General features: G+C 56.5%; 55 protein-coding genes and 4 riboswitches (1 of these 59 running past the window's edge). Of the genes, 11 read left to right on the forward strand and 44 right to left on the reverse strand.

The window, feature by feature from the left end; translation table 11 throughout:
- Positions 1-77 precede the first annotated feature (77 nt).
- Positions 78-1,187: an N-acetylmuramoyl-L-alanine amidase family protein gene (locus QMG93_RS30070; RefSeq protein ID WP_281943109.1), complete on the reverse strand. Its 1,110-nt coding sequence runs from the start codon at positions 1,185-1,187 to the stop codon at positions 78-80.
- A gap of 44 nt (positions 1,188-1,231) precedes the next feature.
- Positions 1,232-2,692, reverse strand: a complete 1,461-nt coding sequence (locus QMG93_RS30075) for a M14 family zinc carboxypeptidase (protein ID WP_281943112.1) — start codon at positions 2,690-2,692, stop codon at positions 1,232-1,234.
- A gap of 385 nt (positions 2,693-3,077) precedes the next feature.
- Here QMG93_RS30075 and QMG93_RS30080 point away from each other — a divergent pair, with 385 nt between their 5' ends.
- Positions 3,078-3,878, forward strand: coding sequence for a class I SAM-dependent methyltransferase (locus QMG93_RS30080; RefSeq protein WP_281943114.1), 801 nt, complete (start codon positions 3,078-3,080; stop codon positions 3,876-3,878).
- A gap of 17 nt (positions 3,879-3,895) precedes the next feature.
- Here QMG93_RS30080 and QMG93_RS30085 read toward each other — a convergent pair whose 3' ends face one another.
- Complete coding sequence (locus tag QMG93_RS30085) at positions 3,896-5,053, reverse strand: DUF3048 domain-containing protein (protein WP_281943115.1); 1,158 nt, start codon at positions 5,051-5,053, stop codon at positions 3,896-3,898.
- Between the two features lie 293 nt (positions 5,054-5,346).
- Between QMG93_RS30085 and QMG93_RS30090 the strand changes: the two genes are divergently transcribed.
- The gene (locus tag QMG93_RS30090) at positions 5,347-6,612 is read left to right on the forward strand and encodes an ATP-binding protein (protein ID WP_281943116.1); all 1,266 of its coding nucleotides are present in this window, start codon (positions 5,347-5,349) and stop codon (positions 6,610-6,612) included.
- Here the strand turns inward: QMG93_RS30090 and QMG93_RS30095 are convergent.
- Entirely contained in the window at positions 6,604-7,059 is a 456-nt protein-coding gene (locus tag QMG93_RS30095; RefSeq protein ID WP_281943118.1) for a hypothetical protein, read from the reverse strand. The genes QMG93_RS30090 and QMG93_RS30095 overlap by 9 nt on opposite strands.
- Before the next feature lie 134 nt (positions 7,060-7,193).
- Positions 7,194-7,368, reverse strand: a riboswitch (cyclic di-AMP (ydaO/yuaA leader).
- A gap of 329 nt (positions 7,369-7,697) precedes the next feature.
- A riboswitch (cyclic di-AMP (ydaO/yuaA leader) is annotated at positions 7,698-7,890 on the forward strand.
- Positions 7,891-8,013: 123 nt separating this feature from the next.
- Here QMG93_RS30095 and QMG93_RS30100 point away from each other — a divergent pair.
- Entirely contained in the window at positions 8,014-8,424 is a 411-nt protein-coding gene (locus QMG93_RS30100) for a hypothetical protein (RefSeq protein ID WP_281943120.1), read from the forward strand.
- 1 nt (position 8,425) lies between these two features.
- Here QMG93_RS30100 and QMG93_RS30105 read toward each other — a convergent pair whose 3' ends face one another.
- The 4 genes from QMG93_RS30105 to QMG93_RS30120 all read right to left on the reverse strand — a co-directional run bounded on the left by QMG93_RS30105 (position 8,426) and on the right by QMG93_RS30120 (position 12,275).
- Positions 8,426-9,196 (reverse strand): DODA-type extradiol aromatic ring-opening family dioxygenase, encoded by a 771-nt coding sequence (locus tag QMG93_RS30105; RefSeq protein ID WP_281943122.1) that lies wholly within the window; start codon positions 9,194-9,196, stop codon positions 8,426-8,428.
- A 91-nt stretch (positions 9,197-9,287) separates the two neighbouring features.
- Entirely contained in the window at positions 9,288-9,830 is a 543-nt protein-coding gene (locus QMG93_RS30110; protein WP_281943124.1) for a glycerol-3-phosphate responsive antiterminator, read from the reverse strand.
- A 179-nt stretch (positions 9,831-10,009) separates the two neighbouring features.
- The gene (gene glpK / locus QMG93_RS30115; RefSeq protein WP_281943126.1) at positions 10,010-11,512 is read right to left on the reverse strand and encodes a glycerol kinase GlpK; all 1,503 of its coding nucleotides are present in this window, start codon (positions 11,510-11,512) and stop codon (positions 10,010-10,012) included.
- Between the two features lie 52 nt (positions 11,513-11,564).
- Entirely contained in the window at positions 11,565-12,275 is a 711-nt protein-coding gene (locus QMG93_RS30120) for an MIP/aquaporin family protein (RefSeq protein ID WP_281943128.1), read from the reverse strand.
- Between the two features lie 420 nt (positions 12,276-12,695).
- On the opposite strand from QMG93_RS30120, the gene QMG93_RS30125 reads away from it, so the two are divergent.
- Entirely contained in the window at positions 12,696-13,295 is a 600-nt protein-coding gene (locus tag QMG93_RS30125; RefSeq protein ID WP_281943130.1) for an AAA family ATPase, read from the forward strand.
- A gap of 302 nt (positions 13,296-13,597) precedes the next feature.
- Here the strand turns inward: QMG93_RS30125 and trxA are convergent, their stop codons facing one another.
- From trxA to QMG93_RS30150, 5 genes are all read right to left on the reverse strand, one after another.
- Entirely contained in the window at positions 13,598-13,912 is a 315-nt protein-coding gene (trxA, locus tag QMG93_RS30130; RefSeq protein WP_281943132.1) for a thioredoxin, read from the reverse strand.
- Positions 13,913-13,942: 30 nt separating this feature from the next.
- The gene (locus QMG93_RS30135) at positions 13,943-14,362 is read right to left on the reverse strand and encodes a hypothetical protein (protein WP_281943134.1); all 420 of its coding nucleotides are present in this window, start codon (positions 14,360-14,362) and stop codon (positions 13,943-13,945) included.
- Between the two features lie 91 nt (positions 14,363-14,453).
- Positions 14,454-14,885, reverse strand: a complete 432-nt coding sequence (locus QMG93_RS30140; RefSeq protein WP_281943136.1) for an RrF2 family transcriptional regulator — start codon at positions 14,883-14,885, stop codon at positions 14,454-14,456.
- A gap of 143 nt (positions 14,886-15,028) precedes the next feature.
- Entirely contained in the window at positions 15,029-15,355 is a 327-nt protein-coding gene (locus QMG93_RS30145; RefSeq protein ID WP_281943138.1) for a hypothetical protein, read from the reverse strand.
- Positions 15,356-15,483: 128 nt separating this feature from the next.
- A complete protein-coding gene (locus QMG93_RS30150) occupies positions 15,484-16,287 on the reverse strand; it encodes an RDD family protein (protein ID WP_281943140.1) in 804 nt (267 codons plus the stop codon).
- A gap of 73 nt (positions 16,288-16,360) precedes the next feature.
- Here QMG93_RS30150 and QMG93_RS30155 point away from each other — a divergent pair, with 73 nt between their 5' ends.
- Positions 16,361-17,416 (forward strand): stage II sporulation protein M, encoded by a 1,056-nt coding sequence (locus tag QMG93_RS30155; RefSeq protein ID WP_281943142.1) that lies wholly within the window; start codon positions 16,361-16,363, stop codon positions 17,414-17,416.
- Here the strand turns inward: QMG93_RS30155 and QMG93_RS30160 are convergent.
- From QMG93_RS30160 to QMG93_RS30185, 6 genes are all read right to left on the reverse strand, one after another.
- On the reverse strand, positions 17,394-18,773 hold the full coding sequence (locus QMG93_RS30160; protein ID WP_281943143.1) for a DUF58 domain-containing protein: 1,380 nt from the start codon (positions 18,771-18,773) through the stop codon (positions 17,394-17,396). The two genes, QMG93_RS30155 and QMG93_RS30160, sit on opposite strands and share 23 nt — an antisense overlap.
- Positions 18,724-19,644 carry an AAA family ATPase gene (locus tag QMG93_RS30165; RefSeq protein WP_281943144.1) on the reverse strand — a complete coding sequence of 307 codons (921 nt, stop codon included), beginning with the start codon at positions 19,642-19,644 and terminating at the stop codon, positions 18,724-18,726. The genes QMG93_RS30160 and QMG93_RS30165 overlap by 50 nt, the downstream gene beginning before the upstream one ends.
- 5 nt (positions 19,645-19,649) lie before the next feature.
- The gene (locus QMG93_RS30170) at positions 19,650-20,786 is read right to left on the reverse strand and encodes a DUF4350 domain-containing protein (RefSeq protein ID WP_281943145.1); all 1,137 of its coding nucleotides are present in this window, start codon (positions 20,784-20,786) and stop codon (positions 19,650-19,652) included.
- Complete coding sequence (locus QMG93_RS30175) at positions 20,779-21,411, reverse strand: DUF4129 domain-containing protein (protein WP_281943147.1); 633 nt, start codon at positions 21,409-21,411, stop codon at positions 20,779-20,781. Before QMG93_RS30175 ends, QMG93_RS30170 begins: the two co-directional genes overlap by 8 nt.
- Complete coding sequence (locus tag QMG93_RS30180) at positions 21,404-22,762, reverse strand: hypothetical protein (RefSeq protein WP_281943148.1); 1,359 nt, start codon at positions 22,760-22,762, stop codon at positions 21,404-21,406. Before QMG93_RS30180 ends, QMG93_RS30175 begins: the two co-directional genes overlap by 8 nt.
- A gap of 132 nt (positions 22,763-22,894) precedes the next feature.
- Entirely contained in the window at positions 22,895-23,896 is a 1,002-nt protein-coding gene (locus QMG93_RS30185) for an ABC transporter substrate-binding protein (RefSeq protein ID WP_281943150.1), read from the reverse strand.
- A gap of 229 nt (positions 23,897-24,125) precedes the next feature.
- Between QMG93_RS30185 and QMG93_RS30190 the strand changes: the two genes are divergently transcribed.
- From QMG93_RS30190 to QMG93_RS30205, 4 genes are all read left to right on the forward strand, one after another.
- Positions 24,126-25,136 carry a FecCD family ABC transporter permease gene (locus QMG93_RS30190; RefSeq protein ID WP_281943152.1) on the forward strand — a complete coding sequence of 337 codons (1,011 nt, stop codon included), beginning with the start codon at positions 24,126-24,128 and terminating at the stop codon, positions 25,134-25,136.
- Complete coding sequence (locus tag QMG93_RS30195) at positions 25,133-26,185, forward strand: FecCD family ABC transporter permease (RefSeq protein WP_281943154.1); 1,053 nt, start codon at positions 25,133-25,135, stop codon at positions 26,183-26,185. Before QMG93_RS30190 ends, QMG93_RS30195 begins: the two co-directional genes overlap by 4 nt.
- 140 nt (positions 26,186-26,325) lie before the next feature.
- Positions 26,326-27,165, forward strand: coding sequence for an ABC transporter ATP-binding protein (locus QMG93_RS30200; RefSeq protein ID WP_281943156.1), 840 nt, complete (start codon positions 26,326-26,328; stop codon positions 27,163-27,165).
- A gap of 99 nt (positions 27,166-27,264) precedes the next feature.
- Positions 27,265-27,396 (forward strand): hypothetical protein, encoded by a 132-nt coding sequence (locus QMG93_RS30205; RefSeq protein WP_281943158.1) that lies wholly within the window; start codon positions 27,265-27,267, stop codon positions 27,394-27,396.
- 63 nt (positions 27,397-27,459) lie between these two features.
- Here QMG93_RS30205 and purD read toward each other — a convergent pair whose 3' ends face one another.
- The 14 genes from purD to QMG93_RS30275 all read right to left on the reverse strand — a co-directional run bounded on the left by purD (position 27,460) and on the right by QMG93_RS30275 (position 42,680).
- Entirely contained in the window at positions 27,460-28,719 is a 1,260-nt protein-coding gene (gene purD / locus QMG93_RS30210; RefSeq protein WP_281943160.1) for a phosphoribosylamine--glycine ligase, read from the reverse strand.
- Positions 28,720-28,732: 13 nt separating this feature from the next.
- Positions 28,733-29,518 (reverse strand): IMP cyclohydrolase, encoded by a 786-nt coding sequence (locus QMG93_RS30215; protein WP_413789359.1) that lies wholly within the window; start codon positions 29,516-29,518, stop codon positions 28,733-28,735.
- Positions 29,519-29,555: 37 nt separating this feature from the next.
- A complete protein-coding gene (locus QMG93_RS30220; RefSeq protein WP_281943164.1) occupies positions 29,556-30,743 on the reverse strand; it encodes a phosphoribosylaminoimidazolecarboxamide formyltransferase in 1,188 nt (395 codons plus the stop codon).
- On the reverse strand, positions 30,740-31,372 hold the full coding sequence (purN, locus tag QMG93_RS30225; protein ID WP_281943166.1) for a phosphoribosylglycinamide formyltransferase: 633 nt from the start codon (positions 31,370-31,372) through the stop codon (positions 30,740-30,742). The genes QMG93_RS30220 and purN overlap by 4 nt, the downstream gene beginning before the upstream one ends.
- Positions 31,369-32,409 carry a phosphoribosylformylglycinamidine cyclo-ligase gene (gene purM / locus QMG93_RS30230; protein WP_281943168.1) on the reverse strand — a complete coding sequence of 347 codons (1,041 nt, stop codon included), beginning with the start codon at positions 32,407-32,409 and terminating at the stop codon, positions 31,369-31,371. Before purM ends, purN begins: the two co-directional genes overlap by 4 nt.
- A 285-nt stretch (positions 32,410-32,694) precedes the next feature.
- Positions 32,695-34,233 carry an amidophosphoribosyltransferase gene (gene purF / locus QMG93_RS30235; protein ID WP_281943170.1) on the reverse strand — a complete coding sequence of 513 codons (1,539 nt, stop codon included), beginning with the start codon at positions 34,231-34,233 and terminating at the stop codon, positions 32,695-32,697.
- Positions 34,215-36,461, reverse strand: a complete 2,247-nt coding sequence (gene purL, locus QMG93_RS30240; RefSeq protein WP_281943172.1) for a phosphoribosylformylglycinamidine synthase subunit PurL — start codon at positions 36,459-36,461, stop codon at positions 34,215-34,217. The genes purF and purL overlap by 19 nt, the downstream gene beginning before the upstream one ends.
- Entirely contained in the window at positions 36,439-37,134 is a 696-nt protein-coding gene (purQ, locus tag QMG93_RS30245) for a phosphoribosylformylglycinamidine synthase subunit PurQ (RefSeq protein WP_281943174.1), read from the reverse strand. The genes purL and purQ overlap by 23 nt, the downstream gene beginning before the upstream one ends.
- Positions 37,135-37,153: 19 nt before the next feature.
- Positions 37,154-37,402, reverse strand: coding sequence for a phosphoribosylformylglycinamidine synthase subunit PurS (purS, locus tag QMG93_RS30250; protein ID WP_063184372.1), 249 nt, complete (start codon positions 37,400-37,402; stop codon positions 37,154-37,156).
- Between the two features lie 95 nt (positions 37,403-37,497).
- Positions 37,498-38,391 carry a phosphoribosylaminoimidazolesuccinocarboxamide synthase gene (locus QMG93_RS30255; RefSeq protein ID WP_281943178.1) on the reverse strand — a complete coding sequence of 298 codons (894 nt, stop codon included), beginning with the start codon at positions 38,389-38,391 and terminating at the stop codon, positions 37,498-37,500.
- A gap of 27 nt (positions 38,392-38,418) precedes the next feature.
- On the reverse strand, positions 38,419-39,714 hold the full coding sequence (gene purB, locus QMG93_RS30260) for an adenylosuccinate lyase (RefSeq protein ID WP_281943179.1): 1,296 nt from the start codon (positions 39,712-39,714) through the stop codon (positions 38,419-38,421).
- 219 nt (positions 39,715-39,933) lie between these two features.
- Positions 39,934-41,124: a 5-(carboxyamino)imidazole ribonucleotide synthase gene (gene purK / locus QMG93_RS30265; RefSeq protein ID WP_281943181.1), complete on the reverse strand. Its 1,191-nt coding sequence runs from the start codon at positions 41,122-41,124 to the stop codon at positions 39,934-39,936.
- The gene (purE, locus tag QMG93_RS30270) at positions 41,121-41,606 is read right to left on the reverse strand and encodes a 5-(carboxyamino)imidazole ribonucleotide mutase (RefSeq protein ID WP_281943183.1); all 486 of its coding nucleotides are present in this window, start codon (positions 41,604-41,606) and stop codon (positions 41,121-41,123) included. Before purE ends, purK begins: the two co-directional genes overlap by 4 nt.
- A 159-nt stretch (positions 41,607-41,765) precedes the next feature.
- A riboswitch (purine riboswitch) is annotated at positions 41,766-41,867 on the reverse strand.
- A 114-nt stretch (positions 41,868-41,981) separates the two neighbouring features.
- Complete coding sequence (locus QMG93_RS30275) at positions 41,982-42,680, reverse strand: DUF6483 family protein (protein ID WP_281943185.1); 699 nt, start codon at positions 42,678-42,680, stop codon at positions 41,982-41,984.
- Between the two features lie 164 nt (positions 42,681-42,844).
- A riboswitch (cyclic di-AMP (ydaO/yuaA leader) is annotated at positions 42,845-42,999 on the forward strand.
- Between the two features lie 5 nt (positions 43,000-43,004).
- Here QMG93_RS30275 and QMG93_RS30280 point away from each other — a divergent pair.
- Positions 43,005-43,871, forward strand: a complete 867-nt coding sequence (locus QMG93_RS30280) for a stalk domain-containing protein (RefSeq protein ID WP_281943187.1) — start codon at positions 43,005-43,007, stop codon at positions 43,869-43,871.
- An 83-nt stretch (positions 43,872-43,954) separates the two neighbouring features.
- Here the strand turns inward: QMG93_RS30280 and QMG93_RS30285 are convergent, their stop codons facing one another.
- Entirely contained in the window at positions 43,955-45,853 is a 1,899-nt protein-coding gene (locus tag QMG93_RS30285) for an FAD-dependent oxidoreductase (RefSeq protein ID WP_281943189.1), read from the reverse strand.
- A gap of 257 nt (positions 45,854-46,110) precedes the next feature.
- Between QMG93_RS30285 and QMG93_RS30290 the strand changes: the two genes are divergently transcribed.
- A complete protein-coding gene (locus QMG93_RS30290; protein WP_281943190.1) occupies positions 46,111-46,875 on the forward strand; it encodes an AAA family ATPase in 765 nt (254 codons plus the stop codon).
- 73 nt (positions 46,876-46,948) lie between these two features.
- Here QMG93_RS30290 and QMG93_RS30295 read toward each other — a convergent pair whose 3' ends face one another.
- The 10 genes from QMG93_RS30295 to QMG93_RS30345 form a co-directional block, all read right to left on the reverse strand.
- Entirely contained in the window at positions 46,949-47,146 is a 198-nt protein-coding gene (locus QMG93_RS30295) for a hypothetical protein (protein WP_281943192.1), read from the reverse strand.
- Positions 47,147-47,281: 135 nt separating this feature from the next.
- On the reverse strand, positions 47,282-47,998 hold the full coding sequence (locus QMG93_RS30300) for a hypothetical protein (RefSeq protein WP_281943194.1): 717 nt from the start codon (positions 47,996-47,998) through the stop codon (positions 47,282-47,284).
- 185 nt (positions 47,999-48,183) lie between these two features.
- Positions 48,184-48,873 carry a hypothetical protein gene (locus tag QMG93_RS30305; protein ID WP_281943196.1) on the reverse strand — a complete coding sequence of 230 codons (690 nt, stop codon included), beginning with the start codon at positions 48,871-48,873 and terminating at the stop codon, positions 48,184-48,186.
- Positions 48,870-49,403 (reverse strand): VanZ family protein, encoded by a 534-nt coding sequence (locus tag QMG93_RS30310; RefSeq protein WP_309299694.1) that lies wholly within the window; start codon positions 49,401-49,403, stop codon positions 48,870-48,872. Before QMG93_RS30310 ends, QMG93_RS30305 begins: the two co-directional genes overlap by 4 nt.
- A complete protein-coding gene (gene tuaD, locus QMG93_RS30315) occupies positions 49,378-50,721 on the reverse strand; it encodes a UDP-glucose 6-dehydrogenase TuaD (RefSeq protein ID WP_281943198.1) in 1,344 nt (447 codons plus the stop codon). Before tuaD ends, QMG93_RS30310 begins: the two co-directional genes overlap by 26 nt.
- Before the next feature lie 4 nt (positions 50,722-50,725).
- Positions 50,726-51,628, reverse strand: a complete 903-nt coding sequence (galU, locus tag QMG93_RS30320) for a UTP--glucose-1-phosphate uridylyltransferase GalU (RefSeq protein ID WP_281943200.1) — start codon at positions 51,626-51,628, stop codon at positions 50,726-50,728.
- Positions 51,615-52,784 (reverse strand): DegT/DnrJ/EryC1/StrS family aminotransferase, encoded by a 1,170-nt coding sequence (locus tag QMG93_RS30325; protein WP_281943201.1) that lies wholly within the window; start codon positions 52,782-52,784, stop codon positions 51,615-51,617. The genes galU and QMG93_RS30325 overlap by 14 nt, the downstream gene beginning before the upstream one ends.
- A gap of 3 nt (positions 52,785-52,787) precedes the next feature.
- Positions 52,788-53,450, reverse strand: coding sequence for an acetyltransferase (locus tag QMG93_RS30330; protein WP_281943203.1), 663 nt, complete (start codon positions 53,448-53,450; stop codon positions 52,788-52,790).
- 1 nt (position 53,451) lies between these two features.
- Positions 53,452-55,227 (reverse strand): sugar transferase, encoded by a 1,776-nt coding sequence (locus QMG93_RS35255; protein WP_309299696.1) that lies wholly within the window; start codon positions 55,225-55,227, stop codon positions 53,452-53,454.
- Positions 55,224-56,030: the 3' portion of an NAD-dependent epimerase gene (locus tag QMG93_RS30345; protein WP_281943205.1), read on the reverse strand. It continues 210 nt past the right edge of the window; the window shows 807 of its 1,017 coding nt (coding positions 211-1,017); its start codon lies beyond the right edge, outside the window; the stop codon is at positions 55,224-55,226. The genes QMG93_RS35255 and QMG93_RS30345 overlap by 4 nt, the downstream gene beginning before the upstream one ends.

The raw sequence follows: 56,030 nt of genomic DNA on the forward strand, positions 1-56,030 counted from the left end.
ACCTGAAGACGGTGGTTTCTGTGTAAAAAAAGCCTGCGTGCCTTGGGAGTTTCAAAAGCAATTTGGTGCGACAAAAGCTATTGAACATCGGCCTGTATCCACACTCTTCCCATCCACGTGTCGATCAAGTACCATCCGTTCCACTGCTCTTGCGCTTGTACCTTTTGAGGCGTAAGTCCGCCGACGGGAGCTTTGTCCAAAGGGCTTCGATACATCGCCGCTTCCTTTGTAAGCTCAAGAAGCCGCTCCGTTTTTTGCGCCTCAATCGGCATTTGTCCGGCGTCGACCCATTTGTCGCCTGCCCAGGTGCTCACTTTGCGCCAATTGCCCCATACCGCGGAGGTTTGTACCGTTTGCGACGTAAGCGATAGCGCCGTGCGGATCATTTTACCGTTCCGCGATTCGTACAACCGGGCGGTTTCCGGCAAATAAATTCGCCCCTGCTGTTCCCGCTCCGTTCCTTCTGTCTGCGTAGCCATAAAGCTATTGATTCCATTCACGACACCCTGCGTCAATCGGTCCAAATAGCCGGCATCCGATAATTTCTCATCTTCCTCCGGGTTGGTCATGAACCCCATTTCCACCAAAATGGTCGGTACCTCCGACCAGTTGAATCCGGACAGGTCGGACCGCGGCACAATGCCTCGGGAAGCCGCTCCCGTAGCAGCCAGCACTTCGTTCAATACGTCCTGAGCAGCCTCTTTGCTTTGGGCGAATATTGGCCGGCTCCAGTCGCTCCATGCGGGATAAAGCAAGGAAATGCCTTTCGTCTTCGAAGAACCGTCCCCGTCGGCATGGACGCGAACCGCCAAATCGGCACGCGCCTGGTTGCACACGGCCGCTCTTTCTTTGTTGGAGAGATCCACTTCATGCGTATCACGGGTCATGCGTACTTGATAACCGAGGGCTTCCAGCTTTGCTTTCATCAGCAGGGATGCCTCTAAGGTTACGACATATTCCGGCTTTTTCGTTTTTACTCCTCGGGTTCCCGAAGTTACCTTGGCCTTCATTTCCTTTGCCCCGGGACCTACGGGCTCAAGCTCGTTGTTCCCATACAGCTGATGACCGGGGTCCAGACAAATGACCGGTTCCTTAGAATTTTTGGCTTCCGCACTGGCCGCCGGACCAATGGACGCACTCAGCAGTAAACCCGTTACGACGACAATAAACCCTAATCGGCGTGTCATTGAAGCTTCACCCTTTCGCTTGCGCTGCGTTTCATGAATCATGTTCATTGCGCTTCCGTCCGCTTCTTGTACGGTATCCAGAAGTCTCCTCCCCAAGTATGGATCAAAACCCAATCATTCCACCGTTCCAATGTACCGATCTTTTGAGGCGTCAGCATGCCTGCCGGTTCCTGATTCTCTGCGCCGGGACGCTTGAATAAAGGCGTCGCGTCCTGCAACTCGATTTCTTGGACGAATTTCTCGGTGTGCCCTTGAAGGTAAGATGCCTTATCGAGATGTACCCACTTCGTGCCCAGCCAGGTCGATATCCGGAACCAGTCCCCCATACGGGCATCCGAAACGACCGGTCCGGCGGGAGTCTCGCCCCCTGTAGGAAAAGATTCGTTAGGGCGGTTATACAGCTTGACCGATTCAAGCAGTTGGAGCTTATTCTCCACCGTCTCAATAGGATAGCGTTGTCGCGACAGCTTGTAGCCTTCCGAAGCCAAGAATAGGCCCATCGTCTGATTTTCCGCCCAAATGTCGGTAAACGTCCAGAGAGGCAGCGCCGTTTCCTCATGATACGGCCCCAACTCAGCCGTAAACCCGGGGCGTCCGAATTGAGCGATAAACCAGTCCGTAAATCCTCCCCCGGACGGATAATCCTCCGGCTTGACCAAGCTATATCCTGTCATACCACTTAGGGTTGCAGCCATTTTCCGGTCCCGCTCCAAGTTCTCCGGCTTGGTATGAAAATGCCAATACAAGACGCGCCCGGAAGTATGATACGATAAGGCAATTTCCGGATCGGCGTCGTAAGTAAACCGGATCATGCTTTGCGCTTCCGCCGTTTCCGCAGGCTCCGAGCCCTTGTAATTTTTATACATCGGATATTTGGTCGAGTAGCGAATTCCGGTCCATTCCGCGGGATACTGCCGGTTAATGTCTATACCTTGCGCATTGGCTTTCCATCGGCTGAAATCGGCGCTGCCACCATTCATGCTTAACAGTCCTGGCCTCGCGCCTTCGGGAAAGGCATCGAGTCCCTTTTGCTGAAGCGTCACGCCGTCCGGGTTTACCATCGGAATAAACCAGATCGAGCAGTGATCCAACAACTCCCGAACCACATAGTCGCCATATTTCATATTATGCTCGTAGGCATAAGCATAACGGTCGATCATATATAAAATGAGATTCGTCCCCATCCACTCTCTGGCGTGCTGAGACCCGTCAATTAGAACGGATGCTTCGCCTTTGCCCAGCTTGACCGCTATAATCTCCTTACCGTACGCGGTTTTGCCGATCGGCTTGACTTGAATGAGCTCCGGATAAGCTTCCGCCAGCTTACGGATATGCTCTGACATTAAATCGTACGTGTAGGCTTGGTAAGGGCTTACAATTTCTTTGTTGACCGCCGGCTTCTCATCTGCAAAAGCGCTCTCATTTCCCAAGTAGCCGGTAGCGACGAAGAGCACCATAACAGCTGCCGCTATCGTTGTTCTTTTCCGCTTTGAATGCAAGCTCATCTCACCTGTCCCATTTCTGTCGTCTCATATTAGGACTTATTAACTAGCAACTGCTAGTTCATTATAGTAGATTTATGGCATAAAATATATATTTTTTAGGTAAATTTCGACAATTTTCAACATTTCACCTGCGCAAAAAGAGGTAACACGATTCGCATTTTTCCGTGCTTGGCTGCATTGGCCGACAATAAGCGTCAGTACCGTTCAAAGTTCGCCATGGCCTGCCCCATGAGCCGTAAGCACAAAAAAGAGTTGAGGACCAAAGCCTCAACTCTTTTTTGTGTCCGACCATAGTCAGATGAAGCGGATTATGATAAAATAAAAACCATCAAGTTTCATTATATGATATTTAGTTTCGTAAGATGAAACAAAAGGAGAGATGACGATGGATCAGGATCGGAGTGTGAAAGCACGCGTTCAGGAACAATTCGGCAAGCATGCGGAGAAATATGTGGCCAGCGAGGGACACGCGCAAGGGGATGATCTTGAGGTACTGCTTCAGTGGCTCGATCCCCGGCCCGAGTGGCAGGTGCTCGACATCGCGACCGGCGGAGGCCATGCAGCCGGGAAGCTTTCTCCCCACGTCCGGTACGTTGTTGCAACCGATCTGACCCGGCCCATGCTCGACGCGGCGGCCGCTCACCTTACAGGCCGGGGATGCGATAACATTCTGTACACCGTCGCGGATGCGGAGCATCTGCCGTTTCTGGACGCCGCGTTCGATGCGGTCAGCTGCCGGATCGCCGCGCATCATTTCCCGAATCCCGCGCTCTTCATGCAGGAAGCGGCGCGCGTGCTGAAGCCCGGCGGACGTTTCGTGTTCATCGACAACGTCGCCCCGGAGGATGAGGCCTTGGCCGCCTTCATGAACCGCTTCGAGGCCATGCGCGACCCAAGCCATGTCCGCTGCTTGCCGGTCAGTGAATGGAAGGCGCTGGCCGAAGCGTCCGGACTGCGCGTCGTTCACGAGCAAATGGGCCGGAAGCGGCACGCTTTTCCGTCCTGGGTGCGGCGGACCGCCGATACGGAGGAGCAGGCGCGGCAGGTCGAGCAGTTTATCCTTGACGGCTCCGCTTCCAGCCGCGAATACTTTTCCGTGCAGGCCGGCGAAGGCGCGGACGGGGCGCTGCAATCGCTGCAAATCGACGATTGGCGCGTCCTTCTGGAGAAAACGGCACAGCCGTAACGTCTATTCCGACCCCGCTAAGCGGGGTCCGGCTCTCCCGTGCCGCCGCCGGAGGCGCCATACGTCACGTGGCTCTCAAACGACGGATTCAGCGGCACGATCATGATGTGCGTCTGCCCCGGCCGGAATACGGCTTCGCTGCCTTGCTCGTAATAGCGGACCGGATCGTTCGCCTTATCCCGTCTCCACTCCAGCGACTTCACCTTGCCCTGCCGGAACAGCAGCGCCGGACCTTTGCCGGTCAGCCGAACGTCGAGGCGGCCTTCCTTATCCAGCACTTTGTGATCGGTGCCCATCACGACCACATTGGAAGCGCTCAGCGGCTGATCGTTGTTCAGATCGGTATGCTTGCTGCCGTTGATCGACCGTTGGTACTTGCCGCTGGCCGCATCATACTCGTAAGAGACGACATAGCTTTTCCACAGAAAGGTAATATCTACTTTGGGAGCATCCTGCGCCGCCGTCCCCATCGCCCCGACCGCTTCCTCCTCGTTTTTCGCAAAGGCGTATACCGGTCCCGTCGGACCTTGCTCGTCCAGCCCCCGCTTTTGCGCACCTGCGCGGATGTTCTCCAGATTCGTATACAGGTTGTGCGGAGCTTTCCGCGACTTCTCCCGCCAGAAATAAGGCCCGGCATTCGTAATCTCGTCCAGATCGGCGATCTTCTCTTTCCGAAGCTGCTCGTACGCATCCGGACTGCCGCCCGCATGCACCTGAATCGCCCCGAAGGTTTTACCGATATCGATAAAATAAGGCCGAATGCTGCGCACCGGGCCGATCGGCTCCGCGAACGCGCTGCTCTGGAACAGCGCCACGAGACGCGTCACTTCGCCTTCGGCCAGCACTTCGAACAAGACGTCCGCCTGCGTCAGCCCGCTTTGCGGCCTGGCCGCGGGATGGTTATTGATCATGACCATCACCGGCCGGGCGTTGCTGGGCTGTGGCAGCATCATCCCGGTCAACGGCGCCTGATAGGCCGGCGGCTGGACCGGTGGCGTCGGCGGCGGGTCCGCAACGGACTTCTCCGGCTCGACCGGCGCAGCGACGGGCTTGTCCGGCTGCCCGCCGCCCGTTAGGCTACAGCCTGCCGCCGTCATGGCGAGGCTGCCCGCCAGCAGCGCGAGCCTCCCCCGCCGCCAGAACCGTCTCCATCTTCTCCATCCTCTTCGTTTCATACACGTCACCTCATCTGCATGTCCTCTAGTAATCTATATTCTAGCGAGGCTTGATTTAGAAGCGATTTCGCGCAAAAAGACGAAAGATGTGCGCTTTTCAATATATTTAACGCGCTTTCTTCCCAAAGGTTCCCAACGACCTCCGAATCTCCAAACAAATCGCAGCAGGGAAAAAGGAAAAATTGTCGAAAATAACCATTTAAGATGCCGCCGTTGTCCGAAATCGTACCGACCGGCTTGATCAGAAGATTACGTTTGCGGTTCGCTAGTCCATCGCCATCAGGAGGTGTCTTATGATTGAAGTTCTTCCCCTGCTGCTGAACATCTTTATCATTATTCTATCGATCTTTTTTTATCAAATCGTTTGTCTCGACAAAGACAGGCCGGAGCGTACCAACCGGTGGTTTCTGCTCCTGTTCTCCATCGTAGCGATGGCCATGTGCATGGCGTTTCCGATTCACTTGTTTTCCGGGCATATTTTCGACCTGCGCTATGTGCCGATTCTGCTTTGCTATTTGTACGGGGGCCACCGCAACCTGCTTTATATTTCCATCGCCTATCTCGCCTTCCGGTCGCTGCTCGGCGGAGAAGGTATGGTAACAACGGTGGTCGTGTATGCGATTGTGTTTCCGCTAATGATCATCTTCGGTCCCTTTCGACCCGCCCAGCGCAAAATCAAGCGCGTGCTTCACGGCATCGGTTTAACCCTCGTCTGGGCGCTTACAGCCGTCGTGTTCTCCAGCTTTCGCACCGGAAGGGAAGAGCTTCTCTTCAGTTGGTTTCTGATGTATTTAATCCTTGTTACGACCTTCACGATGGCGATGTCACTTTTTATTTTGGAGGGAATTTATGAAAAAATGAAGCTGCGCAAAGAAGTGGAGCGCGCGGAGAAAATGTATCTTGTCGGAGAGCTCGCCGCCTCGTTCGCCCATGAAATCCGCAATCCGCTCACCGTTGTAAGCGGCTTTTTGCAATTGATGGGCAAAAATCAGATTGCGGAAGAAGCCAAACCCGATTACTTGCGTATGATGATCAACGAATTGGAGCGGGCCCAAGCAATCATTTCGGATTATTTGGCGATTGCCAAGCCGAAGACCGATTCGATCCAACTTATCCAATTGGAGCCGTTGCTGAGGCAAATCATCGAGTTGATGTCCCCTTACGCGCTCATGAACACGGTCAGCATCGCCAGCTCCATCGAGCAGGGCCTTCAGCTCAAGGCCGATGCTTCCCGGCTCAGCCAGTCGCTGATCAACATTGTCAAGAACGGCATTGAAGCGATGCCCGACGGGGGAACCTTGGAAATCAAAGCGTACCGGAAGCAGAGAAAGCTTTTGATTGAAATAGCGGATCAAGGCATCGGCATGACCCAGGCGGAGATCGACCGGCTTGGCACCCCTTTTTATACGACCAAAGAAAAAGGCACCGGCATCGGTACCATGGTCGCGCTCGGCATTATCGGAAGCATGGGCGGCCGCACCGAAGTGCACAGCGAGAAGGGAGCCGGGACGACCTTCACGATCATTCTGCCCGTGCGGTCGAGCACGGTCTCAGAATGAGCAGTAGGCTTGCGAACGGTCGATCAAGCGCGAACGCTCGAAGGCGGCACCCTCATGGGCATGTCCCGCCGACGGGTTCAGCAGCTGCGCGGTCAAATCGGCCAGAGCGACTTCCGCGATGTCCGTGCGCACCGGTCCCCACGCCGCGGCATGACTCCGAACGTAGCTGACAGCTTCGCAAACGGACAACCCCTTCAGCTTCAAAAAGACCGAAGTCCACCGCACGATATCGGCGTACGGCTGCGTGTTCGGCACAATGTATTCCGACCATCCGTTCACGCCGTGGCAGGACAGCTTCAGCAGTCCGCAGTTGCAGTCGCGGCAATTGCCCGCGATGCGCGCCTCAATCAGCCGACAGTCGAACCGGTAGACCTCGATAAGCCCGATCCGGCTCGTCGACAAGACACCTTCGTTAACTTCGGGCAGGGGATCGCTTAATTTCAACATGAGCATTCTCTCCTTTTTTAGGGAAATATGGGGTGTTTTAGTTTAATAAAAAACAAAAAGAAGCCCAAGAGCAGAGAAACTCTACTCTCGGGCTTCTACCACGGGAAATCACACAGGCTGCAGAGGCACGATCGTCGTTCTCTCTCAATCCGCTTACGAGGTTAGCTGTCGGATTCGGGCTTGAGAGTGCCCTACCCCTGCGCTTGCAAAACAAGCGCGAAAGGATTCACCCCATGAAACCGTCCTTCTCATCGGCGGTTTCGATTGGTTCCCCCGCTTCCCGGTTCGGGAATTCAGCGTTTGGTTTGGAATATCAAGTTATTGACATGAATCATACGCCGGTTGCGGCGCAAAGTAAAATCCGAAACCGCACGCTATTTTTGATCTTTTTGCTTTTTTGGCATGTGGAAACGGATTCATATGGAATCGGCATGGATTATCGATACAAAAGCTGCGTGATTCGTCACTTTTCACCTTTTTCAAGAAAATCGAAGAAATACAGAGATTTATGCAGAATAACGGAGATCGGCATCATCTTTCTCCTTCCAAATATATCCTAAGGCCGAATATGCGCTGCGACGTTTCTTTACACCGGCTAAATCGCAGGCGTATGATACGACTCAAGTTGATTCGCAAACCCAATCACATCGCTTAATTTCCTTACCAGGAAAGCGGGGGAACCAAAACAAGCGATGCGGCGCACACCGAGAGCCGTGCCGCCCATCGCATTGGGGTGAATCTCGATCGCGCATGCCGCACATGCGCCAGAGTAGGGCGACTCTCACCGCCCGAATCCGTCAGCTAACCTCGTCAGCGCAGTCGAGAGAGGCATCGCTATTCGCGCGTAAGACACGGCTTGTTCCGTGCCTTGGGAAGCCGCGGCGGAGCTCGTCTATTCCCGCAGGCTTCTTTCGTATCGCCTTCTCTCCTCATATCCCTTAGGAGGAGAAAATCATGGAACAGGAACAGCAATATATTTTGGTCTCGGCCCCCAACAGGCCCGGCGAAGCGTTTATCCGTCAGCTCAAATTCGGCAGCATTCCGTTTGCGGTCATCGTCAACAACAAAGCCGAACAGACCCGGCTGCAAGAGCTTGGGGTCGAGCGAATTGTGATGGTGGATACGAACGAGGAGAATACGTGGCTCGTCCCCGAATGGCCTGTCGGCAAAGTGTTTTTGTTCGAGAACAGCCTGACCCTGTGCTGCCGCTATATCCGCATTTGCCGCACCTGGACCTCGGAACCGGTGTATGTCATTACGCAATCGAATCATCCGCGCTTGATTTATAAAGGGCTCGGTGCCAACTACGTGATTCATACGAACAGCGGCGAAGTATCGTTTCTGATTCATTCGGCGCACGAATAAGCTAACTGAACATCCACGCACCGAGACTGAGCGTTCCGTACTGATACTTCTGGTACAGCAGCTTCGCTCTTCGGCTCCGGTCTGCCGCGCCCATCGCAATCAGCAGAGGCACGAAGTGCTCTGCCGTCGGCACGGCCAAGGAAGCATGCGGCGCCCGCCGCTCGTAATCGAACAAGGCATCCAAATCCCATACCGTAATCCGGTCGTACAGCCAGGCATCGAATTGCTTCGCCCATAGCTCGGCGGCATCGTCCTGCCAATGCAATGCGCCAAGATGATGCACCGTCCCGCCGCTGCCGACGATCATGATCTCCTCGCTGCGCAAAGCTTGGAGCGCCCGGCCGATCCGGTACTGCTCTTCCGGCACCAGCAGCGGATTTACGGACAGATGGACGACGGGCACGTCCGCCGCGGGATGCATGAGCGAGAGCAGCGTCCATATGCCGTGATCGAGTCCCCGGGTATCGTCCACCGCGCATGCGATCCCTTCGGCGTCAAGCAGCCGTCGAATGCCCATCGCGAGCAAAATATTCCCTTTCGCGGGATAAGCCATACCGTACAGCTTCTCCGGAAACCCGAAAAAATCGTGCAGCGTATCCGGCTCGGCCGCCGCGCCGATCGTCTGGACTTCGCTTTCCCAATGGGCGCTGAATACGACAATCCCTTCCGGCTTAGGCAGCTGCGCCCCCAGCGCTTTCAAGAAACGGGAATAGCTATGCGGTTCCGTCACAAGTGTCGGCAGGCCATGAGCGAGAAAAAAGGACGGGTACATTCGCGCATCATTCTCCTTTTCGATGAGCTGTCCGGAATGCCAGATCTGTTATATCGTATTCATCCGCTGACGGAGAGGCGCCATTCCTTTCTCAGCTCCAGAGCTCGATCCGGCTGGTCGATACGGCAATCGCGCCGGCGTTAAACAGAACGGGCAGCTCCTCCTTCTTTTCGACGAACCCGCCCAAAATGATATCGAGCCCCGTTTCGTTTTTGATCAAGTTGAGTTTGGGATAAGAAAAACTTGGTAAAATCTCGATATAGTCCGGCTTCACTTGAGCGGCCGAATTAATAATCGTGCGGATCGAGTGGGAATCGATAATGAAGCCGCGCTGAATGGCGCTCAGTCCGTATTTCTTGGCGTGGAGCAGGCAAGACGTCCGGGTGCTGATGATCCCGTCGATTTTAATCACCTTGGATAAAAAATGAATCGAAGCTTCGTCATCTTTAATCCCTTTCACCATCTCCAGGTGAAGGTATATTTTTTTGTTCGCTTGCTTGACCGCCCCTACGATGCTTTGTAATTGGATCAATTCCCCCTCCAACAGAAAAATGACCTTGTGCGGCGAAGCGAGCGCCTTCTCCAATTCTTTAAATCCCCGGACAGCGGGAATCATGGTGTTCGGCTTCAACATAAAATCCTCCTTCGATCAAAATATGAGTTCTCTCACGGTGCATATGATACTATCATAAACGAAAATAGAATGAATTATTTAGAATTTTTTAACATGCCGCTCCCGATTCGGAAAACAAGCGAAACCGTGCTGCCGCCCTTCTCCTGAAGGAGGGTGCGACAGCACGGTCCGGTAACTGCTTATTCTTCGTCTTTCTCCCACAGCATTGTGCGATCCACGGCTTTTTTCCAGCCCCGGTACAATTTCGCACGGGTCGGTTCGTCGATGCCCGGCTCGAATACGGTGTCCGAACCGGCGCGCGCCGCGATTTCCGCTTTATCCCAGATGCCGACGGCGATTCCCGCCATGTAAGCGGCGCCAAGCGCAGTCGTTTCGGTAATTTGCGGTCTTTGTACGGCAACCCCGAGAATGTCCGCCTGGAATTGCATTAGCAGGTTGTTCGCGGTCGCCCCGCCGTCGACCCGCAGCGATTGCAGCTTCAGGCCGGAATCGATCTCCATCGCCCCCAATACGTCCTTCGTTTGGTAGGCCAGCGAATTCAGCGTAGCCCGGATCAGATGCTCCTTCTTCGTTCCGCGCGTCAAGCCGAAAATCGCGCCTCTGGCGTACATATCCCAATAAGGCGCCCCGAGTCCCGCAAAGGCCGGTACGACATAGACACCGTCCGTATCCTTAACTTTGCCCGCATAATACTCGGAATCGGACGCCGAGTCGAACAGCTTCAGCCCGTCGCGCAGCCATTGAACCGCTGCACCGGCGATAAAGATGCTTCCTTCCAGCGCGTATTCCACCTTGCCGTCCATGCCCCAGGCGATCGTCGTCAGCAGCCCGGATTTTGATTCGACGGCTTTCGTGCCTGTATTCATCAGCATGAAGCAGCCGGTGCCGTACGTGTTCTTCGCCATCCCCGATTCGAAGCACGTTTGTCCGAACAGCGCCGCATGCTGGTCTCCCGCCACGCCCGCAATCGGGATTTCCGCGCCTCCGAACGTATGCGGGTCGGTGGAGCCGTATACGCTTACCGACGGCTTGACCTCCGGCAGCATCGAATGCGGAATGTCCAGCTCCTGCAACAGCTTTTCGTCCCAGCAGAGCTGTTTGATATTATAGAGCATCGTACGGGAGGCGTTCGTGTAATCCGTCGCATGCACTTTGCCGCGCGTCAAATTCCAGATGAGCCAAGTATCGACGGTGCCGAACAGCAGCTCTCCACGGTTCGCCTTCTCCCTCGCCCCTTCGACGTGGTCCAGCATCCACTTGATTTTCGTTCCGGAGAAGTAAGCGTCTACAACGAGCCCCGTGTTCTCCCGGATGTAAGACTCCAAGCCTCTCTCCTTCAGCTCATCGCAAAACTCGGCGGTTCTGCGATCCTGCCAGACGATGGCGTTGTGAATCGGTCTTCCCGTATTTTTATCCCAGATGACCGCCGTCTCCCGCTGGTTGGTAATCCCGATCGAGGCTATTTCCTGCGGGCGCACGCCTACCTTTTCAAGCACCTCGCGCGCAACACCGCTTTGCGTTCCCCAAATTTCCATCGCGTCATGCTCGACCCAGCCGGCCTTCGGGTAAATTTGCGTAAATTCTTTTTGCGCGGAACCGACAATGCTGCCGTTATGATCGAACAAAATGGCGCGCGAGCTGGTCGTTCCTTGATCGAGCGCAAGCACATATTTTTTATCCATGATGATGCCCTCCCGTATAATTAAAATGTTGGATTTACATATAGCCTATGCGTCAGCTTCCGAAAACCGCATAATAAAATAGCGTTCCGAGCGAGCCGCCGACCAGCGGACCGACGATCGGAATCCAGGCATAGCCCCAGTCCGAAGAGCCCTTTTTCCCGAGCGGCAGCACCGCATGCGCGATGCGCGGACCCAAATCGCGGGCCGGATTCATCGCATAGCCGGTCGTTCCTCCGAACGAAAGGCCGACGCCGACCAGCAGGAAACCGACAACAAACGGGTTCAAGCCTTCGGTAAATTTGTTAGCACCAATCGCCAAAATGCAGACAAACAGGATAAACGTCGCCAGCACTTCGCTGATCAGGTTCGCGAACGGGCTCCGGATGGCAGGTCCTGTCGCGAAGGTTCCGAGCTTCGCCCCGGTATCCTCGGTCGCTTTCCAATGCGGCAAATATTGCAACCATACCAGGCAAGCTCCCAGAAACGCCCCGATGAATTGCGCGGCAATATAGGACGGAACCTTCTCCCACGGGAATTGTCCGGCCATGGCCAGCCCGATGGTAAAGGCGGGATTCAAGTGCGCGCCGCTGAACCGGCCGACCGCAAAAATCGCAATGGCGAGCGCGAGCCCCCAGCCCATCGCGATGACAATCCAGCCCGAATTTTGCGCTTTGGATTTGTTCAGACTCACTCCGGCACATACCCCATCGCCGAATAAAATTAAAAGCATCGTCCCCAGCAATTCTCCCATAAACGGAGTCATCGGCCTACCTCCCGGTATTATGTTTTGTTTTGTAAACCCTTTCAAACATTCGCTTTAAAGAAAGACTTCCCCGTTTAAATTGATCATAGGTCAATATGTCTTGCACCCGAGCCCTTGCATGAAGAGCCCCTCCTTCCCAGGATAAGACAAAAAACAGCCATGATCCGAAATGTGGAAAGCTCCACTTTGGACGATGGCTGTTCTCATCTTCTCACAGCAAAACTGTTTACTTGTGATTTTTATTATAGTATAAGCGCATCGTTTCGTAAACCCTGTATCCCCAAAATTCCATTTATTTGAATGCTACGCCAATTGCATCCTAAGTGAACCGTATCTTGTTAAAGAAAAATCGGTTGTTACCGTTATCCTATGTGTTTATGATACGATACATTCTAGAAGAAGCAGGACAGGAGGCATGACATGCGCAAGCTCGTATTTTTCCTGGGTCCCGCCGGTGCGGGCAAGACGACCTTGGCCAAAGCCCTGGCCCGCAGACGCCATGCGGCCTTATTCGATATGGACACCTTATCCCGGCCCGCCTCGGAGGCGATTATGACCCTCTCCGCGCTTGACCCGAACGACCGCGATTCCGACGTTTACAAAGTACGCTGCCGGGATCTGGGCTACCGCATCACGATGGACGCCGCACTGGAAAACGTGGACCTCGGCGTGAATGCCTTCGTTATCGGCCCGTTCACTCGGGAGCTCGAAGATCAGGTATGGCCGGAGAAGGAGCTGCAGCGGATCGGCGCGTCGCTGAACGACGTAGACGTCAAAGCGATCCTCGTATCGCTCCCCGGCGAGCAGCATTACCGGGAGCGCATCCGGGACAGAGGCTTAGCCCTGGATGCATGGAAGCTGGAGAACTGGAGCGAATTCAGCCGCTCCCTTGCGGTTCGGGAAATCCGATGGAAGCTGCCGGCCTCATCGATTCTCTCGTTCGATAACGCAGGCCCGCTCACGGAAGAAAAGCTGCAGCAGGTCGAGCGGTTTATTTACGGCGACGACTCGGAAGACTAGGGCGGTACTCTAACCCAAAGTAAAAGGCCCCTCATTTTCGAGGGGCACCAGCGTGTTGAGGAATTGGTTTAACCAATAGAGGAAGATACGGAGGTGGGGTATCCACTGGAGAAGCGATAGCGGCCGCCTTTGTCTTCGGGAAATTTCCGCTGCTAAGCAGCTTCTAATCAAAATTCCCCGATGACAACAGCGGTCGGAAGTGGATACCCCACCCCCTCGTACTACCTGTAGTGCTCCCCGGCCACTTCCTCACCAAGCTCAAAAGGCCCCTCGTTTCCGAAGGGGCCTTTTTATCGCTATCATTACAGCTGCGCTTGCACCCAAGACTCCAGTTCCGTCAGCGGACGGACGCCTACTTGCGTACCGACCTCGACGCCGTTTTTGAACAGCTTCAGCGTCGGAATGCTCATCACGCCGTATTGTCCGGCCGTTTCCGGATTATCGTCCACGTTCACTTTCGCAATCTTCACCGTATCGCCGAGCTTGCCGTTCAGCTCCTCAAGTATAGGGGCGATCATTTTGCAAGGACCGCACCAAGGCGCCCAGAAATCGACCAGCACCACACCTTCTTGAATCGCATCCTTAAACTCTGCATCTTTGACATTGACAATAGCCATCTCAACCACTCCTTAGATTAATTTTTAGGTTTAACGCAGATTTTCCATATTGAATCCGAACGGAAACCGGGAGGCCGGGGCCTTCCACCCGCTCGGTCCGGGAAGGCTCGGCTTCCGCCCTCCCGCCGCTTGCGCGGACGCCGAGGGCAGCATGGCGCTCAATTCTTCAAACCATGCCTGATCCCGGGTCTGCAGCGCCAGCTCGATCAGATCGTGCAGCGCCGCTTCGTCCGCAGGCAGTCCGTCGGGTTCGGGCAGCCGGGTTACTTTCGACTGCCGGGCCTCCGTCACAAAGCCTACCGCTTCGTCGCGGTCGCATTGCGTAATCCGAACCCGCAGCGCGCCATTTCCATCCGTCCATTCGACGTATCCGATAAATCTTTCGTCCTTCCAGGAAGTCCCGCTAACCCAGTCGCCTTCCCGAATCAGCCCATGATTTGCAGCTGCCATGTTGATCACCCTCCCTTTTTAACACCATTAAACGGTTATGAAGCCTATGAAACGACTGAAACTATTTTGATAACAGTTGCGTTAAAAAAATTTAGCTCTTTCTCTGCTGCTTCGCGAGGACGCGTTCCAGCACGTCTTGAATCGTCAGCCGCTGGAGGTACGTCAGCATCTGCTCCTCTGCTTCCGTGAATATATGATCCATTACCTCGGTCATATTGCAGGCGACGAGGCAGTCCTCCTCCACATTCCCAGAGCACCAGGACGGCTTAATCGAACCGAACGACGTGGCGCGGTAAATCTCGGCAAGCGTGACCTCATCCGGCTGGCAGTTTAACGCAAATCCTCCGCCGCTACCTTCCTTCGTCGTCACATACCCCTGCTTGCGCAGACAGCCCATCACCTTGCGTACACGGGCCGGATGCGTATCCACATTGTGGGCAATCATATCGCTGGTAGCCATATGATCCGGCCGATAGGCGAGCAGCACGAGGCTGTGGACGGCAATCGTAAATTCGCTGTTCACCGGGCGGCTCCCTTCTCTCCGTTCGCTTACTGTAATTATAATAATAACAGTTACTTTTGTCAAATCCGCTAGTGCGCGGTTCTCCGAACGACAAAAACAGAGCCGCCCCTTCCCGGAAATCGGCTCTGTCCGTCTGCGCCCGATTATTGATAGAAATTGCCGCGGGCGAAGTTTTGATTTTGCTGCGATTGAAAGCTCACCTGATTCAATTGGGCGACCGTTTGCTCCAGTTGGTTGCAGATTTGCGCCATTTGCTGCATTTGCTGTACCGCTGTCTGGTGGCCTTGCAGCGCCGTTTGGATCACTTGCACCGCATGCTGCTCGCGCTGCGACAAAATTTGCAGCTGCTGTGCATTTTGCTGCTCTTGCTGGAGCAGACGCTGATAATTCGCGCTCGCTTGATCTGTTTGCTGGATCAATTGTTGAATCATTTGCTGGCATTGGTTCAATTGCTGCGTAGCGTTGAACATGGATGGAACTCCTCCTTGGCATGCTTTCTGGAAATGGTTGGCTTCTACTTTAGCCCATTTTAGTATGCATGATCCTTTTCATCCTTATTCATCCCCTACACAAAAAACTTCCGCCGCTCCCGCCACGCTTACAGCGTCCATTCCTCCGACAACTGCACGTACAGCTCGATCAGAAAAGCCGTCGACTGGGCCGCATACAGCTCCCGTTCCAGCTCCAGCTTGGTTCCGAGCCGCTCGGCAACCTGTCTGGAGAGCTCCTCGCGCTTGAACTTATCCAGCGAAGGCAGACGCTCCACGAACGTGGACAGGAGCAGCCAGTCTTCCCGCTCGATCCGGCTGCGGAACGTTTCGGACAGCTTGAGCTCATACGTCAGGCGAATACGATTCTTGGCCAGCCACTTCTGAGTCCGCTTGCGAAGAGCAAGCCGCTCATGCTGCATATCCCGAATGACGAGCGTGCCTGCCGCCAGGTCGCCGATCCGTTTGTCCATCGGATGGAAGAACATCCACAGCATGCCGACAAAATAAAAGGACGGCAGGAAATCGATCAACCGGAAAAAATTACGGATGATGGCCGACAGCAGCGTAACCGGCTGGCCGTTCTCCTGAATGACGCGCAGGCCCAGCCATTTTTTGCCGAACGTTTGCCCGCCCATATAATATTCCGCCAACGCGTAGTAGCAGCCGATCAATATAAAGCTGAGCACGATCAGAAAAGCGGCCGCATATTCCCCAAGCGCTTCGTCCAGGCCGATGTCCAGCAGCATCAGGATCAGACCGACCAGCAGGCTGATGGCCCCGAAAGCTGCCAGCAGCAGCAGGTTGTCTATGAGCTGAGCGGCCGTCCGGCTGCCGATGCCCGCCGTCCGAAATTGGAGCCGGACATGCTCCGGTGTCACGATCGACGCTTCCCTGATATTCACCTCGTTCATTTCCCCGCTCCTTCTTTCCATTTTTGTGGTAATATTGAACTATTCGAGAGACGGAAGGAGATCGTCCCACCCCATGAACATTCAGCGTTTTATCCGCGAGCATAAGCCCGTATGGTCCGAGCTTGACGGATTGCTGGCCTTATTCGAGAAAAAGCGCCGCACGGTGCAGGCGCCGCAGGTCGACCGGCTGACCTTCTTGTACCGAACGGCCTCGGCTCACCTGGCCTACGCACAAACGTACTACCCCGGCGACGAGATCGGGCTTTACCTCAATCAGCTCGTAGCGCGGGCACACCATACCCTGCATGCCGAACAGTGGAAAACGTCCCATCGGCTCGGCGATTTTTTCAAGAGCCGGTTTATCGGCTACGTTCTGGAACGCAAACGGTTCATTGCACTGGCGTTTTTGCTGTTTATGGTCGGAGCGCTGTCCGGCTTCGCCGCCGTCTGGCAGGACCCGCTGAATTTGTATGCGCTCGTATCTCCCGAGATGGCCGACGGCATCAATCCCGATGCGGTGGGCAAAAACCACGGCGAAGTGCAGAGCGCCGTCATGTCTACATCCATCATGACCAACAACATCCGGGTCGCCGTTCTTGCGTTCGTGAGCGGCATCACTTTCGGGCTGCTGACGGTCTACGTGCTGTTCTACAACGGCATCCTGATCGGCGCGTTAACCGCCGTCTTTTGGCAGTCCGGCAAAAGCTACGTGTTCTGGGCATACATTTTGCCGCACGGCGTCATCGAGCTGACCGCCATCTTCATTGCCGGAGGCTCCGGCTTGTATATGGGCTACCGGATGATCAATCCCGGACCGTATACGCGAAAATATATGCTTTTGCGCTCCGTCAAGGAATCGGCGCTCCTGATGGTCGGCACGATTCCGCTGTTCGTCATCGCCGGGATGATCGAAGGCTATATTACGCCTTCCGGCTTGTCGCTGGAAACGAAGTATATCGTCGCGGGCGCCACGCTGATTGCCCTGGCGCTGTATGTCGCCTACGGCCGTTTGAACGAACGCAGGCATACGCGACTTGCGGCCGAAGGCGCCGTCCCGAAGGACGAAGCCGGGACGACGACGGCGGACCTCTTCTCCTCCCCGAAATCTATATCGAATCGTTCGATTTAAGATCCAGATACCGGTTGACCGCCGTCCAAGCCAGCTGCCCGACGGGAACGTCCACGATGTCGATCCCGCCGGCCGCCATCTCGGCAGCGACCGTTTGCCGGTCGACGGCGAACTTGTGCGCCACGCTTTTCACATAAGCCTGGCGCCTGCCCGCCGTCTCGGTCGACGCCCACCGCTGCAGCACTTCATCCCGCAGCCCGAGCAGCAAAATTCGGTGCTGGCGCTTCAGCCGCATCAGCAGCGGACGCAGCCCTTCCTCGAACATATAATTGTCCATATCGGAGAACAGGACGGTCAGGCTCCGCTTCTTTTGCACGCGCAGCAAATGCTGCAGGGCCGTGCTGTAGCTCGCCTCCACAAAATCGCTCTGCAGGTTGTAGACTGCCGCCGTCAGCGTCTGCAGATGGAGAAGTCCGCTGCCTGGCGGCACATACGTCTTCACCCGGTTCGAGAAGGCAAGCAGCCCCACCTTATCCCCTTGCTTGAGCGCCACGGCAGCAAGCGCCAGCGCCGCTTCGAGCGACACGTCCAGCTTGGTCCGGCCGTCCAGCTCGATCCCCATCATCCGTCCACAGTCCAGCAGGATGGTGACGACCTTGCCCCGTTCGGGGCGGAACACATTCGTCATCAGCGTGCGGGACCGCGCCGACGCTCTCCAGTTGACGAACCGCGGGTCGTCGTCGGGGACGTATTCGCGAATCGCGTGAAACTCCGAGCCGGACCGCTCCTTCCGGTAAATCCGCCTTCCTTCCAGCGTCAGCTGATTCTGCATCGAAGATAAGATGCCGCGGACCCCCGACATATCGGGATAAATGCGGATGATCTGCTCCAGCTCCACGCGCGCCTGCTTCTCCCACAGCCCGATCCGCCCTCTTAATCGAAGCCATACCGCGCGAAAAAGATATTCTCCTCGCTCGCGGCCCAGCGTCGTATAGTGAATTTCCGCCGCCTTCCCTTCCCAGGCGGTCGTCAACGACTCTCCCGGGGAACGAAACGTCTGCGGCAGGTCGTCGGCCACCGTCAGCTTCAACGACATCGGCTGCGGAGCTTCCGCGCGCACCGTTACCTCGAACAGGCTGCCGATATCGGCCTGTTCGGGCAGGCTGCGGCTGACGCGCAAGCTGCGCCGCCTCGGAAGCAGCGACAGATCGAGCACGCTCAGCCCGAGCAGCACGCCGCAAACCAGCCACTGCACGGCGGCTCCGGCCCCGTTCCCGGCGGCATAGCCCGCGCCTACTAGAACCGCCCCCGCGCCTGTCAGCAGGGCCATGCGCGGCGTCGGCACGATCAGCCGCTTCTCAATCGCGTCAGCGAGGGACCGGAATCGTCGCCAGCGTTTCCTGGATGAAGTGGTCACCGGTCTCTCCCTCCAATTCAACCTGCGGCGTCAGCAGCAGACGGTGCCGCAGCGCCGGAACGGCTACGGTCTTGATATCGTCCGGCGTGACGAAGCTGCGCCCGTCCAGCAGCGCCCAGGCGCGGGCCGCCGTCATGAGCGCAATCCCCGCCCGCGGGCTCGCGCCAAGCAAGAGCCGCTTGTCTTCGCGGGTTTTGCGGATGATCACGGCAATATATTCGACCAGACTGTCCTGTACGACCACCTCTTGCAGTTCCGCACGAAGCTGCTTCAGACGGTCCAGCGAGAACACGGCGTTTTCCTTCCTCTCCGCTGTGGCGAAGAAAGGAACGTGTTCTTTTAAAATCGCAAGCTCCGACTCCATATTCGGGTACGATACGGTCAGTTTGAATAAAAAACGGTCCAACTGCGCTTCGGGCAGCGGGTACGTGCCTTCGTACTCCACCGGATTCTGCGTCGCGATGACGAAGAACGGATCGGGCAGACGGTACGTCGTGCCCTGAATCGTCACCTGCCGTTCCTCCATCGCTTCCAGCAGAGCGGCTTGCGTTTTCGGAGGCGTACGGTTAATCTCGTCGGCCAGCAGCAGGTTCGTAAAGACCGGGCCGCGCACCGTCTGGAATTCGTTGTCTTTCATATTGAAAATCACGCTGCCGGTAATATCGCTCGGCATCATATCGGGCGTGAACTGCACCCGGCTGAACGAACCGTCCGTCAATTCGGCAAGCGTGCGCACCATTTTCGTTTTTCCAAGCCCAGGAACTCCTTCCAGCAACACATGCCCCCCGGCCAAAAAAGCGGTCAGCAGCAGACGAATATTGTGCCGCTGTCCGATCACGCTCTTCTCCATCTGTTCCAGCAACTGCTGCAATCGGCTCACTCCCTCTCAAGTCTACGGATCACGCCATCGGCCATCCGGCTATCTTTCTCGAACTGCTTCGGCGAATAGCCCGCCGCTTCCTCGGCTGCTTCCCAGCTTCGCATCACCGCCGCGAGCTGCTCCAGCTCCGCTTTGCTCAAGTGCGGCTTGGCTGCCGCAAGCGCCTGCGTGACGGTCGCATCAAGGCGTACGCCCCAGCGCTCGCGCATGAGGCCGCGGATATATCTCGCTTGATGTGCCAGCGCTTCCCGCGCAAGGCCGCGCCGCTCGTACCACCCTGCGGCGGCGAGCAGCGTCTCGTCCCCGCGCCGCACCGTCCATTCGCGCGGAGTGTAGGCCGGCCCGAAGCGCACGCCCTTCATCCAGAGCCACATCAGCGCCCCCAGGGCCAACTGCAGCAGCACGGCGAGCAGCCAGCCGGGATATACCGCAAACAGGCCCGGTTTTTCGTAAAGCCCGTGATGATACTCGTCGAACCACAGCGCCCCGGTCTCCGGGCTTGTCTGCAGATACGGCCGGATCAGCTCAAAATGCGAATGCTCCAAAATGCTATCGTTCCGCATCCACTCCGGGACAAGAAGCAGCGTAACGCTGCCCTGTCCGACCGCGGCGCGTCCGGCAATAATACCTCGCTCATCCTTCAGCAGCGGCTTCAAGCCCGGCGCTTCCTTCAGACGATAGGCAGAGGCGACCTTTCCGCTATGTCCTGCGCTCGACTGCTTCGTCAAGTCGGTGATCGCCACTGGGCCCGATTCGGCCTGCCCCGTCCTCGTTAGGGGGAACGCCTCCAAATCTGTCGGAGCGTCAGCGAACAGCACAAGCTCGTTGCCCTCGCTTACCCATGTGCGGATCTCTTCCCATTCCTTGGCAGCCAGTGGTGCATAAGGCTGAATGACGATCAGCTTTTGGCGCCCCCCGCTTGGCAGCGAGCGCCAAGGCTGCTTCCATGCCTTGACGGATACGCCCTGCTCCTTCAGCAGCGTGAACACGGCTTTCGTACCGTCACGGTCAGCGGACGTCGACAGATACGGAGGAAGATCCGGCCGATCGGGCTTCACCAGAACGTAGCCGAACAGCAGAAAGGCGACGACGCTGAACGCTAAAGCGATCTGCAGCTTGTTCCGCTTAAGCATAGCCCGCCTCCTCCCGCCGGTACGGCGCCAACAGCTCGGTCATCCGTCCGTATTCGTGCGCCCCCGCCGTGCCGCCTCCGTAATAGACGAGCTCGAACAAAGAAGCGGCTTGCTTGAACGACTCGACCGCGCCCGGCTGCCGCTCGTACAGCTCCTCGGCATATTCCCGGTTCGTCTTCCATCGCTCCGCCCGCACCCATTCGCGTTCGTCCATCAGCAGAAGCATCGCCAGAAACGTCCGGCGCACCGCCTCCGGATAGTTGCCCTCCGCCGCGCATTCCTCCGCTTCCCGGAACAATGCGGCGAAGGAGCGGTCCAGCTCCGCGGCGCTGCGGAACACGCTGCGCCGTCGGCTGCGGCGAAGAAGGATCAGGCTGCGTACCAGCCAGACGATAGCCGCCACAAGGACGGCAAGCAGGATGCCGAGCAGGACGTAGGCGAGCACCTTCGGAGTGCCGGGCGGAGCGGACACGTCCGGGAACAAGTCCAGCACCTTCCGCCACATCCGCTTCAGCCACTCGAGGACGGGGTTCCGCCCGTCGCCTTGCAAATACGCCGTGTATTCGTCGCGTTCCAGAATGCTTTCCAGCTGCTTTTTCTCCGCTTTCCAATCGTCGTTAGTCATCTTTCTTCTCCGGCTCCTTCGAACCGTTGGCATCGGCAGGCTCGCGTTCCGGCGACGGGTTCACGGGACTTCCGTCTTCCTGTCCGGCAGGCGTAGTCATGCCCGGTGCACGAACGGCCTCATCGGCAGATCCGGCCCGATTCTGCTCAGCTCCGCTCATGTGCTCCGCTGCCGCCTCTCGTGCCGCTTCGTCCGTTTGCACGGTTCCCGCAGCAGCTTGGGCCGTCCCATCCGGTCGCTCTGCCCCTACAGGCTGTGCAAACCTATCCGTCTGCACAGGCTCCACAGCGTACCCTGCCCTAGCTTCCGCAGCATACGCAGAGTCCCCGGCTTGCGCGGAACCGGCCGCATATCCCGCTTCTCCCGGACCGCTGTATGACCCGTACGACTGACCAGCGGCAAGCATCTGCTCCAGATCGGCTCCCTCGTTGCGCACGCGCAAGTCGAAGTACGTTACCGCATAAGGGATCATATAGATCGGCGTGATCAGCAGCGTCAGCACGATATAAATCAATTGGCCAAGCAGAGACAATTTGAACACCGCGATCAACAGCGCATAAGTCCCCATCATAAAGACGCCGTAAATGATGGACAAGACGAAGTAAATACCGAATATACGCCAAAAGTTCCCTTTGGTCAGCCTCCAGCTCCGGCCTAACGACGAAGGGGCGCCCTCCAGCGCTATGACCGGCAAATAAAAGCCGAAACGGACGGCGAAAAAACCGATCCCCGCCATCATCAGCAACGCGACAAGCAAATACATGAAGACCAGCAAAACAACCAGCACGATGCTGCTGCCGAACGGGTCGGAACCGATTTCGGCAATGCCGGTTCCGATTCCCACGGTTACGACGAGAACAATAATTACCCCGAATACAACAACGGTAGAGATTGCCGTATACACGCCCATGAGAATCAATCCGAACAGCAGCGTATTGCCGACCATCGGCCAATAACGGGAAAATGAGCTTCTCAGCAGCTCCTTGAAGCCCACGGAAGCTCCATTAGCCGCGGCGCGGACCAGGTGAAGCTGCGACGAGACTGCAGCCGGAAACACAGCCAGCATGTATAATGGCATCAGCAAGAACGAAAACAACAGCAACCCTATACGCAGTTCGTCGCCCGATCCGCTGGCTTCGGCGAAGCGGTCTATCGAATCGGCAATCGTTTCCCCGGATTCCGGAAGGAGCGAAACGCTGCTCACATCGAAGAGCACCAGGTTTTGCAAAAGATAAAGCGGGCCGAAAAACAGCAGCATCAGCAAGAATGTCACCGTAAAATGCTTGCGGTAGATCTGAAAGCTCCTGTCCAAAATCGCACCGATCCCCATCGGCCTTTCAAATGAAATCATTGGTTGCTCCTCCTGCCCCACATATTCGACATCATTATACACGAACTTCCAACGGGATAGCACCAATAAATTACAGAATGCAAAAAAGCCGGCCGTCTGATTCGACGGCCGGTCCGGTGCAATTATGGGTGCTTAAGGCTTCACGTCATACATCTTGTACAAGCCGTCCAACATCAGGTTGGCAGCTTTGACGCCGCCCGCCGTATTCCAAATGACATCGTCCACTTTGAACACTTTATTGTTCTTGACGACCTTCAAGTTTTTCCAGAGCGGATCGTTCATCCATTCCTCTTCCTGCTTGGTCCCTTTGCCGTCGCCAGTCTCGTAGGTGAAATAAATGACCCGGTCGGCGGCTTCAAGCTCCGTCAGCCGTTCTTTCGTAATGTCCTCAAACGCCTTCTCGTCGTTCTTGGCATCGGAGCGGGCAATGCCGATTTGCTTAAAGATAACGCCGGTAAACATGTTGCCGTAGTAATAACGGGTTTTACCACCCATGAAGCGGACAACGGCTACTTTCTCGCTCAGCTTACTGCCGGCTTTTTGCTTGAAGTCCTCGATCCGCTTGTCGAAGGCGGCGATGATCTTGTCGCCCTCGGCTTTTTTGTTCAGTGCATCCGCATACAGCTTGAAGTTGTCTTTCCATTCGCCGCGCAGCGTTTCCGAATAGACGGTCGGCGCGATGGCTTTGAGCTGGTCGTAAATTTTTTCGTGGCGCATTTTGTTGCCGATGATGAGATCCGGCTTGAGCGATGCGATCAGCTCCAGGTTCGGCTGCTGCTCGCCGCCGACCGCTTTGACGCCTTCCATGTCGGCTTTGATATGATCGAACCACGGATTGCCGGTGTACGATTGCACCGCGCCGATCGGCTTCACGCCGAGCGCGAGCAGCGCCTCCGTCCCTTCGTTGGTCAAAATGACGACCTTCTGCGGGTTGGCCGGAACCTCGGCTTCGCCCATGGCATGCTTGACTTTGCGCTTACCATCCGCTGGGGCCGGTGCTGCGGCTTCTCCAGATTTGGCACCCGGCTGCGCTGCGGGCTTCTCTCCGCAAGCCGTCAGCCAGACGGACAATAATAAGACGACGGCAAGCAGCGCCGCCGGTTTCAGACGATACGACCGATTAAGGGAAAACATGTGCAACCTCCTGATCTCTGGTTGTTCTTGATGTCTTCATTTAAATGTGAATGCCGCAAATGATTGATAATCATTATCATTTACTTGGTTAATATTACTGAGCATCGGCTTGCTTGTCAACTATTTTATGATAATGATTCTCAGATTCATTGACAGTTGAAAATGGTTCTCATACAATGAAATAAAGCGTTTATACTATAGGTTAAGACAGGAAGCAGGCTATCTTTTTATGCACAATCCACTTCATCGTCGCTCTTCCAAAATCATCGGCCTGATCGCAGCTCTCGTGCTGCTCGCTCTGGCTATGGCGGCCAGCGTCATGTTCGGCCTTAACTATTATTCTTGGGACCGCGTTATCGCATCCTATACGCAGTTTGACGGCTCCAACGAGCACATTATCATCCAGACGGCGCGAGTCCCCCGGGCACTTATCGCTGCGGCGGTCGGCGCAGGCCTCGCCGTAGCTGGCGCGCTGATGCAAGCCATTACCCGCAATCCGCTCGCATCGCCGAGTATTTTCGGCGTCAATGCCGGAGCGGCGTTTGCCATTGTTTTATCCGTCGCCCTGTTCGACGTCTCGGGCATGACCCGATATACCTGGATCGCATTCCTGGGCGCTGCCGTCAGCGCGGGAGGCGTCTACTTTCTCGGCTCGATCGGGCGCGACGGCCTGACCCCGATCAAGATTACGCTGGCCGGGTCGGCCGTCACCGCCTTCTTCGCGTCGCTGACCCAAGGCATCCTGCTCGGCAGCGGCAAAGCGTTCGATCAAGTGCTCTTCTGGCTCGTTGGCTCAGTGGCCGGACGGACGATGGAGATGCTTAACGCGGTTCTGCCTTATATGCTCGCGGCCTTGGTAGGAGCCCTGCTCCTCTCGCCGCAAATCAACGTGCTGGCGATGGGCGAGGACGTCGCCAAAGGGCTCGGCCAACGCACCCTGCTTGTCAAAGCCGCAGCGGCCGTCGTCATCGTGCTGCTCGCCGGCGGCGCCGTATCCGTAGCGGGACCGGTCGTATTCGTCGGCATCATCGTGCCGCATATCGTCCGCTATCTGGTAGGCATCGATCACCGCTGGCTGATTCCTTACTGCGCCGTGCTTGGCGCGCTGCTGCTGGTTAGCGCCGACATCGGGGCGCGGTTCATCGCCATGCCGAAGGAAGTTCCCGTCGGCGTCACGACCGCCCTGATCGGCGTCCCCTTCTTCGTGTATATTGCGCGCAGAGGAGGGCAGCTGTCATGAGCCGTCAATCCAGCCGATACTTTGCCGTCCGCGGAAAAGCTTTCTCGTATCTTGTCAGCAAAAGAGCGCTGGCCGTCACGTTCCTGCTGCTCTTAGTCACGATTGCCGTCATCATTCTCAGCACCGGCATCGGCAGCGTCTACATCCCGCCGGGCGAAGTCGTCCGTTCGGTCTTCGGCTTCGGAGACGATTCGAGCGAGATGATCGTCCGCTCGCTTCGATTGCCGCGGATTCTGATGGCCGTGCTCGTCGGAGCGTCGCTCGCGGTAGCCGGCGCCATTCTGCAAGGCGTCGTGCGCAACTCGCTGGCTTCGCCCGACACGGTCGGCATGACCGGCGGCGGAACGCTTGGGGCCGTCTCGTTCTTTTTCTTTTTCTCGGATAAAATTACGATTCATCTGCTGCCGGTATTCGCCATCGCCGGCGCCTTCATCGCCACGTTCGTCGTCTATGCCCTTTCGTGGAAAGGAGACGGCGTTACCCCGCTCCGGCTCGTGCTGATCGGCATCGGCTTCGCGGCGGCGATGAGCTCGATCTCGTATATGATGCTAATCTCCGGTCCCGTCGTTCTGGCGAACCAATCGCTTACCTTCATGACCGGAAGCATTTACGGCGTATCCTGGGAGAAATCCGTTACGCCGCTGCTGCCTTGGTTTATTGTGCTGCTGCCGCTGATTATCGTCTATTCGCGGCATGTCAATATCCAGGAGCTCGGCGAGGAAGTCGCCCGCAGCGTAGGCAGCGCCGTCCAGCGCCAGCGGTTCCTGCTGCTGCTGCTCAGCGTCGCCTTGGGCGGAGCCGCCGTAGCGTTCGGCGGAGCGATCGGCTTCATCGGCTTGATGGCGCCGCATATGGCCCGCAAGCTCGTCGGCCCGGCCTTCGGCGCGCTGGTGCCGGTATCCGCGCTCATCGGAGCGCTCGTGCTGCTGCTGTCCGACCTCGCCGGCCGGACGCTATTTGCGCCGCTCGATATTCCTGCCGGCGTATTCACCGCCTGCATCGGCGCGCCGTTCTTTGTCTATTTGCTGTACCGCAGCCGCAACCGTTAATTTTGTTATCAACCTGTCGATATCGATGCGAAGCCTTGTCACGGACACCATGTAAAACAGAGAAGCCCGGCCTGTCGACACCGTTCCATCTGCGCCATGTCTGATTATCGCCGAGCTTCGAGACCGAAGGAGAAGATTTTATGACTGCCATCCAATCGAACGACCTGTGCCTCTGTTATGGGGATACGTGCATTTTTCAAGAGCTGAACATCAAAATTCCGAAAGGAAAAATAACGGTGTTTATCGGCGGCAACGGCTGCGGCAAATCGACCCTGCTCCGCTCTCTGGCCCGGCTGCTCAAGCCGCAAAGCGGACAAGTGGTGCTCGACGGCAGCAACATCGCGACGATGTCCACCAAGGAAGTCGCCAGACGCATGGCGATTCTTCCGCAAGGCCCCGCGGCTCCGGAAGGTTTGACGGTGCTTCAGCTTGTCAAGCAAGGCCGCTACCCGTATCAAAACTGGCTCCAGCAGTGGTCCAAGGAAGACGAAGCCATGGTGCAGCGCGCACTTGAGCTGACGCACATGAAGCCGCTCGCCGAGCGTACGGTCGATTCCTTGTCCGGCGGCCAGCGCCAGCGGGCCTGGATCGCCATGACGCTGGCCCAAGGCACGCCGACGATTCTGCTCGACGAACCGACGACGTACCTTGATCTGGCGCACCAAATCGAAGTGCTCGATCTGCTGTATGAGCTGAACGAAAGCGAGCAGCGCACCATCGTCATGGTACTTCATGACATTAACCTTGCCTGCCGCTATGCGCATAACATCGTAGCCATCAAAGACCGTAAAGTCTGGGCCGAAGGCCGACCGCAGGATATCGTCAACGAAGACTTGATCCGCAGCGTGTTCGAGCTCGAATCGCGGATCGTCGAGGACCCGCTGTTCGGCACACCGATGGTCGTTCCTTTCGGCAGAGGCAAGCAGCCTCTGGCAGCCCAAACGGCGGCTCCAAAGCTCGCAGTGGCCGGGAAGTATTAAAGATACCGAATAAGCGCCTCTCCTGCAAAAGGAGTCAGGCGCTTTATTTTTTCCGCGATTAGGGAACACTAATTCGAAAATAGACAGGGAGGAATAGCCTTGCGCGCTTTTTCCTATTACGTGCATAACTATTGGCTGTCGGGTATTTTGGTAGTCGGAGCGATAGGGGCTGTTTTTTACGTTTATCGAAATTGGGACAAAATCATGATTAAAGGAAGCGGACGCAAGTAGGCAAGGCTTCGCCGCACGCAAAAAACCGGGGCAAAGGAATCGTTTCCTTACCCCGGTTCGTATTTACACGAGCGCTTTCTTCGCAATGTCCGTACGATTGTGCTTGCCTTGGAAACGGATGCGATCGGCATCCGCATAAGCTTTGGCGCGGGCCTCGGCAATATCGCGGCCAAGCGCAGTTACGCCGAGCACGCGGCCGCCGTTGGTCACGACTCCGCCGTCCTTGATGGCCGTTCCTGCGTGGAATACGATCGAATCTTGCACGTCCTCCAAGCCTTCGATCGGAAGTCCTTTCGGATACGAGGCAGGATAGCCTTCGGACGCTAAAATGACGCAAACGGCCGCTTCCTCGCTCCACTCGATCTCCATCTGATCCAGCCTTCCGTTGACCGCAGCGAGGAAAATGTCCAGCAAATCGGTTTTCAGCCGCGGCAGCACGACCTGCGTCTCAGGGTCGCCGAAGCGGGCGTTGAACTCGATCGTCTTCGGTCCGTTCGGTGTCAGCATCAGGCCGGCGAATAATACGCCGCGGAACGGCCGCCCTTCGGCAACCATCGCTTTGGCCGTCGGCTTAATGATCGTCTCGATCGATTCGTCGATCACGGCTTGCGGGATGTGCGGCAGCGGGCTGTAGGTGCCCATTCCGCCGGTGTTCGGTCCCTTGTCGTTATCGTAAACGGCCTTATGGTCCTGTGCAGGAACCATCGGGCATACCGTTTCGCCGTCGACGAAAGAAAGAATCGACATTTCCTGTCCGGTAAGGAACTCCTCAATCACGACCTGATTGCCGGATTCGCCGAACACTTTGGCGACCATAATGTCGTGCAGCGCTTTTTCCGCTTCGTCCAGCGTCTGCGCCACGACGACCCCTTTGCCTGCCGCGAGGCCGTCCGCTTTAATGACGATAGGCGCTTGCTGCCGGCGCAGATAAGCGACCGCATCCTCGTACCGCTCGAACGATTCGTAAGCGGCCGTCGGAATGTTATATTTTCTCAGCAACTGCTTGGTGAATACTTTGCTGCCTTCGATAATCGCCGCATTTTGGCGGGGGCCGAACACGGTCAAACCTTTCGCTTCCAAGTGATCGACGATGCCCTCCGACAGCGGATCGTCCGGGCCGATGACGACCAGATCGATCGTATGGTCGATGGCAAACTGCGCAATCTCCTCGAATTGGTTCACTTGAATCGGGACGCATTCGGCTACCGACGCGATGCCCCCGTTCCCCGGCGCACAGTACAGCTCCGTGACTTTGGGGCTTTTCTTCAGCGCCCAGCATATCGCATGCTCGCGGCCGCCGCCGCCTACAACCAGTATCCGCACGTTCAGGCTCCTCCTATTCTTTGTTGACGATCAGCAGCTCGGTTTCTCCGCTTCCGATCCGTACCGTTTTGACGAGCAGCGAGATGCGGTTCTCGTCGTTCAGCGCCTGCCAATAGGCATCCGCGATCTGCCGTACGTCGTCGCCGGCAATCGGGACAAGCGCCGGTTCGCCCTGGAACGAAGGCAGCGGGTTCCCGTCGCCGGCATACGTATGAATACAGTGACCGTAGCCCGGCAGCGCCTTCTCGTACGTATACGTATGACGAAGGGTCTGATCCTCCGTATTGCCGCTCGATTTCAGGATCGAGAGCTTATAGGCAAATTGCCCGTCGTTCACATCGATCAAACCGCTGATTCGCGGCGTAAAGTTCGGTGCGTCCGGCTCGTACGTCCGGGTGGCCAGCGCGGCTTCGAACGTGCTGCCGGAAAGCAGCGCCTCATGAATCGTATCGGTCTGATCGCCGTTCGTGACGATATGCGCGCCGTTCGCGTGCTTCACCGGGTAGTAGATGATGAGCGACGGATCGGTGAGCTTCGCCGGGTTCTTCGCTTCGGTGCGGACAAATCCGTTGTCCTCCTGAATAAATACGCGATTGCGGCTGTTCTCGCTGCGCCCCATGATCCAATACACCTGCACGAGTCGGGTGCCGTCCGGCGTCTGCCCGATCACGATGCCGCGGCCCGGGTACACATTTTGCCGCAAACTTTGAAAATATTGCTCCGCTTGCGCGGCTCTGTTCGTCGACACTTGAGTATTCCTCCTCAGAGCATTGCGAAGCAATGCTCGCTTCGTAAGCATAAGCTTGGGCATTATTGCGCAATGCCTGCTTCGTTTCTTAATGGTGGAACAAACGGACTCCCGAATAAGCCATCACCATGCCGTAATCGTTGGCCGCTTTCACGACTTCTTCGTCGCGCATCGAGCTGCCTGCCTGCACGACGTATTTGACGCCGCTGCGGCTGGCACGGTCTAGGTTGTCGCGGAACGGCAGGAAGGCGTCGGAGCCGTAGGAAACGCCCTGCAGCTTATTCAGCCATTCGCGTTTCTCTTCGCGCGTCAGACGCGCCGGCACTTGCTCGAAGCAAGCTTCCCAAGCCGCCTGCTCCACCGGTGTCAGCTCTTCTTCCAGCCACAGATCGATGGCGTTGTTTTGCTCCGCGCGGGAGAGCCCTTGACGGAAAGGCATGTTCAGCGCCGTCGGGTGCTGGCGAAGGAACCAGCGGTCCGCTTTGTCTCCGGCCAGACGGGTACAGTGAATGCGCGATTGCTGGCCGGCGCCGATCCCGATGGTTTGACCGTCTAACGTATAGCAGATCGAGTTGGATTGCGTATATTTCAGCGTCACGAGTGCAATAAGAAGATCGCGTTTCGCGTACTCCGGAAGCTCTTTGTTGTCCGTAACGATGCGTTCCAGCGCCGTTTCGTCGATGACGGCATCATTGCGTTCCTGCTGCAGCGTCATGCCGAACAGTGTACGGGCTTCGACCGGATTCGGAACATAATCCGGATCGATTTGGAGAATCAGGTAGCCGCCGTTTTTCTTGGCGCGGAGAATCTCCAGCGCTTCGTCGGTATATCCCGGGGCCACGACCAAGTCGGATACTTCCCGCTTCAACAGCTGCGCCGTCGAGGCGTCCACAATATCGCTGAGCGCGGCGGCATCGCCGAACGAGGACATGCGGTCGGCACCGCGGGCCCGTGCATAGGCGGTCGCGAGCGGCGACAGCTCCAAGCCTTCTACGAAGTAAGCTTTCTTCAGCTCGGGCGTCAGTGGCGCAGCTACGGCTGCTCCGGCCGGGCTTACATGCTTGAACGAGGCAGCGGCAGGCAGCCCCGTTGCGCGGCGCAGCTCCCGAGCGAGCTGGAAGCCGTTAAAAGCATCCAGCAGATTGATGAAGCCAGGGTCGCCGTTCACTACTTTGATCGGCAGCGTTCCTTCCCCGATCAGCTTCGCTTGCTTTTGATGCGGGTTCATTCCGTAACGGAGCTCCAATACTTGCGTTTGATTCGTCGTTTGGCTCATGGTGCGGTCCCGTCCTCCTTAGGTTTGTTGGCGGCATCCTCCAAGCAGATGCTTCCCGTGGCAATTGCCTGTATCACTTCGGGGTACAATCGGTGCTCGATGCGGTGAATCCGCTCGGCGACGGAAGCCTCCGTATCGCCGAGTTCAATATCCAAGGCACGCTGTGCCAGGATCGGCCCGCTGTCTAGGCCCCCGTCGACAAGATGAACGGTCACGCCGGTCACCTTGACTCCGTGCCGCAGCGCTTGCCCAACGGCATCGAGACCCGGGAACGATGGCAGCAGCGAAGGGTGAATATTCAGCATGCGCCCCCAATACGCGTCCACCAGCACCTTGGTCACGATGCGCATATACCCTGCAAGAACGACAAGCTCGACTTGCTTTTGCTGTAGCATCGTCAAAATTTCCCGCTCATACGTTTCGCGCGAATCGTAGTCTTTCGGACGAAACGTATGAACAGGCACGCCGGCCTGCTTGGCCCGTTCAACTACCCCTGCATTTGGCCGGTCACAGACCAAAAGCTCGATGCGCGCATCGAGCCGGCCTACCATTGCCGCATCCGCAATCGCCTGGAAGTTACTTCCGCTACCCGAGGCAAATACGGCAATACGCAACGGTTCGGTTCTCATACAACCGCCCCGGTAAACGTAACTTTACGCTCCCCTGCCGTTACACGGCCGAGCGTATAAGCTTTCTCGCCATGCTGCGCGAACAGCTCGGCAGCCTGTGCCGCCTGCTCCTCCGCCACGATGACGACCATGCCAATCCCCATGTTGAACGTCCGGAACATATCGTTGTTGCTGATGCCGCCTTCCCGCTGCATCAACTGGAAAATCGGCAAAATCGGCCAGGAGCCGTAATCGATCTCGACGTTGACGCCCTCCGGCAGCACGCGCGGAATGTTCTCCAAGAAGCCGCCGCCTGTAATGTGCGCCATTCCTTTAATCGATACCTCTTCGAGCACCGCCAGCACCGGTTTGACATAAAGCTTCGTCGGAACGAGCAGTGTGTCGCCCAGACGGCCGTCCAACTCGTCGATCGTATCGTGCAAGGCGTAGCCTTTGTCTTCCAGCAGCAGCTTGCGCACCAGCGAGAAACCGTTGCTGTGAACGCCGCTCGAAGCGAGACCAAGGACGACGTCGCCCGGACGGATCGTGGAGCCGTCGATGATCTTCTTCTTGTCGACGATGCCGACCGTAAAACCCGCGATATCGTACTCGCCCTCGCTGTACATGCCCGGCATTTCCGCCGTTTCGCCGCCGATCAGCGCGCAGCCCGACTGCACGCAGCCGTCGCTGATACCTTTAACGATCGCTTCGATTTTCTCCGGAATGACCTTGTCGCAGGCGAGATAATCGAGGAAAAAGAGCGGCTCCGCGCCCTGCACGACAATATCGTTCACGCACATTGCCACGGCATCGATGCCGATGGTGTCGTGCTTGTCCATCGCAAAAGCGATTTTCAGCTTCGTGCCGACACCGTCCGTACCGGAAACGAGCACCGGCTCTTCGTATTTGTCCTTGTTCAGGCCGAACAGCGCGCCGAAGCCGCCGAGGTCTGTTAGCACTTCCGGACGGAAGGTCGTCTTGACGTGCTTCTTCATGCGCTCTACCGCTTCGTTGCCGGCCGCGATATCGACACCGGCTTGTTTATATGCATCGGACACTTGGATTGTTCCTCCCCAAAAGTGGTTGGCTGCGCTTGTTCCGGCTCCAGTTCGTGCTGTCTGCCTGCGGCCGCTCTTGAAAACGGGTTATCTTCATTGATATTAGCAGTGGAAATAACCCGTTTTCAAAGGCGGCACGTAAACTCTCCGGCAGACACACGAACCTCCGCCTAAGCGCTCCGTCAAAAATTTTGCGCAGGAAAATCTGCGCTATCGTAAAAAGGCGGTCCGGGCAGCCCGGGACCGCCGGGTTAGGTCAAAAGCTTGCGAGCGGCCTCGCCGCAATCAATCGCAGCCGCAACCAAGGGCGGCTTCGTCGGGAACCGGCGTCGGATAGCGGTTGTCGAAGCAGGCCGTGCATAGCCCGCGGTTGACTTCCACGTTCGGACGGCCGATGGCCGTGAGCAGCCCCTCGTGGCTGAGAAAATGCAGCGAGTCGGCATTGATCGCCTCGCGGATTTCTTCCACCGATTTTACCGCGGCGATCAGTTCCTGGCGGCTCGGCGTGTCGATTCCGTAGAAGCACGGATTCGCGAACGGCGGCGAGCTGATGCGTACGTGCACTTCCTTCGCGCCGGCCTCGCGCAGCAGGTTAACGATGCGCAGCGAGGTCGTGCCGCGCACGATCGAGTCGTCGATCATGACGACGCGTTTGCCTTCGACGATGCTGCGCACCGCCGACAGCTTCATCTTGACGCCCTGCTCGCGCAGCTCCTGGCTCGGCTGGATGAACGTCCGGCCGGTGTAACGGTTTTTGATCAGGCCGAGCTCGTACGGAATGCCCGTCTGCTCCGCGTAGCCGATCGCGGCGGAAATACTGGAATCCGGTACCCCGGTGACAATGTCGGCATCGACGAACGCTTCGATCGCCAGCTGGCGTCCCATCCGCTTGCGCGCGGAATGGATATTCGTCTCGTCAATGTCGCTGTCCGGCCGGGCGAAATAAATGTATTCCATCGCGCAGATCGCGCGCTGCTTGATCGGCGAGAACCGGTCTTCCGTCACTGCGCCGGTTTTGAAGTCCAGCACCAGCAGCTCGCCCGGCTCAACGTCGCGGTAATACTTGCCGCCGACCGTGTCGAATGCACAGGATTCGGAAGCAAACAGCCACGCGTTGCCAAGACGGCCTATCACAAAAGGCCGCAGGCCATGCGGGTCGCGCGCGACGATCAGCTTGTCCTTCGTCAAAAACATAAACGCATACGCGCCCTCTACCCGGAGCAGCGTCTCCTTCACGGCGGAGACGATATCGTTCTGCTTCGACCGGGCGATCAAGTGCGCTACGACTTCCGTATCGCTGGTCGTTTGGAAAATAGACCCTTCTTTTTCCAGCTGCTCCTTGATTTCCGGCGCATTGGTCAAGTTGCCGTTCGTAGCAATCGCCAGATCGCCTCCGCGGTATTTGAACACGAGCGGCTGCGCATTGGCCAGTTTGCTTTCGCCCGACGTCGAATAACGCACGTGTCCGATCGAAGCGCTCCCGGTCATGGGGGCGAGGTTGTCGTTGTTGAATACTTCCTTCACAAGCCCCATGCCACGGTGATAATGAAACGACTCGCCGTTCGCTACGCAGATGCCCGCGCTTTCCTGTCCGCGGTGCTGCAGCGCATGGAGGCCGTAGTACGAGAGCGAAGCGGCTTCGGAATGCCCGAATACGCCGAAAACTCCGCACTCTTCCCCCAGCTTGTCCATAATGCTGTCTTGGCCGGTATGGCCTTCGTTATAGTAGCGTCCGGTCCAGAGCGGCACAGCCGCTCCGGAACCCGAACGAACGATTTTCGCTGCCTCTTGTCCCTGTCCGCCGATCAACTGTTCATCAGACATGGAATCGCATCCTTCCAAACCTTTTCTAGTTCCGTCACAGATGCATCAATAACCGGTGTTCCATTGACTTGAAGTTGGAGCGAGCTGCCGCCGACCGTACCGAGCGCTTGCATCGGCACGCCGCGCTCTGCCAGAAGCTTTTGCAGCGCTTCGGCTTTGTCCGGAGCGGCGCTTAGCAGAAGGCGGGATTGGCTCTCGCTGAACAGCGCAATATCCGGGCGCAGCTCCGTTGCGAAGTTCACCTTCGCACCGAGACGGCCGCTCATGCAGCTCTCGGCCAGCGCGACAGCCAGCCCGCCTTCGGACAGGTCGTGCGCCGATGCGACAAGCCCTTGCTGAATCGCGGTCAGTACCGCATCCAGCAGCGTTTTTTCCACGTCCAGATCGATTTGCGGCGGACGGCCTTCCGTTACGCCGTGCACGATATATTGGAACTCGCTGCCGCCCAGCTCCGCTTTCGTCTGGCCGAGCAGCAGGATCACGTCGCCTTCGCGCTTGAAGCCCTGCGTCGTAATATGGTCGGTGTCATGCACCAAGCCGACCATTCCGACGACCGGCGTCGGATAAATCCCGCCTTTGGCGTTCTCGTTGTACAAGCTGACGTTGCCGCCGATGACCGGCGTATTCAGCTTGCGGCAAGCTTCGGCCATGCCGTCGACGGATTTCTCCAGCTGCCAGAAAATTTCCGGCTTCTCCGGGCTGCCGAAGTTCAGGTTGTCCGTAATTGCCAGCGGCTCCGCGCCGGAGCAAACGTTGTTGCGCGCCGCTTCCGCCACGGCGATGCGGCCGCCAACTTCGGGATCGAGGTATACAAAACGTCCGTTGCAGTCCGTGGACATGGACAGCGCCTTGCGGGAGCCGCGAATCGTCACGACCGCCGCGTCGGAGCCCGGCTGAACCGCCGTGCTGGTACGCACCATATAATCGTATTGGTTATAAATCCATTCTTTGTTTGCTACCGTAGGGGAAGCCAGCACCTGCTTGAGCGCGCCGTTCAAATCCGTCACTTCCGGGTAACGAAGCGTATCGATCTTGCCGTTCTCTTCATAATAAGCCGGTACCGCGGAAGGCTTATGATACATCGGGCAATCATCTACGAGCGCTTTGACTGGCATATCGCCAACCAGCTCGCCCTTATGATACAGCTTCAGGTTGCCGTCGTCGGTCACTTTGCCGACCTTCGCGCAGTGCAGCCCCCAACGCTCGAAAATCGCTTTGGCCTGAGCCTCGTGCTCCGGCTTCACCACGAACAGCATCCGCTCCTGCGATTCCGACAGCATCATCTCGTAAGGCGTCATGCCTTCCTCGCGCTGCGGTACCTCGTCCAGATACAGCTCCATGCCGTTGCCGGCCTTGCTTGCCATCTCCGAGCTGGAGCAGGTCAAGCCTGCGGCGCCCATATCCTGAATGCCGACGACGATGCCGGAATCAATCAGCTCCAGGCACGCTTCCAGTACCAGCTTTTCCATAAACGGATCGCCGACCTGCACCGCCGAACGCTTCGCTTCGGACTCCGCCGTCAAATCTTCGGAGGCGAACGTCGCGCCGTGAATGCCGTCGCGTCCCGTCGCCGGGCCGACGTAGAAGACCGGGTTGCCGACGCCTTTGGCGACGCCCTTCTGGATCTTGTCGTGATCGATGAGGCCGACACACATCGCATTGACGAGCGGGTTACCTTCATAGCTCTCGTCGAACATGACTTCGCCGCCGACTGTCGGAATGCCGATACAGTTCCCGTACCCGGCAATCCCCGAAACGACGTGCTCGAACAAATATTTGACGCGATCATTGCTGAGACGTCCGAAACGCAAGCTGTTCAATACCGCCACCGGGCGTGCGCCCATCGAGAAAATATCGCGGATAATGCCGCCGACTCCCGTCGCTGCGCCTTGGTAAGGCTCGACTGCCGAAGGATGGTTATGGCTTTCGATTTTGAACACAACCGCTTGGTTGTCGCCGATATCGACGATGCCCGCACCCTCGCCCGGTCCCATCAGGACGCGCGGTCCGCTTGTCGGGAATTTGCGGAGAACCGCCTTCGAGTTTTTATAGGAGCAGTGCTCGGACCACATGACGCTGAACACGCCGATCTCGACGTAGTTCGGCTTCCGGCCCAAAAACCCGCAAATTTTGTCATACTCCGCATCCGATACGCCGAACTGCTTGTAAATCTGCTGCTCGGCAATTTGCTCTGCCGTTGGTTCCTTAGCCGATAGCTGCTGCGCCATGCTTCTCCCTCCAGGTGCTCAAAATCGATGTAAACATCTTCCGTCCGTCCGCCGAGCCGAGCAGCTCGTGCACCGCCCGCTCCGGATGCGGCATCATGCCCAGCACGTTGCCCGCCCGGTTGCAAATTCCGGCAATATCGTCGACCGAGCCGTTCGGGTTGTTACCGGCTTCGTAACGGAACACGATCTGGTTGTTCGCTTTCAGCTCCGTCAGCGTCGCCTCGTCGCAATAATAGTTGCCTTCGCCGTGGGCGATCGGAATGTTGATCAGCTCGCCCTTTGTATAGTCCGAAGTAAACGGCGTATTCGTATTTTCCACCTGCAGCATGGCTGCGTGGCAGCGAAATTTGAGCGACCGGTTGCGCAGCATGCCTCCTGGAAGCAAACCCGATTCCAGCAAAATCTGGAAACCATTGCAAATACCCAGAATGTATTTTCCTTCCTCTGCCGCTTTCACCAAAGCGCTCATCACCGGGGCAAAACGGGCTATCGCGCCGCAGCGCAGGTAGTCGCCGTACGAGAAGCCGCCGGGAATAAGAATACAATCATATTTCGATAAGTCCGTTTCCGTATGCCATACGTAATCCACTGGCTGTCCGATCGTATCCTCTACCGCTTTGTAGCAGTCGATATCGCAGTTGGAGCCGGGGAATACCAACACCGCGAAATTCATCACGCGCGCCTCCTTTTGATTAACCCTGTACCAGCTCGAAACGGTAATCCTCGATCACGGTGTTCGCGAGCAGCTTCTCGCACATCGCTTTCAACCGCTCTTCCGCCGCAGCCCGGTCGTTTGTGTTCAGTTCCACTTCCAAATATTTACCGATTCTCACCTTGTCCACTTCGTCGAAGCCCATCGAGTGGAGCGCACCCTGTACGGCGGTTCCTTGCACATCCAGAACGCTTTGCTTGATCGTTACGTATACCGTTGCTTTGAACATTAGGAAAAGTACCTCCCACATTAAGTTAATCATTTTAGGCCTATCCTGAAGCGCGTTATCCGCGGAGCGGCAGCTTGCCGCCCCGGCAAGCCAGCTTACCCTTGCACCAAACGGTTATAGATATCGCGGTAACGCCGGGAAGTCTCCTCCACCACATGCGGCGGCAGCGGGTCCGGCTCGCTGTTTTTGTCCCAATCCGTGCCGGACAAATACGTCCGGACCGGCTCTTTGTCCATGCCGTCGATCTCGATGTCGAGCTCGTACTTGCTTTTGTCCCAGAAGCGGGAGGAATCCGGCGTAAAAATTTCGTCGATCAAGATGATTTCGCCGTCGATCAGACCAAATTCGAACTTCGTATCCGCCAAGATGATGCCGCGCGCCTCGCAAAACTCCCGCGCAAACTCGTACAGCCGAATGCTTTTCTCTTGAAGCTGCTGCGTTAACTCCGCGCCGACCAGCTCGGTCATCCGTTCGATCGAGATGTCCTCGTCGTGGCCGACGTCGTTCTTCGCGGCAGGCGTGAAAATCGGCTGCGGAAACCGTTCGTTTTTCCGCATACCCGCCGGCAGCTTGTGCCCGTTTACTTCGCCGGTTTGCTGGTACTGCCGCCAGCCGCCGCCGGTAATGTAGCCGCGCACGACGCATTCGATGTCGATCCGCTGCGCCTTTTTCGTGACCATGAACCGGTCCTTCATGATCTCGCGGTCCGTGACCAGCTCCCCGAGCCGGTCCACGTCGGCATGCACCAGATGATTCGGCTGGATGTCTGCCGTCCGCTCGAACCAGAAGCGGCTGAGCGAATTCAGCACGTTGCCTTTGTCCGGCACCGCCGGGCTCAGCACCCAGTCGAACGCAGAGATGCGGTCGGTGACCGCGATCAGGTAGTGCTCGCCGAGATCGTACAACTCCCGGACCTTGCCTTTGTAGAGCAGTGGCGCCTTCACGTAAGGCTCGGCGCTCGAAATGGCCGTTGTCGTCGTTCCACTCATCGCTTCGTCAGGCCTCCCCCGTTTAGATCAGCTCAAGCCGAGACGCTTGAAAATCGTATCGACATGCTTCAAATGCCAGCTTGGGTTGAACGCGTCGTCGATCTCTTCCAGGCTCAGATGCTCCCGGATCGCCGGCGTATTCTCGATAATGTCGCGGAACGAACGCTGCTCTTCCCAAGCTTGCATCGCGCGCGGCTGCACCGTATCATACGCTTGCTCGCGGCTGAAGCCTTTGTCGATCAGCTTCGTCATGACACGGCCGGAGAACGGCACACCGTACGTGCTTTGCATGTTGCGCTTCATGTTTTCCGGGAACACCGTCAGGTTTTTCACGATGTTGCCCAGGCGGTTCAGCATGTAGTTGAGCAGGATCGTCGCATCCGGCAAAATGATCCGCTCGACCGAGGAGTGCGAAATATCGCGCTCATGCCACAGCGTCACGTTCTCGTAAGCGGAAACCATATGGCCGCGGATGACCCGCGCCAGTCCGGAGATGCTTTCGCAGCCGATCGGATTGCGCTTGTGCGGCATCGCGGACGAGCCTTTTTGCCCCTTGGCGAACGGCTCCTCCACCTCGCGGAATTCGCTCTTCTGCAGCGCGCGGATTTCCGTCGCGAATTTGTCGAGCGAGGTCGCGATCAGCGCCAGCGTCGCCATGTACTCCGCGTGACGGTCGCGCTGCAGCGTCTGCGTGGAGATCGGCGCCGGCTTCGTGCCGAGCTTGCCGCACACATATTCCTCGACGAACGGATCGATGTTCGCGTACGTGCCGACCGCGCCGGAAATTTTGCCGAACTGCACGCCGTCCGCCGCAAAGCGGAAACGCTCCAGGTTGCGCTTCATTTCCTCGTACCACAGCGCCATTTTCAGCCCGAACGTCGTCGGCTCGGCATGCACGCCGTGCGTCCGTCCCATCATCGCCGTATCTTTGTATGCGACCGCCTTATCCTTCAAAATCTCGATGAAGTTCAGCAGGTCCTTCTCCAGAATCGTGTTGGCCTGCTTGAGCAAGTAACCGAGCGCCGTATCGACTACATCCGTAGAAGTCAAGCCGTAGTGCACCCATTTCCGCTCCGGTCCGAGCGTCTCGGATACCGCACGCGTGAAGGCGATCACATCGTGGCGCGTCTCCTGCTCGATTTCGTAGATGCGGTCGATGTTGAAGCCTGCGTTTTTGCGCAGCTCGACGACATCTTCCTTCGGGATTACGCCCAGTTCCGCCCATGCTTCGCAGGAAAGAATCTCAACTTCGAGCCATGCCTTAAATTTGTTTTCTTCCGTCCAAATGCCGCCCATCTCAGGTCTCGTATAACGATCGATCATGGTTTCTCCATCCTCCGCTTTAATCCGTTTGCTTTATTTGGTGAAATAGTCGCTGCGCGAGCGGATCGTTCCTCCGATCGCTGTTGTCCCCGGATTCTTTTGATTGTATAACCCCTTAAGTTGTTAGAATCCAGGGACAAAGGCGACCGCTACGCTTCTCCAGAACGATCCGCTCCATCCGCTTTTTTTCACCGGGTTTTGATTCCAAACCGTTCTTATTTATATAGCGTCCCATATTTTTGAAGCCTCTATCCAATCGAATGCCGCCTCATGCGAGACCGCGAGCAAGTTCACATGGCCCATCTTGCGGCCGGCTTTGGCTTCCTGCTTCCCGTACAAATGCACCTTCGCCGTCACGCCCGGCACCTGCTCCGCTTCCGGCTTGACGATCCAGTCCAGCAGCGGCTGCACATGCTCGCCCAGCACATTGACCATGACGACCGGCGTCATCAGCGCCGGGTCTCCAAGCGGCAGGTTTGCGATCGCCCGCACATGCTGCTCGAACTGTGACGTCCGGCATGCCTCCATCGTATAGTGGCCGGAATTATGCGGACGCGGCGCCAACTCGTTGACATACAGCTCGCCATCCGCAGTAAGGAACAGCTCGACGGCGATGAGGCCGATCACATCCAGCTCCTCGGCGATCCGCAGCGCCATCCGCTCCGCTTCCCGCTGCACCTCTTCCGGCACTCTGGCCGGTACAATGGACAAGTGCAGAATGTTGTTCACATGCACATTTTCCGCGGCGGGAAAAGCTTTAACCTCCCCGCGCGGACTGCGGGCCGCGATGACCGACAGTTCCTTCGTGAAATGCACGAACTGCTCCAGCACCAGCTCCGTCCGGGCCCGGCTTAGCGTATCGTACGCCTCCTGCACTTCGTCCAGCGAGCGGATCACCCACTGCCCTTTGCCGTCGTATCCGCCCGTCGCCGTCTTCAGCACGCACGGCGTACCGAAGCGGCGTACCGCTTCGCGCAGCTCTTCCGCGCTGCCGATTTCGGCATACGGCGCGACCTTGACGCCTGCGGCTTCAATCGCCCGCTTCTCGCGCAGCCGATGCTGTGTCGTGTACAACAGCTTGCTGCCCTGCGGCACGTACGACTCGGCCATCAGCAGCTTGGTCACATCGGCGTCCACGTTTTCGAACTCGTACGTGATGACGTCGGCCAGCTCCGCAAGCTGCCGGGCGGCATCGACATCATGATAAGGCGCGACGATTTGCCGGTCGGCCACTTGGCCGCAAGGCGAATCCGGCGTCGGGTCCAGCGTCACGAACCGGTAGCCCATGGCGCTTCCGGCCAAAGCCATCATCCGCCCGAGCTGCCCTCCCCCAAGCACGCCGATCGCAGCGCCGGGGGGCAACACTTTCGATGGATCATACGTTCTGTTTTGTTCTGTCTGCCGCGTCATTCCAGCACGCTCTTTTCGATCACAGTTTGCGCGATTTTTTCGCGGCGCTCCGCAACTTTACGCTGCAGCGCCGGATCGAAGGCTCCGAGCATTTGAGCGGCCAGCAGCCCCGCATTCGTCGCTCCGGCATTGCCGATCGCCACGGTGCCGACCGGAATGCCGCCCGGCATCTGAACGATGGACAGCAGCGAATCGAGGCCGTTCAGCGTCGATGACTTCACCGGCACGCCGATCACCGGCAGTACCGTCTTCGCCGCCACCATGCCCGGCAAATGCGCCGCGCCGCCTGCTCCCGCAATAATGACCTTCAATCCGCGTTCCGCCGCCGATGCCGCATACTCGAACATCAGGTCGGGCGTCCGGTGAGCGGAGACGACTTTCTTTTCATAAGGCACTTCGAGCTCGTCCAGCACGTCGCAAGCATGCTTCATCGTTTCCCAGTCGGACTGGCTGCCCATAATGACTCCAACAAGAACAGACATTGGTAACCTCCGTGTCGGTCGCATCGATGTTTGACCCTATATTATAGAAGCAAAAAAAACAAAACGCCCATTAGATAGTACTGACAAGCGCAGTCTATCGGCAGGACGACAAGAATACTCCACAAGCGCAAGCTAAGGTCTGGCATGCTTATGCCGACCCCTGAAACTTCGCTCACTCGTAGTCCAAAAATTTAAGGTTTTCGGGTAGAAACTTTCGGGCCATATTCCCGACATTATACGAGACTATTCGATTTTTTAAGGCTTTCTTCCTCTTTAGTTTAACAGTCTTTAACACCGCATGTCAACTCCAAAAGACGAACATTATTTTGTTCAAAACAGAAATAGTTCGCATTTTCGCACAAAAAAGCGTACGACTTATCCTTGCTCCAAAATGTGTTTTTTTATGCGAATCAGCTCGTTCCGCCCGTCTTCTACTTCTTCTTTCGACAAATTGCCCTGCTCCAGTACTGCTGAATCCAAGCCCAGCCATCGTTCGTACATCCGAATGCCGAATTCAAGCTGTTCGAGACGCTCCTCGGTTTCCTTCATGCGCTCCAGTTCGTCCAGCAAATGGAAAAGCGCATCCTCCGCCTGACCATATCGGCCGCCAGCTTCATAATATGGGATAAGCACCTTCAGCAGGCTTGCAGACATAGGAGCCCGTCCAACCAGGGCAAGCGCGGACTCGATCCGGTCTATGAATTCCTCGCGCAGCTCTTCGCGCGCATCCAGTTCTCTGGCCGTCAGCAGAAGCTCCAGCGATTTGGCCCCCGTCGCTCTGGCGGCCGCCTCTTCTCCGGAGTCCGCATACAAAGCCGCCTGGGCGTTGAGCATGTCCCCGCATACAAGCACTTTCCCTTGATCGACCTCGCCGTCTTTGGACAGCAGAGCAAGCAGATCTTTGACCGATAGCGCATGGATCAGCTTCGAGCCGACGCCGAGCAGCTGCCGCATCGCCTGGTTCAACAGCTCCATCGCTTCCCGCAGCTGTTGATTCTGCCGAAGAAACATCACTTTATGCAGCGTTTCCGCCGCCTGTTCGATCAACCGTAATATGTAATCCCGCTTATACATGGCGCTGCTCCTTTCTCGGGACGAAGACCGTCCCAAATCAGCTGATGCCCCCGAACACTCTTTTATTGTACCGCATTCCTGCCCGGGAGGAAAAAAAGCTTCTGCTATTTTCCGGCAGCTACTGGATGATTTTATGTATTGATACCAGTAACAAGCCTGTGGTAAATTCTTAAAAGCCGAATCGCACAGCACATTTTGTGTACGTACGGGGGACGCACTACTTGGGGTGAATGCCGCAGAACCGCGAGGTTCGAAGGCTAGGGAGCATACCTCTTCCCGAACCCGACAACTAACCTCGGAGGCTTACAGGAGGGAAAACAGAATATGAAATTCGGTTTAAAAAGCGTGCTTCTTGCATGCCTGTTCACACTGCCCGCGATACTGCCCATCTGCGCTCCGGCTGCCTATGCCGATGAACCGGTGCGTCTGTCGGAGGATATCAAGGTTCAGGTGAACGACAAGCTGGTGCAGTTTCCGGATGCCCAGCCTTTTGTGGATGAGAATCACAAGCTTCAAGTTCCCGCGCGCGTCGTCGCGGACAAACTCGGCTACCAGCTGAATTGGGAGCCTGCCGGTTCCGAAATCAAAGTTACAATCAAAGACAATAAAAACAGCCTTTCGCTGCAAACCGGAAATAAATCGGTTACGGTCAACGGGCAGCGAGAGCAGATTGAAAGCGCCGCGGAAATCGTCGACGGCCGCGTCTATGTGCCGGTCCGGCTGATCTCGGATTCGTTCGACATCCAGACGCAATGGGACAACCAAAACCGCATCGCGATACTTGGTGCCGACGGCAATTATCACGCTCCCGCTTGGTATCGTCCAGGCCCAGCCGTTCAGGCCGCTTACCAAGCGCCCGCACCGGGTTACAGCAAAATGATCGAAGTCAAAGCGACAGCCTACACCGCATCTCCTGCAGAGAACGGCGGATTTGGCGCAGTCGATTATATGGGCAACCCCTTGAATCTTGGAACGATCGCCGTAGATCCTTCGGTCATTCCGCTCGGTTCCAAGGTGCTGATCAAAGGCTACTCCTATATGGGCCTGCCCGCTAACGGCTTGTACGCCACAGCGACGGATACCGGAGGCGCGATCAAAGGCAACAGGATCGATATTTTCCTTCCCGAAAGCCGCGCTCAAGCCAGCCTCTTCGGTATGCAGAATGTGCAGGTATACGTACTTAATCCATAATCAAGCTTGATTCTCATCCAAACGAAAAAAGCAGTCGATTCCCTTTATAACGGGACGGCTGCTTTTTTCAGTTCCTACATATATTAATCGTATGTTTTGCCCGCATAGTTCGCGACCACATCGCGGATCAGCATGTAGGCTTCCCCATTTGTGAGCCGCTTCGGGTCTTGGATGGCCGAAACCGTATCCTTCTTCACCACGCCCCGATCGAGCAGCTCCTGCACGGTCGTCCGCGGATTCTGAGGTAAGCCCATGGCCGAGCCGAGGGCAGCCGCCGCTTGCTCCAACGTAAGCGGCGCTTCAGCCGGATTGCTCATCCCCTGAAGCGAATCGGCGGCCCTTCCTTTAAAATAGGCCGAATGCAATCTCCCTACGCCGTTCAGTTGGTAGACGAACCGCTGCGCGTTCGAGGCACCGTCCAAATCAAACCCTTGGTTTTTGTCACCGCCCACAGTCAAATTCATGCTCACCGCCGCTTTCAGCCCGGCATAGGCTTTATGCTTCGTATAAGCGGGAGGTTGAATGCGGAGTGGTTTCAGCTCCATCCCTTGCTTGTTTAGCCTTTCTTGCAGCGCTGCGATGTCCTGCTTGGACTCGGAAAGCTCGCGGAACGAGAGCCCCTTGTCTACTGCCAGCTTGGCCGCGGCTCCAGCCGCCTGTCCCGTCGCCATGCCCACAGGGATGACTCGCGCGCTGCCGTGGGGCAGCGTATCGAAGCTCGCCGAACGCCCCACAACCAACAGCCCGCTCACCTCGCGGGGCAAAATGCTGCGGAACGGAATCGCATACTGCACCGGATTCATCATGATGGCACCGCGGTCTTGGTAGTTCGTGCTCTGGATATCGACTTTATAAGAGCCGAAAGCGATGCGATCCCATTGATCGCGGTTATCGAGCACGTCGGTCATGGTCAGACGGTATATGCCCTTCATATGCCGGGTTTCCCGCACGTACAGCTCCGGTGCCGTTCCGGCGAGTTCGAGATCAGCGAACTCTTTGAAATTTTTCTTCATATAATCGACCACAAGCGGAATTTCTTTCTTTCCGATTTCAAAAGCTTCTTCGACCGACCCGGGGTCTAGCGGATTGATGCCGAAAATTTGCAGCGCGTTGATGAGAATCGTCCCGTCATTTTGTCTCCCGATATTGAGGCCACGCATGCGAACCTTGTCTTTGTTGCTCGATGGATACTCCCACATTTCGGGGAACCCCCATCCGCTCATTCGGTCAATACCGGTATCCTTATGCCTGCCGAACGATTCCCATACCTCCTGCGTAACGCCCCTCAGCTTAAACACAAGCGTGACCGCCATCTGGGATTCCGGATCGCCGATGTCCTCTCTCCCTATCGTGAACGCTACGCCTGCGGCCGCGGCAATGTCCGCATCCTGTGTCGCGTCGATCACGGCTTTGGCCTTCACATTATGCCGGCTGCCGTCCTGCCGGATCACCTGCACGCCGGTAACCTTGCGCATGCCGTCCTGACCGACGGTTACAATTGGCTCCATCGTCTTCACCTTCATGAGAAGATCGATATTCGGCTCCTGTCGGACCAGCTCGTAGAACGCATTGGCAGCTGTGACAACATCAAATGACGTACCTTCGATGCGATCGTACCATTCCTGGAAAATCCCTTTATTCAAAAAGTTATGCTTGCCCGGAACAAGCGAAGACTCGGGAGAATAATTGTTATCCAAACTGTTCAACCAACCAAGCGTCATCAAGCCGCCAAGAATCTCACGGTTCCGCCCGTCAACGAGCAGCACGGACAGGCCGTTGCGCGCCGCCGAGACGGCGGCCGCCACGCCTTCCGGATCGGTGCCGGTCACAATCACATCATAAGCATCTTTGATCTGGGAGACGGAGCTTACTTGAAGCAGCGGCTTCATTTCCCCCGGCATGGCGGTGCTCTTGTAATGGCTGTACCACCATAGCCCGCCTCCGATGATGAAAGCCAACAACAGGCCCAATCCTATTGCCATCCGTAAACCTTTTTTTGACCGATTCGCCATCCCTAAGCTCACACTCCGTTTCGGCTCGATCTACTTACGCTGTATTGGACGCGTCGAACCGGCGGTTTGTTCCAGAAAACCTCATTTTTTACAAAGAGTTCGACGAACTATGCCGTCCAGCGAATCCGGTTCGTTGCACCGGTACTTCCAAGCTTACGGCAGTAACGCGGCAGTCGGCTTTTCTGTATAATAGAGTCAACGAACAAGCCGGAAGGAGTCATTAGCTTATGGGGATATGCGATAAAGATCCGTTCGTGAGAAGCATGGAGCTGCTGCGGGAGAACGTGCCGTCTTTCGCCAAGTATCCGTTTCACCTCCCGGCTTTGCGGCAGCTGACTACCCTGCGTTTCCATCCCAAGGTTACGTACATCATCGGGGAGAATGGCATGGGCAAGTCCACGCTGCTCGAAGCACTAGCCGTTGCGTGGGGCTTCAATCCTGAAGGCGGCAGCTTGAATTTCAATTTCGCCACGCACGAATCCCACTCGGAGCTGCACCGGCATATCCGTTTAGTGCGTGGAATAGGCAAGCCGAGGGACGGCTTCTTCTTCCGGGCGGAAACCTACTACAACCTGGCGACCAATATCGACCAGTTGGATAGCGAGCCATTGGGCGGAGCTCGAATCATCGACTGGTACGGGGGCAAGTCACTGCACGAGCAGTCGCACGGCGAATCGTTTTTTGCGGCTTTCCTTCACCGTTTCGGGGGCAACGGGCTGTATATTTTGGACGAGCCGGAAGCCGCGTTGTCTCCCCTCAAGCAAATGTCCATGCTCGCCCGTATCCACGCTCTGGTCAAAAAGAACTCGCAGTTCATCATCTCGACGCATTCGCCCATTCTGATGGGCTATCCGGACGCGCTCGCTTATTATTTGACGGCGGATGGAATCGAGCACATAAATGTGGAAGAAACCGATCATTATATCATTATGAAGCAATTTCTGCATAACCGGGAACGCATGCTTAGAGAGCTTTTTGCCGACGAGGAATAACGCAAAAAGAACAGGCCCGATTTGTTCCGGTACGCTGTTCTTCGTTCTTTCCATCCCTATTTCTGGCCTGCGGCTAAACGGAGTCTTCGTTCTTCTTCACGTCGAAGCGTTCCTCGCGGCGGTCAATCGGCCCCGGGCTTCCGGCAACCGGCGGATCGATCTGCACCGCCTGACCGGTCGTCCGCGTCTGGTGCAGGTCGGTAGCGCCAGCCGCATGAGTGGCCAGATCCTCCAGCTCGGCGTTACCTGCATTATCATTCACTTGGCTCATTGTAATTCCCTCCTTGTCGTGAGCTACTTGTATTTTGCGGTTTCCGCTGACATTTCATACCTGAAAAGCGTCTGCTTTCCGGCTGGAGGCAGAAAAAACCGGCGGCGCCCGAAGGCAATCGCCGGTTCCCGATAGTTATTTTACGAGATTTTGCAGCAGGCTTTGTCCCATTTGAACTTCTTGGTTAAATTCGTCTTGATATTCGTTGATGATATCCGTGCTGAAGCCTTTAGACTCCAGCTCGCTTCTTACGCTGTCGATAATGGCGTTGAACTGAGCTGATTTTTCGTTAAACTTGCTTTCTCCCTGGCGATAAAGCCTCGCTCTTTCCTTGGAACTGCTTGCCGCTGCTGCCTGAAGAGCGATCCCCATCAATTCCTGTTTGCTTTCATTGCGGAGATGGATGAGCTGCTGAGTCGCATTTTTCGTGATTTCCTTGTACTCTTTATCCTTGTCACCTTTTCCATTGCCGTTACCATTGCCATTGCCATTGCCATTCCCGTTTCCATTTCCGTTGCCGTTTCCGTTGCCGTTGCCGTTACCATTGCCTTTACCGTTTTCCTTATCTTGCTTTTCTTTTTCTTGCTTCTCTTTCTCCTGTTTTTCCTTCTCTTGCTTTTCTTTTTCCTGCTTTTCCTTCTCTAACCGCTCTTTCTCCTGCTTTTCTTTCTCTTGTTTCTCTTTCTCTTGCTTCTCTTTCTCTAACCGTTCCTTTTCCTGCTTCTCTCTCTCCAGTCTTTCCTGTTCCTTATCTTTCTTTGGCGGTTTTGGAGCGCCCCAGTTGCCAAAATTCGTCTCGAACCATTTGTCCAGATTGAACTGCTCTCCGAGGAACACGTTCAGATTGACCACGGTAGGTCCGTTGAAGTTAACCAGCGGCGACTCGTTCTCGAACGTAAGCGATGCCGCCTCGGCTTTCGGCGCAGACAGTACCGGTGTCGTCAAAGCTGCCGCGATTACGACCGCAAGAAACTTCGACAAGGTTTTCCTTTTGTTCATAGCTTTCTCTCCTTTAGTTTTATAAAGTTATGCAGAGCTCATTTTTTCTCCTGAAGAGACTTCTCGTAGCTTTTGCCCTTGCTTAAACCGTATTTCGAAGCAATCGCAATCAGCTCGTCGTACTCCTCTTCCGAAAGCTTTTCCAGGATCATGGCCTTGGCTTTCCTTTTTTCCTCCAAGGAAACGCCTTTTTCAAACATATTTTGTAATAGTTTTAAATCATTTCCATCTAATTTTTTGAGCAGCACAGTTGTAATTTTGACTTGCTCGGTCAGCGAAATTTGGTCCTGCACTTCCTTCGCCTTGCCTGCGGATATTTCCGCCTTATAGCCTGTGCTGCCCGACTTCGGGTCGGACGGCTTGTCGGCTGCCTGCGGAACCGTGGCCGGTGCTTGTGCCGACGGCTGAGCCTGCTCCGCTTTCCCCGACGGTGCCGGGGAATCGCCCGACGTCCGGACGTCATCCTGCCCGGAGGCGGACTTCGGGGCGTCCGTCGGCTTCTGCTGCGATACCGGAGGCTGCCCGGATGCTGAAACCTGATGCGCCGGTTCCGTCCGCTTCTCCGGATCGTTCACCGGCCGCTTCCCCGCCGGCGCTTCTTCCGCCAGACTCGCAAGAGCCGCCATCATCCGTTCCTGCACCATATGAAGCGCCCAATACCCGCCGGCAAGCAGCAGCAACACAACCACCGTCCCGACTACTAAAGCCTTTTTCATTCTCGCCTTCATGGAACCTCCCCTCTTCGTAGCGTCATGTTCCGTCTGATTTTGCAGAACACCGCCAGGCATAGGATAAGAACCACTAAGCCAAGGAATCCGCCGATTGAATCCAATACAATATCCTGCATTGCGCTGGTACGCTCAACACTTCTCGCTTGATTCCATTCATCCGCCGAAGCAATGCCAATCACATAAATGATTGCAAGCAGCATTTTGAAGCCAAGCTTCCATCGGGCTTGAATCAACGCGAACAAAGCACAAACCGCCAGCATCGCGTACATGAACAAATGTGCACCTTTTCGAAACAAAAACTCGACAAATTCAAACGGCTGCTTCCTGGCTTCAATCGTAGAATGATGATAGTGAATGGTCATTTCAGGTACGACGCTAAGCATCCCCTCCTTCGTGAACCATTTATGTAAAATTGGCTGTATACTCTGCTCATGGTAGGACTGGGAAGAGAAGTTAAAAATAAGCAGCGTCCACAGCAACACAGGAACAAGGGTAAGGAGTTTAGTAATTGACCGGATGGGATTCACTCCTAGCCGTCAATACTGCCGGCCTGCCAACCGAATGGTAAACAAAGCCGTGTTCGTACATTTCCTGCAAAGAGAAACAATTTCGCCCGTCGATCAGGAACGGATATTTCAGCAGCTTGCGAACGGAAGCAAGATCCATGCCCGCAATTTCATCCCACTCGGTTAAAATCAGGCAGACGTCGCAATCCGTCACCGCCGCCTCGACGCTGTCACAATAGGTCACCTCCGCAGGCAGCAGCGCCCGGGCGTTCGGAATGGCGATCGGATCGTACGCTTGCACGATCGCGCCTTTTTTCACCAGCTCGTCGATAATGACAAGCGACGGAGCGCAGCGCATATCGTCCGTATTCGGTTTAAAAGCGAGTCCGAGCACCGCAATCCGCCGTCCGGCATAGTCGCCGAACAAATCCTGCAGCTTCTTCAGCATAACGAACGGCTGTGCCTCGTTGGTCGAGATGACGGATTTCAGCAGCGTAAAATCGTACCCGGCCTGGTCCGCCATATGGGCGAGCGCAAACGTATCCTTCGGAAAGCAGGAGCCGCCGTAGCCGATACCGGCCTGCAAAAATTTCCCGCCGATCCGGCTGTCCATCCCCATGCCTTCCGACACCTGGGTCACATCGGCCCCAACCCGTTCACACAGATTGGCGATGGCGTTGATAAACGAAATTTTCGTGGCCAGAAAGGCGTTGGCCGCATATTTGATCATCTCCGCGCTTTGCAGGTCCGTAATGAAAATTTTCGTCTGCAGCGGTTCGTGCAGCTTCGCAATGACCTTGGCCGCCTTATCACTCGTTGCCCCGATTACCGCCCGATCCATGTTCATGCAATCCGCAATCGCCGAGCCCTCGCGTAGAAATTCGGGGTTGGACACGACGTCAAAATGAATGCGCTCATTGACCCTATTATTAGCGACGATCGTCCGCACAAGCTCTCCCGTACCGACCGGCACCGTACTCTTGTTGACGATAATTTTGTACGTGTTCAGGTGCTTGCCGATCGTCTTGGCCACTTCCTTCACGTAGCGCATATCCGCTTCGCCGTTCTCCGCCATTGGCGTGCCGACCGCAATATAAATGATGTCGGAATCTTCAATGGCTTCGCCGACTTCGGAGGTGAAGAAGAGGCGGTTTTCCGCCACATTCTTCGCGACAAGCTCCTTTAAGCCCGGCTCGTAGATGGGAATCTCGCCGTTTTGCAGCATGGCGATTTTGTCCTTGTTCACATCGCAGCAGATGATGCGGTTGCCCATTTCGGCAAAGCACGTTCCCGACACCAGACCGACGTATCCCGTACCAATCACTGTTATATTGTGCATAAGCTTATTTCGCCACCTTACTATAAAATGAAGGTTCGCTTTCGTACAGCGTCCGGATATAGTTCATCACGTCATTGCGCAAATCGTCGCGCTGCAGCGCGAAGTCCAGCGTCGCTTTGATAAAGCCGAATTTGTCCCCGACGTCATGCCGGGCTCCTTGGAAATTGTAGGCGATAACCGGCCTTTTCTCATTCAATCGCTTGAGCGCGTCCGTCAGCTGGATTTCGCCGCCCGCACCGGCCGGGAGACTCTCCAAAATATCGAAAATGTCCGGCGTCAAAATGTACCGGCCCATGATCGCATAGTTGGAAGGAGCGGCTTTTTTCGAAGGCTTCTCGACCAGCGTATCCAGGAAGAATACTTCCGGCTCGATCGACGAGCCCCGAGGAGCGATGATCCCGTATTTGGACACGTCCTCGTCGTTCACCTTTTGCACGCCGACGACTGAGGAGGAGTATCGAGAATGGACGCGAATGAGCTGGCTCAGGCACGGCTCGTTCGACTGCACGATGTCGTCGCCGAGCAGAACGGCAAACGGCTCGTCGCCGACAAAGCTGCGCGCGCACCAGATCGCGTGACCGAGACCCTTCGGCTCTTTTTGGCGGATATAATGGATATTCGCCATCTCGGATATCGCTTGAATTTGCTCAAGCTCCTTGTTCTTGCCCTTCTTCGACAGCGTCTCTTCCAGCTCGAACGACTTGTCGAAGTGATCTTCGATCGCCCGCTTTCCGCGCCCGCTAATAATCAGAATATCTTCGATCCCGGAGGCAATCGCCTCTTCGATGATGTATTGAATCGTCGGCTTGTCCACAATCGGCAGCATTTCTTTCGGCTGAGCTTTGGTTGCAGGCAGGAAGCGCGTTCCCAGTCCCGCTGCAGGAATGATCGCTTTACGCAATTTCATGAGTCATACCTCCGCATACGAGTGTTTTGACGATCTCAATCACTTTCGCTTGCTCGGTTTCGGTCAGGCTGGAGCCGGAAGGCAGGCAAATTCCCTGCTCGAACAGCCGGTCGGATACGCTGTGCCCCTCCTGATGCGGATAGTAGGCGCAGCCTTGGAACAGCGGTTGCAGATGCATCGGCTTCCACACCGGTCTGGACTCGATGTTCGCCTCCGCCAACGCCCGGATGATGTCCCCCGACGTCGTTCCCGCAACTTGCGGATCGACGGTCAGCGTCGTTAGCCATCGGGTCGCTGAACCGAAGGACGCCTCCGGCATAAACTCGACGCCCTCCATGGAACCCAACGCTTCGACATAAGCCGCAAAGATGGCGCGTCTCGTTTCGATTCGCTCCGGAAGCATATGAAGCTGACCGATGCCAATGCCGGCGAGCACGTTGCTCATCCGGTAGTTGAACCCGACCTCGCTGTGCTCGTAATGCGGTGCGGGGTCCCGGGCCTGTGTCGCCCAATATCTGGCCTTCTCCAAAGCTTCGAGATCGTCCGACACCAACATGCCTCCGCCGGAGGTGGTGATGATTTTGTTGCCGTTGAACGAGTAGACCCCGAACCTGCCCAGCGTTCCGCTCGCCCGCCCTTTGTACGTCGCGCCCAGCGATTCGGCGGCATCCTCGATGACGGGAACGCCGTATTGGTCGCATAAGTCAAGCAGCGGGTCCATATCTGCGCTTTGCCCGTACAGATTGACGACAACGACCGCCTTCGGAAGCTTCCCGGCACGCTTGGCTTCGGACAGCGCGCGCTCCAGCGCTTGCGGAGACATATTCCAGCTCTCCGGCTCAGAGTCGATGAAGACCGGCTCCGCCCCTTGATACAACACCGGATTCACGCTGGCGACAAACGTTAAGCTTGAGCAGAATACCGTATCTCCGGCGCCGACTCGAAGCAAGCGCAGAGCCAAGTGGATGGCTGCCGTACCGGAGCTAAGAGCCAAAGCTCCGCCGGCGCCGACATACCCGGCAATCTCTTTCTCAAAGACATCGACGTTGGGCCCTAACGGCGCGATCCAGTTGGTAGCGAAAGCTTGCTGCACCCATTGCTGCTCTTCTTGGCCCATATGCGGGGGAGACAGGTAAATCCTTTGATTCAGCGACATTAGCTACGCCCTCCTCTGAGCAAGCTGATCCGGTTGATCAGCGTATTTGATTGGTTTGGCGGGTACGCCTACGGCCGTGCATTGAGCCGGAATGTCGTGAACGGCAACCGCTCCCGCTCCGAGCGTGGTCCAGCCGCCTATCGTTAAACCTTCGATCACTTTCGCGCCAAGCCCGATATGCGTTCCGTCCCCTACCGTGATATCCCCCGCCAAGGCTGCGGTTGGGGAAATATGCACGAAGCTTCCGAGAACGTTCTCGTGCTCGACGACGGCGCCGGTGTTGATGATGCACTGAGCGCCGATCCGCGCGCCGTAATTGATGACCGCGCCCGGCATGACGACCGAACCGCCGCCGATCGTCACCCCGCTTCCGAGCGTCGCTCTCGGATGAATCAACACCGCGTAGCGGGATTCGGGGTACCCGAGCCGGTCCATGACGGTCCGGCGGGTGCGGTTGTTGCCAATGGCGATAAACAGCCGGCAATCGTCGTCCCGCAACAGCTCTGCCATGTCCGCAACCGGCCCGTGAAGGATGCCGTCCTGGCTAAAGGTGTGCGTATACTTGTCGTCGCCGATCCCGGCCAGCTCATATTCCCCCTGGGCCCGCATTACATCGAGGACGACCTTTCCATGACCGCCTCCGCCGATCAGGACGAGCTTCTTCATGCTAGAATCCCTCCACCTTCCGGTTGCCTGTAAATTTGGTCGTCGTAGCATGTCCCGCCTGCTGAACCCCGTCGGCACGGAATACTTTTTTCACCGTCATCCATAGGATTTTCGCATCCAGCATCAGCGACGGGTGGTCGGTGTACCATACGTCCAGCGCGAATTTCTCTTCCCAGGAGATCGCGTTTCTTCCGTTCACCTGAGCCCAGCCGGTAATGCCGGGGCGAACCCAATGCCGCTTCTGCTGCTCCTCCGTATATAACGGCAAATATTCCATCAGGAGCGGCCTTGGCCCGATCAGGCTCATATCTCCGCGCAGCACGTTGAACAGCTGAGGCAGCTCGTCCATACTTGTTTTGCGCAGCAGCTTGCCGAAGGTGGTCAGCCGTTCGGAGTCCGGCAACAGCTCGCCCTTGCTGTCCTTCCGGTCGTTCATCGTACGGAACTTGTACACGTGGAACGGCTTGCCGTGAAGCCCGGGACGCTGCTGCCGGAACAGCACCGGCGAGCCCAGATTCAGGCGGACCAGCAGTGCGACAAGAACGAACAAAGGAGCGAATGCGATGACCGCCGTCAGCGCAGCGGTGAAATCGAGCACGCGCTTGATGCGCTGTACGGATTTTCGTTTACGGGCCGTTTTCTTCTGCTCGATCTCCCCGTACATCCGGTGCAACCGCCCGACGACCGCCTGCTCCGTAAATTCGCGCTCGATTACGCTGCGCGCTTCGCTGCCGAATTGCTTCAGCAGCTCGTCGCTGGCGAACAGCTTGTGCAGAGCGTCGGCAAACGGCTCGGGCTGCTTATAAGGGACCAAAAATCCGGTTTCGTTATGCTTCACGAGCTCCCTCGTTCCGAGAACGTCGCTGGCTACCGCCGGCTTGGAAAAGGCCATCGATTCCATCAGAAAGCGGGGAATTCCTTCCTTCTCGGAAGAAAGCACGACGATATCCGCCAGCTTGATCCAAGGGTAAATATAGCTCTGATGCCCGATCAGCCTCACGTCCTCCTCGAGGCCAAGCTCCATGATCTTCCTTCGGATTTCCGCTTCGAGCGGACCTTTCCCGGCCAGGACGCAGCAGAAGTCATCCCCATGCTTGTCTTTTAACAGACGCAGCGATTCCAGCAGAAAGGCATGATCTTTTACCGGCTCCAGCCGGGCCGCCATCAGGATGATTTTTTTTCCTTCAGGGATGAGCGCCTCCTGCCGCACCCGGTCCAGCTCAGCCTGATCGATGCGGTAGCGGAACTCGTCCAGCCGGTTCAAGTCGACGCCGTTCCCCTCGTAGTAGACCGGCTTGCCCGGCGCCAGCTCCCGCAGCTTCTCCATATCCTCGCGGTTTTGCGAGGAAAGCGCGTCGCAGAATAGCGCGCCCAGCCTCTCCAGGCTGCGGTAGATGAAGCTGGTCACCCATTTCTGTCCGTCGAAAAACGGCAGTCCGTGGCTCGTATGCAGGATCATCGGCGTTTGGGCCAGCCACCCGGCCACCCGGCCAATCAGTCCGGCCTTCGCCGTATGCGTATGGACGATATCGAACCGCTCGCGCCGAAGCAGCGAACGCATCTGAAGGATCGAACGCAGATCGTCCCAAACATGAATTTTCCGGTTCATCGGCACGAAATGGAGCTTCAGGCGGTATCGTTTCATGAACTCCTCGTCATAACCGTCGGGAGACGAAATCAGATGAACCTCATATTCCGCCTTCTGCAGCACCGCCATCTTGTCCGCCAAAATTTTATGGGAGATGGCGCTTGTGCAAATATGAGCTACCTTCTTCATACGGTTACCTCTCGATAATATTGGCAGTACCAATTGGTAAACGCCTTAATTCCGGTCTCGATGCTAATCTTGGGCGTGAAGCCGACTTCGCGCGCCAGCTCGTCGATATCGGCATACGTCGCCTGCACGTCGCCGGGCTGCATCGGCTTGAATTCGATCACCGCCTCTTTGCCGAGACATTCCTCGATCGTATGAATGAACTTCATCAGAGGAATCGGCCGGTTGTTGCCGATATTATAAATTTTATAGGGCGCGTACGAGGAGGACGGGTCCGGCTCCATCCGGTTCCAGTTATCGTTGTGCACCGGAGGACGGAAGAGCAGACGCACGATGCCTTGTACGATATCGTCGATATAAGTGAAGTCGCGCATCATCTGGCCTTCGTTAAACACTTGAATCGGCTTGCCCTCCATAATCGCCTTGGTGAACGAGAAATACGCCATATCCGGCCTGCCCCAAGGTCCGTACACCGTGAAGAAGCGCAAGCCCGTTGTCGGCAGCCCGTACAGATGGCTGTACGTATGGGCCATCAGCTCGTTTGCTTTTTTCGTGGCTGCATACAGGCTGACCGGATGATTGACCGCATCCGTCGTGGAGAACGGCATTTTCACATTCGCCCCGTAGACCGAGCTGGAGGACGCATAGATGAGATGCGGAATGCGATGTTTGCGGGAGCTCTCCAGCATATGCATGAAGCCGGTAATGTTGGAGTCGATGTACGCCCCCGGATTAACCATGGAATACCGCACGCCGGCTTGGGCTGCAAGATGAACGACCGCTGCAAAATCATGGGAAGCGAACAA

It is taken from the genome of Paenibacillus tyrphae (assembly GCF_027925525.1).
GTDB lineage: Bacteria > Bacillota > Bacilli > Paenibacillales > NBRC-103111 > Paenibacillus_G > Paenibacillus_G tyrfis_B.

Bases quoted from the DNA above. Each gene is read 5' to 3' on its own strand.
- QMG93_RS30290 (WP_281943190.1), top strand. From the start codon at position 46,111: ATGGGGATATGCGATAAAGATCCGTTCGTGAGAAGCATGGAGCTGCTG.
- purF (WP_281943170.1), bottom strand. From the start codon at position 34,233: ATGTCTGATGAACAGTTGATCGGCGGACAGGGACAAGAGGCAGCGAAA.
- purB (WP_281943179.1), bottom strand. From the start codon at position 39,714: ATGATCGATCGTTATACGAGACCTGAGATGGGCGGCATTTGGACGGAA.
- QMG93_RS30175 (WP_281943147.1), bottom strand. From the start codon at position 21,411: ATGACTAACGACGATTGGAAAGCGGAGAAAAAGCAGCTGGAAAGCATT.
- QMG93_RS30195 (WP_281943154.1), top strand. From the start codon at position 25,133: ATGAGCCGTCAATCCAGCCGATACTTTGCCGTCCGCGGAAAAGCTTTC.
- QMG93_RS30085 (WP_281943115.1), bottom strand. From the start codon at position 5,053: ATGAAACGAAGAGGATGGAGAAGATGGAGACGGTTCTGGCGGCGGGGG.
- QMG93_RS30075 (WP_281943112.1), bottom strand. From the start codon at position 2,692: ATGAGCTTGCATTCAAAGCGGAAAAGAACAACGATAGCGGCAGCTGTT.
- purN (WP_281943166.1), bottom strand. From the start codon at position 31,372: ATGAGAACCGAACCGTTGCGTATTGCCGTATTTGCCTCGGGTAGCGGA.
- trxA (WP_281943132.1), bottom strand. From the start codon at position 13,912: ATGGCTATTGTCAATGTCAAAGATGCAGAGTTTAAGGATGCGATTCAA.
- tuaD (WP_281943198.1), bottom strand. From the start codon at position 50,721: ATGCACAATATAACAGTGATTGGTACGGGATACGTCGGTCTGGTGTCG.
- QMG93_RS30295 (WP_281943192.1), bottom strand. From the start codon at position 47,146: ATGAGCCAAGTGAATGATAATGCAGGTAACGCCGAGCTGGAGGATCTG.
- QMG93_RS30150 (WP_281943140.1), bottom strand. From the start codon at position 16,287: ATGAACGAGGTGAATATCAGGGAAGCGTCGATCGTGACACCGGAGCAT.
- QMG93_RS30255 (WP_281943178.1), bottom strand. From the start codon at position 38,391: ATGAGTGGAACGACGACAACGGCCATTTCGAGCGCCGAGCCTTACGTG.
- QMG93_RS30145 (WP_281943138.1), bottom strand. From the start codon at position 15,355: ATGTTCAACGCTACGCAGCAATTGAACCAATGCCAGCAAATGATTCAA.
- QMG93_RS30155 (WP_281943142.1), top strand. From the start codon at position 16,361: ATGAACATTCAGCGTTTTATCCGCGAGCATAAGCCCGTATGGTCCGAG.
- QMG93_RS30170 (WP_281943145.1), bottom strand. From the start codon at position 20,786: ATGCTTAAGCGGAACAAGCTGCAGATCGCTTTAGCGTTCAGCGTCGTC.
- QMG93_RS30285 (WP_281943189.1), bottom strand. From the start codon at position 45,853: ATGGCAATAGGATTGGGCCTGTTGTTGGCTTTCATCATCGGAGGCGGG.
- QMG93_RS30070 (WP_281943109.1), bottom strand. From the start codon at position 1,187: ATGACACGCCGATTAGGGTTTATTGTCGTCGTAACGGGTTTACTGCTG.
- QMG93_RS30185 (WP_281943150.1), bottom strand. From the start codon at position 23,896: ATGTTTTCCCTTAATCGGTCGTATCGTCTGAAACCGGCGGCGCTGCTT.
- purS (WP_063184372.1), bottom strand. From the start codon at position 37,402: ATGTTCAAAGCAACGGTATACGTAACGATCAAGCAAAGCGTTCTGGAT.
- QMG93_RS30200 (WP_281943156.1), top strand. From the start codon at position 26,326: ATGACTGCCATCCAATCGAACGACCTGTGCCTCTGTTATGGGGATACG.
- QMG93_RS30080 (WP_281943114.1), top strand. From the start codon at position 3,078: ATGGATCAGGATCGGAGTGTGAAAGCACGCGTTCAGGAACAATTCGGC.
- galU (WP_281943200.1), bottom strand. From the start codon at position 51,628: ATGAAATTGCGTAAAGCGATCATTCCTGCAGCGGGACTGGGAACGCGC.
- purQ (WP_281943174.1), bottom strand. From the start codon at position 37,134: ATGAATTTCGCGGTGTTGGTATTCCCCGGCTCCAACTGCGATATCGAC.
- QMG93_RS30190 (WP_281943152.1), top strand. From the start codon at position 24,126: ATGCACAATCCACTTCATCGTCGCTCTTCCAAAATCATCGGCCTGATC.
- QMG93_RS30110 (WP_281943124.1), bottom strand. From the start codon at position 9,830: ATGTTGAAGCCGAACACCATGATTCCCGCTGTCCGGGGATTTAAAGAA.
- purE (WP_281943183.1), bottom strand. From the start codon at position 41,606: ATGTCTGTTCTTGTTGGAGTCATTATGGGCAGCCAGTCCGACTGGGAA.
- QMG93_RS30105 (WP_281943122.1), bottom strand. From the start codon at position 9,196: ATGTACCCGTCCTTTTTTCTCGCTCATGGCCTGCCGACACTTGTGACG.
- QMG93_RS30275 (WP_281943185.1), bottom strand. From the start codon at position 42,680: ATGTATAAGCGGGATTACATATTACGGTTGATCGAACAGGCGGCGGAA.
- QMG93_RS30125 (WP_281943130.1), top strand. From the start codon at position 12,696: ATGCGCAAGCTCGTATTTTTCCTGGGTCCCGCCGGTGCGGGCAAGACG.
- QMG93_RS30330 (WP_281943203.1), bottom strand. From the start codon at position 53,450: ATGAAGAAGCTCGTCCTGATCGGCGGAGGCGGTCATGGAAAGGTCGTC.
- QMG93_RS35255 (WP_309299696.1), bottom strand. From the start codon at position 55,227: ATGAAGAAGGTAGCTCATATTTGCACAAGCGCCATCTCCCATAAAATT.
- QMG93_RS30280 (WP_281943187.1), top strand. From the start codon at position 43,005: ATGAAATTCGGTTTAAAAAGCGTGCTTCTTGCATGCCTGTTCACACTG.
- QMG93_RS30135 (WP_281943134.1), bottom strand. From the start codon at position 14,362: ATGGCAGCTGCAAATCATGGGCTGATTCGGGAAGGCGACTGGGTTAGC.
- QMG93_RS30120 (WP_281943128.1), bottom strand. From the start codon at position 12,275: ATGACTCCGTTTATGGGAGAATTGCTGGGGACGATGCTTTTAATTTTA.
- QMG93_RS30095 (WP_281943118.1), bottom strand. From the start codon at position 7,059: ATGTTGAAATTAAGCGATCCCCTGCCCGAAGTTAACGAAGGTGTCTTG.
- QMG93_RS30305 (WP_281943196.1), bottom strand. From the start codon at position 48,873: ATGAAGGCGAGAATGAAAAAGGCTTTAGTAGTCGGGACGGTGGTTGTG.
- glpK (WP_281943126.1), bottom strand. From the start codon at position 11,512: ATGGATAAAAAATATGTGCTTGCGCTCGATCAAGGAACGACCAGCTCG.
- purK (WP_281943181.1), bottom strand. From the start codon at position 41,124: ATGACGCGGCAGACAGAACAAAACAGAACGTATGATCCATCGAAAGTG.
- purL (WP_281943172.1), bottom strand. From the start codon at position 36,461: ATGGCGCAGCAGCTATCGGCTAAGGAACCAACGGCAGAGCAAATTGCC.
- QMG93_RS30325 (WP_281943201.1), bottom strand. From the start codon at position 52,784: ATGTCGCTGAATCAAAGGATTTACCTGTCTCCCCCGCATATGGGCCAA.
- QMG93_RS30215 (WP_413789359.1), bottom strand. From the start codon at position 29,518: ATGCTTACGAAGCGAGCATTGCTTCGCAATGCTCTGAGGAGGAATACT.
- QMG93_RS30100 (WP_281943120.1), top strand. From the start codon at position 8,014: ATGGAACAGGAACAGCAATATATTTTGGTCTCGGCCCCCAACAGGCCC.
- QMG93_RS30180 (WP_281943148.1), bottom strand. From the start codon at position 22,762: ATGATTTCATTTGAAAGGCCGATGGGGATCGGTGCGATTTTGGACAGG.
- QMG93_RS30220 (WP_281943164.1), bottom strand. From the start codon at position 30,743: ATGAGCCAAACGACGAATCAAACGCAAGTATTGGAGCTCCGTTACGGA.
- QMG93_RS30090 (WP_281943116.1), top strand. From the start codon at position 5,347: ATGATTGAAGTTCTTCCCCTGCTGCTGAACATCTTTATCATTATTCTA.